The sequence below is a fragment of the Mesorhizobium sp. dw_380 genome, from assembly GCF_018588885.1.
Classification (GTDB): domain Bacteria; phylum Pseudomonadota; class Alphaproteobacteria; order Rhizobiales; family Rhizobiaceae; genus Mesorhizobium.
Window position 1 is genome coordinate 230,686 of the sequence record NZ_JAFFIW010000005.1, and the last position, 55,012, is coordinate 285,697.

The window sequence follows — 55,012 nt, forward strand, 5'->3', positions numbered from 1 at the left end:
AGTCAGCTCGCTGCCAGTGGTCAGGCGGCGAAAGAGCTTTGTGCGCAGTGCGTCTTCGAGCGCGGCGATGCGGCGCGAGACGGTGGCGTGATTGAGCTCCAGCCGTTTGGCGGCGCCGAGGATCTGCCCGGCGCGCGCCACGGCGAGGAAGATGCGAACGTCATCCCAGTTCACCTTACCCTCCCCCTTGTGGGGAGGGTCGATCCGCGCAGCGGAGCGGGGTGGGGGTGGCGCCGGACCCCCACCCCGGCGAACGATCTCCGCTTCGCTCCGACCGTTCGCCGACCCTCCCCACAAGGGGGAGGGTGAAGATCCTGTCCGGCAGGACAGAGGGGGGCGCGAAGGAACTCAACCTGTCCGTCCTTGAGTAGCATATTGCGAGAGCATCATTTGCGAGAATTGATGATCACTCGTCAATCGATATCTATTTTTCGCACAACGGTTGCGTTCTCTCTCGCGTTGCCTTCGCCACCACAAAGGCGGACAATGCAGCATCACAAAACCCAGGGAGAGACATCATGATCGAATACGGTCATTTCATCGGCGGCAAGCGTGTCGCCGGCACCAGCGGCCGCAAGCAGGACGTCATGCAGCCGATGGACGGTTCCGTGCGCGGCACGGTGGCGCTGGCTTCGCAGGCGGAACTGCGCGCGGCGGTCGAGAACGCCAAGGCGGCGCAGCCGAAATGGGCCGCCACCAACCCGCAGCGCCGCGTGCGCGTGCTGATGAAATTCCTCGAACTCGTCGCCCGCGACTATGACGAACTGGCTGACATCCTGGCGCGCGAGCACGGCAAGACCATCGCCGACGCCAAGGGCGACATCCAGCGCGGCCTCGAAGTTGTCGAAGTCTGCATCGGCGCCCCCCATATGATGAAGGGCGAATTCACCGATGGCGCCGGCCCCGGCATCGACGTCTATTCGATGCGCCAGCCGCTCGGCGTCGTCGCCGGCATCACGCCGTTCAACTTCCCGGCGATGATCCCGCTGTGGAAGATCGCCCCAGCCATCGCCTGCGGTAATGCCTTCATCCTGAAGCCGTCGGAGCGCGACCCGGGCGTGCCGATCCGCATCGCCGAACTGTTCCTCGAGGCCGGCCTGCCTGCCGGCATCCTCAACGTCGTCAATGGCGACAAGGAAGTCGTCGACGCCATCCTCGACGATCCCGACATCAAGGCCATCGGTTTTGTCGGCTCGACGCCGATCGCCCACTACATCTATTCGCGCGGCACGGCGGCCGGCAAGCGCGTGCAGTGCTTCGGCGGCGCCAAGAACCACATGATCATCATGCCCGACGCCGACATGGACCAGACCGTCGATGCGCTGATCGGCGCCGGCTATGGCTCGGCCGGCGAGCGCTGCATGGCGATCTCGGTTGCGGTTCCGGTCGGCAACGACACCGCCAACCGGCTGATGGAAAAGCTGATCCCGCGCGTCGAGAGCCTGAAGGTAGGCCCGTCGACGGATTCGGCCGCCGATTTCGGCCCGCTGGTGACGGCGCAAGCTCTGGAGCGCGTCAAGGGCTATGTCGATACCGGCGTCAAGGAAGGCGCCAAGCTGGTCGTTGACGGCCGCGGCTTCAAGATGCAGGGCTACGAGAACGGCTATTACATGGGTGGCTGCCTGTTCGACAACGTCACCTCGGACATGCGCATCTACAAGGAAGAGATCTTCGGGCCGGTGCTCTCGGTGGTGCGCGCGCCGACCTATGAGAATGCCATCAAGCTCGCCAACGACCATGAGATGGGCAATGGCGTCGCCATCTTCACCCGCGACGGCGACGCGGCGCGCGACTTTGCCTCGCGCGTCCAGGTCGGCATGGTCGGCATCAACGTGCCGATCCCGGTGCCGATCGCCTATTACACGTTCGGCGGCTGGAAGGCATCGTCCTTCGGCGACCTCAACCAGCATGGCCCGGACGCCTTCCGCTTCTACACCAAGACCAAGACGGTGACCTCGCGCTGGCCGTCCGGCGTAAAGGACGGTGCCGAATTCGTCATCCCGACGATGAACTAGCCGGACGATTTCCTGCTTGCGCGTCCTCGCCTTCGGCTGCGGGCGCGCGGGCCGGCATAAAGGACGGTGCCGAATTCGTCATCCCGACGATGAACTAGCCGGACGTTTCCTGCTTGCGCGTCCTCGCTTTAGTTAGGGTGTGGGCGCGCGGCAACAATCTGACATAGAAGGCCCGGCTCAACTCCGGGCCTTTTGCATTCCGGCTGTAGCATTACCTGCGGAATCTCCGATGGATGGAACCAACAGGGCACCATCTGTCTTAGTTTGTATTCCTGCATAGCTTGCAGGCCAATCAAACAGCGCCGGTAGCAGCCGGGGTTCTCGTCTGGCGCAAGGAGGTGTCAGATGACACGACGTCTTGTGGCGACGATGTTTTTGGCGTCGCTTGCGATATCAGCCGGTGCCGCGCAGGCAAATGCGGCTGGACAATGCGCACCTCGAGCCGATCTGATCAAGGCGCTCGGCGAGAAGTTCCATGAGAGTGTAGCCGGGCGCGGCCTGATCAATCCTAACGTGATCCTCGAGGTTTTTGTTTCCGAGCAAGGCAGTTGGACCGTTCTGGCCTCCGATACGAAAGGCCAGAGCTGCATCCTGTCCGTCGGCGAAGGCTGGGACAGCACAACCATGAAGGCGGCCTTGCCAGGCGCCTGAGCGGGGTTCGGCGCGTCGCCGTCACCACGGCAGGACTTACGCGGCAACGCTGAAGGCCGCTTGCATTATTGGCTGGCGGCCCCCTTGCCGCGGATGGCAGCGCGCTTGATGCCTTGATGGCCGGGCCTGAAATAGTGCTTGTTTTTGGATTGGGACCTCACCATATCGAATCAAGGGAAGGGATAGAACTTCCCATACGACAGACCGGAAACCAGAAGGAGTGACGTGATGAAGACGTCGGATCCGGCCTGGAACGCTCCGGTGTGTTGAGGCTGCCAATGTGCCTCCCTCGCCGGAACGTGAAGGCGAAGGAGGTGCCAGATGGCACACGAATTTTCGTTTCGATGGGTCGCGATCGGCGGCGCGCTGGCGTTGACGACGCTGTCCGCACAGGCGCAACTCGTCTGCGGCGGTCGCAGTGACGTTGTCGCGGGACTGGCGAAGGCCTTTCAGGAAAGGCAGATCGGCTACGGAGTGGTCGGACAAGTCGCCATTGTCGAGATTTATGTTTCGGCAAGCGGGTCCTGGACCCTGCTGATAACCGACGTGAGCGGCCGAAGCTGCATCCTCGCGGCTGGTGAAGGGTGGGAGAATAACCTCACCGCGGCCGCGGTGACGCGCGGAATTTGAGCCGCCCAGTCAACGCGTGGCCGCGACCTCGGCATGGCCACGCAGCAGGGCCATCAGTCGCTTGGCGTCCTTGGCAGCCGCCTCTTCGTCGCCGTCGAGGATCGAGCGGATCAACGCGACATGGTGCTCTGCGGATTCCGCCAGCCCGGTCTCGGCCTTGTAGCGGAACCAGAAGCGGCGGCTGTGGGTCTGCAGGGGGGCGGCCAGCCGTGCTGCGAACGGATTGTCGGCAGCCATGGCCAGTGCCTCGTCGAGCGCCTTGTCGGCCTGGATGAAGGCGAGCACATTGCCCGAGATGACCGCCTTCTGCATGGCGAGCGCTGCTTCGTGAAACAGGTCGGCGGCGTCGCGGGTAACGAAGCGCGCGGCCGAGCGGGCGAGCACCACCTCGACGCCGCGCCGGACGTCCAGCACCCGCAGCCAGTCGCCCGGATGCAGCGGCGCGATCGCGATGCCGGCGCGTGGCCTGACGTCGAGCAGCCCTTCCCAGGCCAGCCGCTGGATCGCCTCGCGTACCGGCGTGCGGCCTAGCGCCAGCTTTTCGATGAGGGCACCTTCGGTGACAAAACTCGCCGGCGCCAGTTCCAACGTGACGATCATATGCTCGAGCACGCGGTAAGCCCTGGTCGCCGCTGGCTCGGTCATGCTTGCTTCCATGGATATCAAAGGCTCTCTCCTGATATATCTCGAATATATCATAACAGATTCCGCGTTGACAGCGGGTTTCTTAACAGATATACGGCTGATATATCAGATGGAGCAATGATCATGTGGACCGGAGTTTTCCCCGCCGTCACGACCAAATTCACCGCCGACGACCGCCTCGATCATGCGGAGATGGAGCGCTGCTTCACCCTGCAGATCGAGGCCGGCTGCGACGGCATCATCGTCTGCGGCTCGCTCGGCGAAGGGCCGATGCTGTCACATGACGAAAAGATCGAGGTGCTGAAGACGGCGCAGAAAGTCGCCGGCAAGAAGCCGGTGCTGCTGACGGTCAACGAGGCAGGCACCCGCGAGGCGGCGAGCATCGCAAAGCGCGCCGCCAAGGAAGGCGCCAACGGCCTGATGGTGGTGCCAAGCCCGATCTACCACACCAATGCGGAAGAGACGGTTGCTGCCCTGCGCGCCGTCGCCGAGGCCGGCGACCTGCCGGTCATGATCTATTCCAACCGGCTCGCCTATCGCGTCGACGTCACCGTCGACCAGATGGAGGAATTGGCATCGGACAAGCGCTTCGTCGCCATCAAGGAATCCTCTGATGATATCCGGCGCTCGACCGAGATCATCAACCGCCTGGGCAGCCGCTACGACCTGTTCACCGGTGTCGACAATCTGGCCTTCGAGGCGCTGTCTGTCGGTGCGATCGGCTGGGTGGCCGGCTTGGTCACCGCCTTCCCGCGCGAGACGGTCGCCATCTACCAACTGATGAAGCAGGGCCGCCGCGAGGAGGCGCTCGCCATCTACCGCTGGTTCCGGCCGCTGCTCGACCTCGACGTCTCGACCTATCTGGTGCAGAACATCAAGCTTGCCGAAGTGTTCGCTATTCAGACCAATGACCGCGTGCGCATGCCGCGCCAGCCGCTGTCGGGCGAGCGCCGCAAGGCCGTCGAGAAGATCATCAAGGACGCGCTGGCGGTGCGGCCCGAGCTGCCGAAGTTCTAAACGGGCAATGTTGCAGTCCCTTCAAGGGACTGATCGCAGAGTATGGGGCAAGGCGGGCTGGCACATGCATCGTGGCGCGAAGCTATGAGTAGCGATGCTGCAATCGACATCGCCATCATCGGTGGCGGCATCATCGGCGTCTGCGCGGCGGCCTTCCTCGCGGAGGCAGGGCTGGATGTCACGGTCTTCGACCGCACCGGCATCTGCGAGGAGACGAGTTCCGGCAATGCCGCCGCCCTCGCTTTCTCCGACGTGCTGCCGCTGGCGCACAAGGGCATGATCCGACAGTTGCCGAAATGGCTGGCCGATCCGCTCGGACCGCTCAGCATCCCGCCGGCCTATCTGCCGAAGCTCCTGCCCTGGCTGATCCGCTTCTGGCGCGCCGGCGCGTCTGCGAAATACGAGGCCAGCCTCGCCGCCCAGGCCGGCATGATGAAGCTTGCCGAAGCGGAGTGGATGGATCTGCTCGATCGTTCCGGCACGCGGCCGATGCTGCGCGAGGATGGCTCGCTGGAGCTCTACGAAAGCGAAGCCGAGTTCCGCGCCTCACTGCCGGGCTGGGCCGCGCGCCAGCGTTTCGGCATCGGCTTTCGCCACGTTGAGGGCGAGGGCCTGGCGAGCTTGCAGCCGGGACTGTCACCGCGTTTCGTCAAGGGCACCTTCGTGCCGGGGTGGAAGACGGTCGCCGATCCAAAACTGCTCGGCAAGGCGGTGTGGGCCTATGCGCAATCCAAGGGCGCCCGCTTTGAAATGGCCCGCATCGAGCGGGTCGCGGCGGATCAGGATGGCGCGACGCTGACGCTGGCCGACGGGACGACCAGGCAAGCGGGGCAGCTCGTCGTTACGGCGGGCGCCTGGTCGCATCTGCTGGCGCGGCAGCTCGGCGATCGCATTCCGCTGGAGACCGAGCGCGGCTACAACACGACCTTGCCGACGAGCGCCTTCGACGTGAAGCGAATGCTGATCTTCTCCGGGCACGGCTTCGTCATCACGCCGCTGGAAACGGGCCTGCGCGTCGGCGGCGCCGTCGAACTCGGCGGCATCGAGCGGCCACCGAACTTTGCCCGCTCGAAGGCGTTGCTGCGGAAAGCGCAGAAATTCCTGCCGGGGCTCGACCCCTCAGGCGGGCGCGAATGGATGGGCTTCCGGCCCTCGCTGCCGGATTCGGTGCCGGTCATCGGCAAGGCCGGAGGTAGCCGGCCGGTGGTTTATGCCTTCGGCCACGGCCATCTCGGCCTGACCCAGGCGGCGGCGACAGGACGGTTGATCCGGGAACTCATCCTGGGGCAGACTCCATCGATCGAGCTCGGCCCCTTCAGCCCACAGCGGTTTTGAGTTCACAGCGGTTTTGATTTTCGAGGAGCGACATGGCCAAGAAATCCTTCTTCTGCATCGACGGCCACACTTGCGGCAATCCGGTAAGGCTGGTCGCCGGCGGCGGCCCGCTGCTGCAGGGCTCGACGATGATGGAACGGCGCGCGCACTTCCTCGCCGAATATGACTGGATCCGCACCGGCCTGATGTTCGAGCCGCGCGGCCATGACGTGATGTCGGGTTCTATCCTCTACCCGCCGACGCGCGAGGATTGCGACATCGCCATCCTGTTCATCGAAACCTCCGGCTGCCTGCCGATGTGCGGTCACGGCACCATCGGAACGGTGACGATGGCGATCGAGCACGGGCTGATCAAGCCGAAGACGCCAGGTGTGCTTCGGCTCGACACGCCGGCGGGCCTGGTCATCGCCGAATACAAACAGGTCGGCGACTATGTCGAGGAGGTGCGCATCACCAATGTGCCGTCGTTCCTTTATGCCGAAGGTCTGACGGTCGAATGCCCCGGGCTCGGCGAGATCACCGTCGATGTGGCCTATGGCGGCAATTTCTACGCCATCGTCGAGCCGCAGGCGAACTACCGCGACATGGCCGATTATTCCGCCGGCGACCTCATCGCCTGGAGCCCGGTGGTGCGGCAGCGGCTCAACGAGAAGTATTCCTTCGTGCATCCGGAAAACCCCGGCATCAACAGGCTGTCGCACATGTTGTGGACCGGCAAGCCGACGGTCGAAGGGGCCGACGCCCGCAATGCCGTATTCTACGGCGACAAGGCGATTGACCGCTCACCATGCGGCACCGGCACCTCGGCGCGGATGGCGCAGCTTCACGGCAAGGGCAAGCTCAAGGCCGGTGACGGCTTCGTCCATGAATCGATCATCGGTTCGCTGTTCAAGGGCAAGGTCGAAAAGGACGTTACGGTCGCCGGAAAGCCGGCGATCATTCCCTCGATCGGCGGATGGGCGCGGATGACCGGACTGAACACGATCTTCATCGACGATCGCGATCCGTTCGCGCATGGTTTTGTAGTCAAATAACCGATTCATCACGCAGCGGAAGGTATGGAAACGCGAAACGGAATTCTGTCAGGAACGCAAGGAACCTTCTTATCACCTAATCTTGACGGCGATTTCTTCGAAACGGAGTGCATGATGCGGTCGAATCGTCAAAGACATTGCGTTATGCCAATGGTAGGGTCCGCGATAGTCCAGGGGTCGGGAGCGCAAAAACGGGCAATCGGATGGCGTGCCGCCAAATCACGCACGACGATTGAAAAAATCACGTTGCAATCCGGGCTCGAAACTTTACGACTAGGGGAAATACGAAAAGGAATGCGTCTGCATGGGCGACATTCCAGGGGAGCCGTGTACACATGCAGTATTTTGTCCAGCAGCTTATCAACGGGCTGACGCTGGGATCGATCTATGGGCTGATCGCGATCGGCTACACGATGGTCTACGGCATCATTGGCATGATCAACTTCGCCCATGGCGATATTTTCATGGTGGGCGCTTTCACGGCGCTGATCGTCTTCCTCGTTCTCGGCGCGCTGTTCTATTCGGTGCCCGTGGTCATCGCACTCCTGGTCATGATGATCGTGGCGATGCTGCTCACCAGCCTCTACAACTGGACGATCGAGAAGGTGGCCTACCGGCCGCTGCGCGGTTCGTTCCGGCTGGCGCCGCTGATCACCGCCATCGGCATGTCGATCGCGCTGTCGAACTTCGTCCAGGTGACGCAAGGTCCGCGCAACAAGCCGATCCCGCCGATGGTCAGCCAGGTCTACAACATCAACGGCGTCAGCGTGTCGCTGAAGCAGATCATCATCGTCATCGTCACAGCCTTGCTGCTGGCGTTGTTCTGGTACCTGGTCAACAAGACCTCGCTTGGCCGCGCCCAGCGCGCCTGCGAGCAGGACCGCAAGATGGCGGCACTGCTTGGCATCGATGTCGACCGCACCATCTCGATCACCTTCATCATGGGTGCGGCCCTTGCCGCCGTCGCCGGCACGCTGTTCCTGATGTATTACGGCGTCATCGCCTTCTCGGACGGTTTCGTGCCCGGCGTGAAGGCGTTCACGGCGGCGGTGCTCGGCGGCATCGGCTCGCTGCCTGGCGCGGTGCTCGGCGGACTTCTGATCGGCTTCATCGAAAGCATGTGGTCGGCCTATTTCTCGATCGACTACAAGGACGTCGCCGCCTTCTCGATCCTGGCTATCGTGCTGATCTTCCTGCCTTCCGGCATATTGGGCCGGCCAGAAGTCGAAAAGGTCTGAGACCATGGCCGTGACCGTATCTCGTGAGAGTGACACCGTCGCCAGCCCCGTCCAGCGCGCGCTGCGCGAGGCATTTTTTGCCGGCGCCATAGCGCTCGGCCTGTTCGTGCTGTTCATCGGGCTGAGGACCGACCAGAACATGTCCAACGAACTGGTCGTGGTGCAGCGCTGGGGCCTGCTCGCCGGCGTCGTGATCGCCACCGCCGTGGGGCGCTTCCTCTACGTCGCCTACGGCCAGCCCTTCATGGCCAACCAGAAGATCGCCGACGTCGCCACCGGCCTGCTGCCGGCCAGCGTGGCGTCGCGCTTCTTCACGCCGCCCGCCTTCGTCGCGGCCATTGTAGCCGCGGTTCTGCTGTTCGTGTTCAACGGCTCGCTTGCCGGATGGGTAGGGGCGGAGCCGGCCGGCTATCTGCAATTCCTGCGCGCCCTGGCTGTCATCTATGCGCTGGCCAGCGTGATTTATTACTTCCGCGGCTTCATCCACGACAACTTCACCAAGCTCGGCATCGCGGCCCTGGCGCTCTATCCGGTCATCGTCGTCGGCGTGCTGTCGCTCATGTCGTGGTCCCTCATGGGCGGGCTGCAGGGCTCGCTGAAATGGGTCGACAATTTCGGCATCCAGATCCTGATCTATGTGATGCTGGCCTGGGGGCTGAACATCGTCGTCGGCCTCGCCGGCCTGCTCGACCTCGGCTATGTCGCCTTTTATGCGCTTGGCGCCTATGCGTATGCGCTTCTCGCCACGCATTTCGGCCTGTCGTTCTGGATCCTGTTGCCGGCCGCGGGCGCCATGGCCGCCCTCTGGGGGGTGCTGCTCGGCTTCCCCGTGCTGCGCCTGCGCGGCGACTATCTGGCCATCGTCACGCTTGCCTTCGGCGAGATCATCCGCCTGGTGCTGATCAACTGGCGCGATGTGACCAACGGCTCGGCCGGCATCTCCGGCATTCCCAAAGTCACCTTCTTCGGCCTGATGACCTTCAATGTGTCGGATCCCAACTACATCGCCAAGGTTCTGCACCTTGCGACGTCGAGCGCCTATTACAAGATCTTCCTCTACTATCTCATCCTGTGCCTGTGCCTGCTCACCGCCTTCGTCACCATCCGGCTGCGCCGTCTGCCGGTCGGCCGTGCCTGGGAAGCGCTGCGCGAGGACGAGATCGCCTGCCGCTCGCTCGGCATCAACACGACGACGACCAAGCTGACGGCCTTCGCCACCGGTGCCATGTTCGGCGGTTTCGCCGGCTCGTTCTTCGCCGCGCGGCAAGGTTTCGTCAGCCCGGAATCCTTCGTCTTCCTGGAATCGGCCATTATCCTGGCTATCGTCGTGCTTGGCGGCATGGGCTCGCTGGTCGGCATCGCGGTTGCCGCGATGGTGATGATCGGCGGCACCGAGGCCCTGCGCGAACTCGATTTCCTGAAGCAGGTCTTCGGGCCCGATTTCACCCCCGAACTTTACCGCATGCTTCTGTTCGGCATGGCCATGGTCATCGTCATGCTGTGGAAGCCGCGCGGCTTCGTCGGCAGTCGTGAACCGACCGCTTTCCTCAAGGAGCGAAGAGCCGTCTCGGGCTCCTTCACCAAGGAGGGCCACGGCTGATGGACGCAAATACGCAAACGAACGGCGCCATTCTGCAGGTAGATCACCTGTCGATGAAGTTTGGCGGCCTGGTCGCCATCGGCGACCTGTCGTTCACCGCCAGGCGCGGCGAAATCACGGCGCTGATTGGCCCCAACGGCGCCGGCAAGACCACCGTGTTCAACTGCATCACCGGCTTCTACAAGCCGTCGGAAGGCATGATCACGCTCAACCGCGCCGATGGCTCGACCTATTTGCTGGAGCGGCTGCCCAACCACGAGATCCCGGCACGCGCCAAGGTGGCGCGCACCTTTCAGAACATCCGGCTGTTCTCGGGCATGACGCTGCTCGAGAACCTGCTGGTTGCCCAGCACAACAAGCTGATGAAAGCATCGGGCTATACGGTGCTTGGCCTGTTCGGCTTCAGCGGCTACCGCAAGGCCTCGGCCGAATCGGTGGAGCTTGCCAAGCACTGGCTGGAAAAGGCCGATCTCGTCGATCGTGCCGACGATCCGGCCGGCGACTTGCCCTATGGCGCGCAGCGGCGGCTCGAGATCGCGCGTGCCATGTGCACCGGCCCCGAGCTCCTGTGCCTCGACGAACCGGCGGCCGGCCTCAACCCGAAGGAATCGGCGGCACTCAACGAACTGCTGATGGACATCAAGCACACGTCGGGCGCTTCGATCCTGCTGATCGAGCACGACATGTCGGTGGTCATGCAGATTTCCGACCATGTCGTGGTGCTGGAATATGGCCGCAAGATCTCCGACGGCAATCCGCAGTCGGTGCGCACCGATCCGCGCGTCATTGCCGCCTATCTCGGCGTCGACGATGAGGAAGTCGAGACCGTGCTGACCGAAGTCGGCGACGAGGACGTCATCGAACAACTCGACACCGGTCCCGATGCGGCGCATGGGCCGGGCACGTCAGCCTCGTATCTCGCCGGACCGGTGAGCGACACCGTCGGCCACAGCGAAGGTGAGCGCGTCACGGTATCCAAAGCTGCTTCGAAGGCGGCACAGGTCGATGCGCGCGCAGCGAGCGTGGCGAGCAAGCCAATCGCTCCGGAACCCGCGGCGAAGACAAAGACCCGCAAGACGGCTTCGAAGGCCGCAACCGGGCCGGCCAAGTCGACCGGGCCAGCCAAGTCGACCGCATCGGCCAAGCCGGCAGCGAAAGCTCCTGCTGGAAAGCCTCCTGCTGGAAAGGCTCCTGCTGGAAAAACCGCCGGTGCAGGAAAAACCGCCGCAGCCAAGCCTGTGTCGAGCAAGCGTGGAGGGCGTAAATAATGGCCAGGACAACGCTGCTCGATATCAAGGGCGTGCAGACCTACTACGGCAACATCCGGGCCCTGAACGGTGTCGATGTCACCGTCAAGGAGGGCGAGATCGTGGCGCTGATCGGCGCCAACGGCGCCGGCAAGTCGACGCTGATGATGACCATTTTCGGCGCGCCGCGCGCCCGCACGGGCACCATCACCTTCGCCGGCACCGATATCACCCAATTGCCGACGCACGAGATCGCGCGGATGCGCATCGCGCAATCGCCGGAGGGGCGTCGGATCTTCCCGCGCATGACGGTGATGGAAAACCTGCAGATGGGCGCCAGCCTCGACGGCCTCAAGCATTACGATGAGGACGTCGAGAGGGTGTTCACGCTGTTTCCAAGGCTGAAGGAGCGCATCGCCCAGCGCGGCGGTACGCTGTCGGGCGGCGAGCAGCAGATGCTGTCGATCGGGCGCGCGCTGATGGCGCGGCCGAAGCTGCTTCTGCTCGACGAACCGTCGCTGGGCCTCGCCCCGCTGATCGTCAAGCAGATCTTCGATGCCATCCGGGAGTTGAACCGCACCCAGGGGTTGACGGTGTTCCTGGTCGAGCAGAACGCGTTTGGCGCGCTGAAACTCGCGACGCGCGGCTATGTCATGGTCAACGGCAATGTGACGATGAGCGGCACCGGCAAGGAACTGCTCGCCAATCCGGAAGTGCGTGCCGCCTATCTCGAAGGCGGACATCACTGAGTTTGGAGCGAAGGTGTGCATCCGGTATTCCGCTTCAAATTATTTGTTTGTCGCATGATCTTTGTCCGAAAAGTCCGCAACTTTTCGGGATCATGCTAAGGAGACTTCATCATGCAGGGCATTCTCTATGAGGAACCCTCGATCTGGCAGTTCTTCTTCGTCACCTGCCTGCTCGGCGGCTGGGCGGCATGGATGACCGGCAAGGCCAGCGCCCAGACATGGCGCAGCTTCGTCCATCTGTTCGCCTATATGCTCGGGCTCGGGATCGGCATCCGCTTCATCCATCACGCGCTGTTCGACGGCACGATGTTCTCGCTGCATTTCTATATCGTCGACACCATCGTGCTGATGATACTCGGCTTCGTCGGCTATCAATACACACGAACCAACCAGATGGTCACACAATATAATTGGCTCTACGAAAGAGCTTCAATCTTGAGCTGGAAGCCGAAAGGTTGACGTTCATCATAAACGCCGCTTCGGGGATGAATCGGCGTGACAAGTGCCTGAAAATCGGCAAACTATGCTTTCTGCGATAAGGGTGGGCATCGCATGAAAGCTTCATCCACGCCCACTCCGTTAATGGGAGCGTTTACATGAAAAAGTCACTTTTGTCCGCCGTCGCCCTGACCGCGCTCGTCGCGTTCGGCGGCAACGCGTGGGCTGATGTAATGTTCGGCGTTGCCGGTCCGATCACCGGTCCGAACGCGGCCTTCGGCGCGCAGCTGCAGAAGGGCGCCGAGGCAGCGGTTGCCGCGATCAATGCCAAGGGCGGCATCAATGGCGAGCAGATCAAGCTCGAAGTCGGCGACGACGTCTCCGATCCGAAGCAGGGCATCTCGGTCGCCAACAAGTTCGTCGGCGACGGCGTCAAGTTCGTGATCGGCCACTTCAACTCGGGCGTGTCGATCCCGGCCTCGGAAGTCTACGCGGAAAACAACATCGTCGAAATCACGCCGGCTGCGACCAATCCGAAGTTCACCGAGCGCGGCCTGTGGAACGTGTTCCGCACCTGCGGACGCGACGATCAGCAAGGCAGCATCGCCGGCGGCTATATCGCCGCGAATTTCAAGGATGCCAAGGTCGCCATCGTGCACGACAAGACCCCTTATGGCCAGGGCCTCGCCGATGAAACCAAGAAGGCGATGAACGCCGCCGGCGTCAAGGAAGTGATGTATGAAGGCGTCAATGTCGGCGACAAAGACTTCTCGGCCCTTATCGCCAAGATGAAGGAAGCCGGCGTCACCCTGATCTACTGGGGCGGCCTGCATACCGAAGCCGGCCTGATCATCCGCCAGTCCGCGGACCAGGGCCTCAAGGCACCGATGATGTCGGGTGACGGCATCGTGACGGACGAGCTTGCCGCGATCGCGGGCGACGCCGTTGCCGGCACGCTCAACACGTTCGGCCCCGACCCGCGCCTGATCCCGGCCAACAAGGAACTCGTCGAGAAGTTCCGCGCGCAGGGCTTCGAGCCGGAAGCTTACACGCTCTACGCCTATGCCGCCGTGCAGGTGGTCGCCGAGGCAGCCGCTGCCGCCAAGACGAACGATCCGCAGGCCGTCGCCAAGGCGATGCATGAAAACGGCCCGTTCCCGACGGTTCTGGGCGATCTCGCCTATGACGCCAAGGGCGATCCGAAGCTGCCGGGCTACATCATGTACGAGTGGAAGAAGAAGGACGACGGAAAGTATTCCTGGTTCCCGAAGTCGTAATCCATTCAGAGATATGAGACCAATGATGCCCGGCGCCACGCGCCGGGCATTTTTTTTGCCCGGCGTTCCGGCGGCGGTGACTTTCCTGTCTTCGTAACCGGGAGAGATCGCATCCAGGATCGAAATTGTCGCCATTGTTCCGTCCGTTTGCGCGAATGCGTGCGAGTGTTGGCCAGGCAATCGATTTAAATCGGTTTAAATTGGCGTCGATTTTGTTTGCACTGCAGCATTTTCACGCTAATCATTGCGCCGGTTTCCCGTCCTCTCCATCTCTGGAGCCCAGTCCTTGGCCATCACGAAGATCCTCGTCGCCAACCGGTCCGAAATCGCCATCCGCGTCTTTCGCGCGGCCAACGAGCTGGGGCTCAAAACCGTGGCGATCTGGGCCGAGGAAGACAAATATTCGCTGCACCGCTTCAAGGCCGACGAAAGCTACCAGGTCGGGCGCGGCCCGCATCTCGACAAGGATATGGGACCGATCGAGAGCTACCTGTCGATCGAGGAAGTGATCCGCGTCGCCAGGCTTTCGGGCGCCGATGCCATTCATCCTGGCTACGGGCTGCTGTCCGAAAGCCCCGAATTCGCCGAGGCCTGCGCTGAAGCCGGCATCACCTTCATCGGCCCGAAGCCGGACACGATGCGCCGGCTCGGCAACAAGGTGGCGGCGCGCAACCTCGCCATCGAGGTCGGCGTGCCGGTGATCCCCGCCACCGACCCGCTGCCGGACGATATGGAGGCGGTCAAGAAACTGGCCAAGGAGATCGGCTATCCGGTGATGCTGAAGGCCTCGTGGGGCGGTGGTGGACGCGGCATGCGCGCCATCCGCGCCGAGGCCGATCTCGCCCGTGAGGTCACGGAAGGCAAGCGCGAGGCAAAAGCCGCCTTCGGCAAGGACGAGGTCTATCTCGAAAAGCTGATCGAGCGCGCGCGCCACGTCGAGGTGCAGGTGCTCGGCGACACGCATGGCAATGTGGTGCATCTGTTCGAGCGCGACTGCTCGATCCAGCGCCGCAACCAGAAGGTCGTCGAACGGGCGCCGGCGCCATATCTCGAAATGTCGCAGCGCGAGGAGCTTTGCGGCCACGCGCTGAAGATCGCGCGCGAAACCAGCTATATCGGCGCCGGCACGGTCGAGTTCCTGCAGGATGCCGACACCGGAAAATTCTATTTCATCGAGGTCAACCCGCGCATCCAGGTCGAGCATACCGTCACCGAGCAGGTGACCGGCATCGACATCGTCAAGGCGCAGATCCACATCCTCGACGGCTTCGCGATCGGCACGGCGGCATCGGGCGTGCCGGCACAGAAGGACATCAGGCTGAACGGCCATGCTTTGCAGTGCCGCATCACTACCGAGGATCCCGAGCACAATTTCATCCCGGACTACGGCCGCATCACCGCCTATCGCGGCGCCACCGGCTTCGGCATCCGCCTCGACGGCGGCACCGCCTATTCCGGCGCGGTCATCACCCGCTTCTACGATCCGCTGCTGGAGAAGGTGACGGCGTGGGCGCCGACGCCGGCCGAGACGATCGCCCGCATGAACCGGGCACTGCGCGAGTTCCGCATCCGCGGCGTGGCGACCAACCTCACCTTCCTCGAAGCGATCATCAACCACCCGAGCTTCGCCGACAATTCCTATACGACGAAGTTCATCGACACGACGCCGGAGCTGTTCCAGCAGGTCAAGCGCCAGGACCGCGCGACCAAGCTGCTCAATTATCTGGCCGATGTCAGCGTCAACGGCCATCCGGAGACGCGCGGCCGGCCGATGCCGAAGGCCGATGCGGCCGCACCCCTCGTGCCCTACCTCAACGGCAACGTGCCCGCCGGCAGCAAGCAGAAGCTCGATGTGCTCGGCCCGGAAAAGTTCGCTGCCTGGATGCGCGAGCAGAAGGAAATTCTGGTCACCGACACGACGATGCGCGACGGCCACCAGTCGCTGCTGGCGACGCGCGTGCGCACGCATGACATTGCCGGCATCGCCGGCACCTATGCGCGCGCCCTGCCGCAGCTTCTGTCGCTCGAATGCTGGGGCGGCGCGACCTTCGACGTCGCCATGCGCTTCCTCACCGAGGATCCGTGGGAGAGATTGTCGCTGGTGCGCGAGGCAGCGCCAAACCTGTTGCTGCAGATGCTGCTGCGCGGCGCCAACGGTGTCGGCTACACCAACTATCCCGACAATGTGGTGCAGCATTTCGTCCGCCAGGCGGCCAGCGGCGGCATCGACCTGTTCCGCGTCTTCGATTGCCTTAACTGGGTCGAGAACATGCGTGTCGCCATGGATGCGGTCGGCGCCGAGGGCAAGCTGATCGAAGCGGCGATGTGCTACACCGGCGACATCCTCGATCCGTCGCGAGCCAAATACGATCTGAAATACTATGTCGGCCTGGCCGGCGAATTGCAGGCCGCCGGCGCTCATATCATCGCCGTCAAGGACATGGCCGGGCTGCTGAAGCCTTCCGCAGCACGCGTCCTGTTCAAGGCGCTGCGTGAGGCGACCGACCTGCCGATCCATTTCCACACCCATGACACGTCGGGCCTGTCTGCAGCGACCGTGCTGGCAGCGGTGGAAAGTGGTGTCGACGCCATCGACGCGGCGATGGATGCCTTCTCCGGCAACACATCGCAGCCTTGCCTGGGCTCGATCGTCGAGGCGCTGAGGGGCACCGAGCGCGATCCCGGCCTCGATCCGCAATGGATCCGGAAAATCTCGTTCTACTGGGAGGCGGTGCGCAACCAGTACGCCGCCTTCGAAAGCGACCTCAAGGGACCGGCCTCGGAAGTCTACCTGCACGAAATGCCCGGCGGACAGTTCACCAATCTCAAGGAACAGGCGCGTTCGCTCGGGCTGGAGACGCGCTGGCACGAGGTGGCGCAGACCTATCACGACGTCAATCTGATGTTCGGCGACATCGTCAAGGTGACGCCGTCGTCCAAGGTTGTCGGCGACATGGCGCTGATGATGGTGAGCCAGGACCTGACCGTCGCCGATGTCGAGAACCCGGCCAGGGACATCGCCTTCCCGGACTCGGTCGTCTCGATGCTGCGTGGCGATCTCGGCCAGTCGCCGGGCGGTTGGCCGCAAGCGCTGCAGAAGAAGGCGCTGAAGGGCGACAAGCCGATCACGGCGCGGCCCGGCTCGCTGCTCAAGCCGGCCGATCTCAAGGCCAGCCGCAAGGAAATCGAGGAGAAGCTCGAGCGCAAGCTCTCGGAGCACGAGTTCGCCTCGTGGCTGATGTATCCGAAGGTCTTTTCCGACTTCGTCGCCGCGCAGGAGACGTACGGCCCGGTGAGCGTGCTGCCGACGCCGACCTATTTCTACGGCATGAAGTCCGAAGACGAGATCTTCGTCGACATCGAGAAGGGCAAGACGCTGGTCGTGCGTTGCCTCGCCATCGGCGATGTCGACGAGAAGGGCATGGTCACCGTGTTCTTCGAGCTCAACGGCCAGCCGCGTCGGGTCAAGGTGCCCGACCGGGCGCATGGCGCGTCCGCCGCCAAGGCGCGCCGCAAGGCCGAGCCCGGCAATGAAGCGCATGTCGGCGCACCGATGCCGGGCGTGGTGTCAGCACTTGCGGTCGCCACCGGCCAGGCGGTGAAGGCCGGAGACGTGCTGCTCTCCATAGAAGCGATGAAGATGGAGACGGCGCTGCACGCCGAGCGCGACGGCACGGTCGCCGAGGTGCTGGTCAAGGCCGGCGACCAGATCGATGCCAAGGATCTGCTGATCGCTTTTACCTGAGCTCGCAAACGCGCAGCCAGGCTGTCGGCTTCTGTCGGCAGCCATGGCAGGCTGTTCGATAAGCGCTTGACCCGGTGCCTCCGGTCGGGCATCGAACCGCTGAAATTCGCTGCCGGCTGTTTTCCGAGTCGCGGCGCAGAACTGATTTTTGGAGAGAAACATGGCCGACGATATCACCGAGACCAGCCAGACTGTTGCCGCCGGCCAGCTGCGTGCCTTCATCGAGCGCATCGAGCGGCTCGAGGAAGAAAAGAAGACGATCTCCGACGATATCAAGGAAGTGTTCGCCGAGGCCAAAGGCACCGGCTTCGACACCAAGGCGATCCGCACCATCATCCGTCTGCGCAAGAAGGATCAGGCCGAGCGCCAGGAAGAGGACGCCATCCTCGATCTGTACATGGCCGCACTCGGCATGGTCTAAAACCAACCGACCCGGTGCCCGATGCGGTCACCGGAAATACGGTTCGAACCATGAGAGAATTCGACTTCGGCGGACGGCGCGCCTCGGAATTCCGCCATCGCGGCTTCTGGTCGCTGTTCGCTGAGCGGCATCCGGAAGAAAGAGCCCGGCTGGCGCGGCGCGGACCCTGGTTCTGGCAGCGCGGGCTGCCCGACTTCGCCTTGGTCCTTTCCATGTATGTCGCGCCGGCGCAGAACCATGTCGGCGTTTTCTTCGGCCGCAACGAGAAGTTCGGCGCCACGCAAAGCTGGTCGCGGTTGAAGCCGTTCCAGCCGGCGATCGAAGACAGGCTGAAGCTCAGGCCAGAACAAAGTTGCGAGGGCCTCGGCATCAATTCGATGTGGCGGGTGAACTGCTACGCCGAAGACAACTGGCCCGCGATGGCCGACTGGCTGGTGACGGAATGTTCGCGTGTCGAGCGCGCCGTTGTCGAAGTCCTGGGACAGGGATAGATGTCGGTGTTTCCAGGCGTCAGATCCTTCTTCCGCTCGCGTTGGTTTGGTCTGATGCCGCTCGACCGGCTGTTCTGGCGCGACATGATGCTGGTCGGCACATTGATCAACCTGGCATCTTCGGCGCTGGCCTTGGTCCTGCTCGGCCTGAAGCTGCCGCTGTGGCTGGTTCTGGCGGTGCATTTCGCACCGGTGCCGTACAATATCTTCCTGGCGTCAGCGGTCTGCAGCACGGCGGAGAGCGGCGCCAAGGCTTCATTGATGATGCTGGGTTCAGCGCTTTGGCTGATCGCCACGGTGGTGGTCTGAACAGGGGAACACAGCAGCACGAAAAAGGGCGGCCGAAGCCGCCCTTTGCAGAAAGCCATGAGATGCCGTTCAGGCGGCCGGCTCGAATTTCAGCGCGACACCGTTGATGCAGTAGCGCAGGCCGGTCGGCGGCGGGCCATCCTCGAAGACATGGCCGAGATGGCTGCCGCAGCGCGCGCAGTGGCATTCGGTGCGGACCATGCCGTAGCTGCGGTCGACGGTGGTCTCGACCGAGCCAGGCACCGGGTCGTTGAAGCTCGGCCAGCCCGTGCCACTCTCGAACTTCAGCTTGGATTCGAACAGCGGCTGGTCGCAGCCGACGCAGGAAAATGTGCCGGCACGCTTCTCGTAAAGCAAGGCGCAGCTTCCCGGCCGCTCGGTGCCGTGGCCGCGCATGACCGCATATTGCTCCGGCGTCAGCCGGGCGCGCCATTCGGCGTCGGTGCGGGTGACGGGGTAGGTATGAGTGTCCATTTGATCTCCTCAGCCTTGGCGGCTCGTTATTGGTTGCAAGCTCATATTCGCACGAAGATAGGCATTTGTTACGGACCTGCCCAGTTCTGACGCATTCAATGCTTCCTTGAAAGCTGCCTCGTCGCGCTTTCCAGTCCGGCCAGCGTCAGCGGGAACATGCGGCCGCCGAAGATGTCGCGAATCATCGCTATCGAATGGGTAAAGCCCCAGTTCTTTTCGCTCTCGGGGTTCAGCCACACCGCATTCGGCCATTGCCGCAGCAGGCGGCCGAGCCATACCGCGCCCGCCTCCGGATTCCAGTGCTCGACCGAGCCGCCGGGGTGGGCGATCTCGTACGGGCTCATCGAGGCATCGCCGACGACGATCACCTTGTAATCCGGTCCGTATTTGTGGAGGAGGTCGAAGGTCGGAATCACCTCCGCATGGCGGCGTCGGTTGTCCTTCCAAACGCCCTCATAGAGGCAGTTGTGGAAGTAAAAATATTCGAGCTGGCGGAATTCGGCGCGGGCCGCCGAAAACAGCTCCTCGACGCTCTTGATGTGGTCGTCCATCGAGCCGCCGACGTCGAAGAACATCAGCAGCTTCACGGCGTTGCGGCGCTCGGGCCGTGTCTGGACATCGAGATAGCCGTGCTCGGCGGTGGCATGGATGGTGCCGGGCAGGTCGAATTCTTCCTCGGCGCCCTCGCGCACCCAACGGCGCAGCCGCTTCAGCGCGATCTTGATGTTGCGGGTGCCGAGTTCGACGGCATCGTCGAAATTCCTGAATTCGCGCTTGTCCCAGACCTTCACCGCGCGGCGATTGCGGCCTTCATGCTGGCCGATGCGCACGCCTTCGGGATTGTAGCCATAGGCGCCGAAGGGCGAGGTGCCGCCGGTGCCGATCCATTTCGAGCCGCCCTGGTGACGCCCCTTCTGCTCCTCGAGCCGCTGCTTCAAGGTCTCCATCAGCTTTTCGAAACCGCCGAGCGCCTCGACCAGTTTTTTCTCCTCGTCGGTCAGGTGCTTTTCGGCGAGGCGACGCAGCCATTCCTCGGGAATATTGGCGATATCAACCGCATCCGGTCCGCCAAGCGCTTCAATGCCCTTGAAGACATGCGCGAACACCTGGTCGAAGCGGTCGATGTGGCGCTCGTCCTTCACCAAAGCGGCACGGGCGAGATAGTAAAAACCCTCGACATCGTAGTCGACCAGCCCGGCTTCCAGTCCCTCCAGCAGCGACAGATATTCCCTGAGCGAAACGGGAACGCGTGCTGCCTTCAGTTCGAGGAAGAAGGGAATGAACATTTTGCTATCTATAGCAAATCATACTCGATGAAGCCGGTGCGGCGTGCGACGTGGTCGTAGAGCTTGCGCGCGGTGGCGTTGGTCTCGTGCGTCATCCAGTAGACGTTCTTGACGCCGACCTTCGCGGCTTCCTGCTTCACCGCCTCGATCAATGCCGCGCCGATGCCCTTGCCGCGCACCTGCGGGTCAGCGAACAGGTCCTGCAGGTAGCAGTTGTTCTGTTCCGCCCAGCAGGAGCGATGGTAGAGATAGTGGGTGAGGCCGACAGCCTTGCCGTCAGACGTGGCGATAAAACCCTTCGGCTCGAACTCACCTGCCGTGAACAGCCGTTTCCAGGTGACGGCATAGACCTCTTCCGGCAGCTTGGTCTCATAGAAGGTGAGATAGTCGGTCCATAGCCGCTTCCAGTCGGCGTGGTCGGATTGCGCAAGCGGGCGGACAGTGATCTCGGTCATTTCGTTCCCTCTGAAGTCTGGGACCCGATCCATACCAACAGAATCGGGATCGGGAACATCCTTGCCTATCCCGCCGGCGAATTATACTCGCGAAAAGCCGTCGCGAGCATGTGCAGCGCCTCTCGTGCCCGCGGCGCCAGAGCGTGCGAATGTAAAACGATCTGGGATGACGGGATTGGTGGCAGGCCGAGTTTGCGGCCCACCTCGACCAGGCCGGGAGGCGCAACCCGGTAGGCGAGGGCGGAAAGGGCAAAGCCCGCCGACACGGCGATGTTGACGGCCGCGCCGCCGCCGCCGACGAAAGCCTCATTCCAGGTGATGCCTGCCCTGTCCAGCGCCTCGACCGCTCTCATACGGTCCGGGCAATTGCACATGGTGCTCAAGAGAGCCAGGCGCAGGGGCGTCCCCGGTCGCCATTCGAAGGCAGGGGCCGCGAACCAGCCATAGTCGGTGCGCGACAAAGTTTCACCGCGTCGACTGTCATCCTCCTGGTGCACAATTACCGCATCGAGCTCGCCGCGATCGAAAGCTTCTTCCAGCATGGAGCTGGTATCGATCCGTATATTGAGCGCGAGCGACGGATCGTGGGCATGAAGCTGGGCTATCAGCGTGGAAAGCTCAGGCCCCGCGACATGATCGACAAAGCCGAGCGCAAGCCGACATGGCGCCGCGGAAAACTCCGTGACGGCACGTTCATGGGCGGCAAGGAATTCACGGGCCGCGGGAAGGAAAACCGCTCCCCTTGCCGACAGGGCGACGCGGCGCGGTGTTCGTTCGATCAGGCGGGCGCCGAGCTTTTCCTCGAGCCGGCGCAGCTTGACGCTGATCGTCGCCTGCGTGCTCCCCAGCGCAGCGGCAGCCCGGGTGAAGCTCTGCAGGTCAGCCACCATGACGAAGGTGCGCACGGCATCGACATCAAGACTGGTCATCTCTAGGCATTCCATTTTGTTATCTCTGAAATAGAAATGCATAGTCTTTTTTCATGGTCAAGCCTCGGCTATGTCATCTCGACCGCAATTTGAAGAGCAGCGCCCACTTCCAGAATGCTCCGACAGAAAGTGATCGACATGACGTTTCAAATCGACCGAAACACCGTTGCGCTTGCGGGGGCTTGCCTTGCCTCGCTGCTGTTCGGCCTCGAAATCTCCAGTGTCCCAGTGATCCTTCCGAAACTGGAAAGCGTGCTCGCCGCCGACTTCAAGGATCTGCAATGGATCATGAACGCCTACACCATTGCCTGCACCACGGTGCTGATGGCGACAGGAACACTGGCCGACCGTTTCGGCCGCAAGCGCGTGATGGTGATCACCACCATCGGCTTCGGCCTGGCCTCACTGCTGTGCGGTCTGGCAGCGAGCGCTCCGCTCCTCATCCTTGCACGCTTTCTGCAAGGCCTGGCGGGAGGGGCGATGTTCACCTGCAGCGTGGCTGTCTTGTCCCATCAGTTTCAGGACGGCAGCGAGCGCGGCAAGTCTTTTGTCGCCTGGAGCGTCGTCTCGGGTATCGGGCTTGGCTTTGGTCCCGCCATCGGCGGATTGATCGTCGCATTCTCGAGCTGGCAGTGGGTGTTCCTCATCCATGTGCCGCTTGCCATCCTTGCCCTGGTCTTCATCGGTGCCGGCGTCACCGAATCGCGCGACCGCAACGCCCAGAAACTTGACCGTGCCGGTATCCTGACGCTCTCCTTCGCGGTGTTCGGCTTTTCCTATCTGATCACGCAAGGGGCCGATCTCGGCTCTGGCGCCCGCATTGGCGTGGCGGGCGCGGCCGTACTGGCCTTCATCGCGTTCCTCGTTGCCGAGAAGATCAGTCCCTATCCAATGTTCGATTTCTCCGTGTTCCGCATCCGCCAATTTTCGGGAGCGATCATGGGCGGCATCGGCATGAATTTCAGCTACTGGCCGTTCATCATCTATCTGCCGATCTATTTTTCGGGGGTTCTCGGCTACGACAGCACCAAGACCGGCCTGCTGCTGCTCGTCTACACGCTTCCCTTGATGCTGATGTCCTCGACCGCCGAACGCCTGCGCGCCCGCTATCAGGCGCGGGTGGCGATCCCGCTCGGATTGCTGACGTTGGGGGTCGGTTTTATCGCCATGAGGATAGGTTCGAGCCTTGAGGGAGCCAACTGGCTGACGATGCTGCCCGGCACGCTGATCGCCGGCATCGGCATCGGCCTTACCAATTCACCGACCACCAACACCACGACCGGTTCGGTGTCGCCGGATCGGGCCGGCATGGCTTCGGGCATCGACATCAGCGCGCGGCTGATCACGCTCGCCATCAACATCGCGGTGCTGGGCCTGCTGTTGACGCAGGGGATCGTTGCCTATCTCAAAACCGCACTGGGCACGGCCTTCGACCCGAACGAACTGCGCGCCCTGGCCGAAAAGATCGCCACCGGAAATCTCGATGGCCTCTCGCAATACTCGCCCAGGCTCGCGACCCTCGACCCGTCCGGCGCCATCGCGCATGCCGCGTTGGTCAATGGCTTTGGCTGGGTCATGCTCTATAGCGGGATCGGCGTTCTTGCTCTCGCCGTCATCAGCTTCATCATCTTCGGCCCCAAAAACGCCGCGCCGCAAGAGGCAAGGGACCGTCATCGTGCTCAGGGTGCAAGCGAAGCTCGATCGTAGCCAATGGCCCCGGCTTGGCGTCGGAGCCCGAGCTCCTGGAGTGACTGCTTCTCACCCTTGTCTGCGCGTCATGAAGGCCAGCCGTTCGAACAGATGCACGTCCTGCTCGTTCTTCAGCAACGCGCCGTGCAGTTTGGGCAGCGCGTTCTTGGGGTCGGCACGCAAATCCTCCGGCGCGATGTCATCGGCGACCAATAGGCGGATCCAGTCGAGCGCCTCGGAGGTCGATGGCTTCTTCTTCAGGCCAGGCACCTCGCGGATTTCGTAGAACTGGGTGAGGGCCGCGCGCACCAAATTCTGCTTGATGCCGGGGTAGTGGACGTCGACAATTCTGTGCAGCGTGTCGACGTCGGGAAAACGGATGTAGTGGAAGAAGCAGCGGCGCAGGAAGGCGTCCGGCAATTCCTTCTCATTGTTGGAGGTGATGATGACGATGGGTCTGATAGCAGCGCGGATGGTCTCGCCGGTTTCGTAGACGAAGAACTCCATCCGATCGAGTTCCTGCAGGAGGTCGTTGGGGAATTCGATGTCGGCCTTGTCGATCTCGTCGATCAAGAGCACGACCTTCCTGCCGGCCGCGAAGGCCTCCCAGAGCTTGCCGCGCTTGATGTAATTCTTGATATCGTTGAACCTGATATCGCCGAGCTGGCTGTCGCGCAACCGCGACACCGCGTCATATTCGTAAAGACCCTGCTGGGCTCGCGTCGTCGATTTGACATGCCATTCGATGAGATCGAGGTTAAGTGCTGATGCCAACTGGCGGGCAAGTTCGGTCTTGCCGGTGCCGGGCTCGCCCTTGACCAGCAGAGGCCGCTCCAGCGCGATCGCCGCGTTGACGGCCACCATCAGATCCTTGTCGGCGACATAGGCCGCCGTGCCTTCGAAACGCATTCTTGCTCCTCGGTTGGTCCATCGTGACCGTAAGGAGGCTGCCCGGCCCGCGCAAGGGTGGGTTGGCAACGGGCGGCGTAAGAGACGCAGGGAAAGGACGCCAATTCTCTGGCGCTTAGCCGGGCGGCAGCCTATATTGGGCATGACGGTCTGTGCTTCCCGGCAGGAGAACATTTTCCCCGGGGCCTTAACGATCCTTAGGGAGCTGTCCCTGGGAAGACCCGTGGGTTTTCTCACACGGCGCCCACCTACTTTGTAGGTTCCCGGGATCGCTCTCTCCACCGGTTGTGTGGATCGTCACCTATTCCCGTATCGACGTATTCGTGAATCGTGCGGCTGCAAACGTCGCTTCCAAAACTCCATCCAGATCTGACCTTTTCTAGCGTCTGTGCATGACATCCCTCAAGGACCTGAAAAAACAGCTGCGCAAGGATGCACTTGGGCGCCGTGACGCGCTCGATGAATTCTGGCGGGTGGAGGCAGCGCTCGAAATGGCCGAGACGGCGCGCGATCATCTGGCTATCGAGCCCGGTCAGATCGTGTCGGGTTTCTGGCCGATGCGTTCGGAAGTCGACGTCAGGCCGCTGATGTTCGCCTTGCGCGAACAGGGCGCGAGGCTTTGCTTGCCTGCCATTCTCGACAAGACCACTATCGTCTTTCGCGAACTGGTGCACGGCGCACCGATGGTCGAGATGGGTTTCGGCACGGTCGGGCCCCATCCGGAGGCCGAGGTTCTTGACCCCTCGGTGATGCTGGTGCCGCTCGCCGCCTTCGACGCGCGCGGCCATCGCATTGGCTATGGCGCCGGGCATTATGACCGGGCGATCGCGCGGCTGCATGCCGCGGGACGCCGGCCACGATTGATCGGCATTGCCTTCGACTGCCAGGAGGTGGGGCTGGTTCCTAATGAGGATCATGATGTCATCGTCCCGGAAATACTCACCGAGAGCGGGTTGCGCCAGTTCGCACCAGAATTGTAGATAGTTCTTTGGAACGCATGATCTTTGCCGAAAAGTCATGCCACTTTTCGGGATTAGGCGTAGATGAGACTTCTCTTCCTCGGCGACATGGTCGGCAAGACGGGACGCACGGCGGTGTGGGAACAACTGCCTGGCCTGATCTCGGACTTCAAACTCGACTTCGTCATCGTCAATGGCGAGAACGCCGCCGGCGGCTTCGGCATTACCGAGGAGATCTTCCGCGAGACCATCGCGGCCGGCGCTGATGTCGTCACCACCGGCAACCATGTCTGGGACCAGCGCGACGCTTTGGCCTTCGCGCCGCGCGAAGAACGCTTCCTGCGTCCCTCGAATTTTCCCAAGGGCACGCCCGGGCGCGGCTCCGGCGTCTACATCGCCAGGAGCGGCGCGCGCGTGCTGGTCGCCAACATCATGGGCCGGGTGTTCATGCATCCCGAACTTGACGATCCGTTCCAGGCCGGCGAGCGCGAGCTTGCCGCCTGTCCGCTCGGCGAGCAGGCGGATGCGGTGGTGATCGATTTCCACGCCGAGGCAACGTCGGAAAAGATGTGCTTCGCGCATTTCGTCGACGGCCGCGCCAGCCTCGTCGTCGGCACCCACACGCACCAGCCGACCGGCGATCACCAGATCCTCAACGGCGGCACCGGTTACATCTCCGACGCCGGCATGTGCGGCGACTACGATTCCTCGCTCGGCATGGACAAGGAGGAGCCGCTCAACCGGTTCCTGTCGAAAGTGCCCAAGGGGCGTTTCGAGGCGGCGACCGGTCCGGCGACCTTGTGCGGCGTCGGTGTCGATATTTCCGACCGCACGGGATTGACCGAGAAGATCGCGCCGTTTCGCCGCGGGCCGCGATTGGAAGAAACGGCCCCATCCTTCTGGTCATGACATTGATATGCTGGAGTATAGTACCTAACTGGCGACGAAACTGCTCTAGATCGTAGAGGGGACGACCTCCATGCAGCTCGTTGAATTCCTGGCGCCGCATTTTCAATTCGTTTCCGACCCAACCGCCTGGGTCGCTTTGCTGACGCTGGTGGTGCTGGAGATCGTGCTCGGCATCGACAATCTGATCTTCATCTCGATCCTGACCAATAAGCTGCCCGAGGGGCAAAGGGCCCGCGCCCGCCGGCTCGGCATTTCGGCCGCGCTGGTCATGCGGCTGGTGCTGCTGGCCACCATTTCGATCATCGTCCAACTGACGACGCCGGTCTTCACCGCATTCGGCCACGGCTTCTCCTGGCGTGACCTGATCCTGATCGCCGGTGGCCTGTTCCTGGTCTGGAAGGCGACCAAGGAAATCCATCACACGGTCGATCCCGATGATCATCAGGACACGATGCTGGGCGAGACGATCAAGATCTCGCTCGCCGGCGCGATCTTCCAGATCCTCTTGCTCGATCTTGTCTTCTCGATCGATTCCATCATCACCGCCGTCGGCATGACCGATGAGATCATCATCATGTATATCGCCGTGATCGTGGCCGTCACCGTGATGATGCTGGCGGCGGGGCCGCTGGCGAATTTCATCGCCAGGAACCCGAGCATCGTGATGCTGGCGCTGGGCTTCCTTTTGATGATCGGCATGACGCTGATCGCCGACGGCATGGGCTATCACGTGCCCAAGGGCTACATCTACGCGGCGATGGGTTTTTCGGCGCTGGTCGAGGCCCTCAACATGCTGGCGCGGCAGCGCAAGAAGGCGAAATCCGGCGACGGGCACTGATGCTAAGCACCATCGTCATCCTCGGGCTTGACCTTCATCGCGAGCCTTCCTCCTCAAGATCGCTCAAACATTGGTCTCGTTGGCGGGTTCGCCCTTCATCTCGCTGCGGTAATAGCCCTCGCGCAAATTGATGCCGTATTCGAGATAGGCCTTCATGCAAGCCAGCATCTGTGACCAGCCCTCGCAATTGAGGTAGGATTTCTTCAGGCCGACGGCGCCTTCCCGCCAGCCCGATTCCGCGATGGTGACGAAGGTGCCGCCATCGTCCAGCGGTTCGAAATTCATCTCGATGCGGGTCTTGTAGGCCGGCTTGCCGTCGGCGTCGGTGGCGTCCCAGCGCAGCACGATGCGGCTGTCCTTCACCACCTCGTCGACCTCGACCGGCACCTTGCCCCACCAGACGACACCAACGCCTGATACCAGCGGCGCGCTGGCGCCGCCTATGGTGGTGAAATAGCCGCTCAGCTTCTTCGGATTGACGACCGCGTCGAAGACTTCGGCGACCGGTTTGCCAATGCGTCCGGAAACCCTGAATCCAAGAGACATGTCCACAACTCCTTTCTTGCTTGGCTCGACGATATGTTATAGAAACATAACATGTCAAGCCGATCGCAAGACGACAATGTTTTCAAGGCGCTGGCACATCCGCGCCGGCGCGAAATGCTCGACCAACTGAAAGACGAGCCAAAAACCACGGGCATGCTGTGCGGCGCCTTTCCCGACATCGACCGCTGTACCGTCATGCTGCATCTCAAGGTGCTGGAGGAGGCCGACCTGATTGTCGCGCGCCGTGAAGGCCGCGAGCGCTGGAACCATCTCAACGCGCTGCCGATCAAGCAGATCCACGACCGCTGGATCAGCCAGTATGCCGGTCACGCGCTCAGCATCATCGACCGGCTGAAATCCGATCTCGGGGCGTGAGCCACGCTGTCTCTTACGTCACGAACGTGGCGCGGCTGGACGAGCGGCTGGACGAATTGAGCCGATTTATCTATAAGCCGGCCATTCCGACAGAGAACGCCGTGCTTCCGCACCTGGGACGCTCTGAAATTTTGAATTCGAGCATTTTGCAAAGGCGAGGTGATCTACCTGGCCGGACGATGCTCTAGCCGAGAAGACGACAGGGGTGCCATGGCTGGCCATTCACAGTTCAAGAACATCATGCACCGCAAGGGCCGTCAGGACGCGGTGCGGTCGAAAATGTTTTCCAAGCTGGCGCGCGAAATCACCGTTGCCGCCAAGAGCGGCACGCCGGATCCATCGATGAATCCGCGCCTGCGCCTGGCGATCCAGAACGCCAAGGCCGTGTCGATGCCCAAGGACAACATCCAGCGCGCCATCAACAAGGCTTCGATGGGCGATGCCGAAAACTACGAAGCCGTGCGCTATGAGGGCTATGGCCCAGGTGGCGTCGCCGTCATCGTCGAGGCCCTGACCGACAACCGCAACCGCTCGGCGTCGAATGTGCGCGCGGCCTTCACCAAGGCCGGCGGTGCGATGGGCGAAACCGGCTCGGTGTCCTTCATGTGGGACCGTGTTGGCGAGATCTACTATCCGGCATCGGCCGGCAGCGCCGACAAGGTCATGGAAGCGGCGATCGAAGCCGGCGCCGACGACGTGGAATCCGACGAGGAAGGCCACACGATCTATTGCGCCTTCGAGAATCTCGGCGAAGTGTCGAAGGCACTGGAAAGCTCGCTCGGCGAGGCGGAATCGGTGAAGCTGATCTGGCGGCCGCAGACCAATGTTCCGGTCGACGAGGAGCGGGCCCAATCGCTGATGAAGCTGGTCGCCACGCTCGAGGACGACGACGACGTGCAAAGCGTCTACGCCAATTTCGAAGTCGACGACGAGACACTGGCCAAGCTCAGCGCGGCATAGATCTCAGGTCGCTGCGATATAAGCGCATGCGGAAACCGCTGTCCGGCGGCGACCTGTCCGCGGTAAATTTTGTCAGGCATCAACCGGGGGGACGGATGACCGACTATGACGAGGCTCGGCTTGCCGACGCGATGGCCTGGCCTCGCCCGAGTGGCATATGGCGCCGGCTTTTCGCCTCGCTCATCGATTATCTTATCGTCCTGATTGCTCTTTATTCGCTGATAGCGATTCTGTTTCTGACAACCGACGGCGGCGTGAAAGGCAGCTTCTGGCTCACCTGGAGAACATGTCAGGCGGCTACGGTGCATGGAGATGCGTCGCTTGCCCCTTACAATTGGCAGGTGTGTAGAACATCAGTATTTGATTTGGCGGTCGCCGAATGGGCAGTGGGCACGAGCCCGAGTTCGCAATCGGCCGAAACCGCCTCCATTTCAATCGATCTTGATCCGCGAGGAAACTTCCGACCCGCGGCGCTGAATCTGGGTTTCCTCGAATTGGTCGTTCTCGCGTCTTATCTCCTTGTCATGGAGTGGACGTCAGGCCAACCGATCGGCAAGCGGGTCATGGCGATCGCCGTGCATGATCAGGATGACAAGGAAAGGGTCGGACTACCCGTCCGCAAGGCCTTTCGGCGGCAGGTGATGAAGTTTCTCGGTGCATTGCCTATGACGCTCTCAGGAGGGTGGTACGCTTTTCAGGCTTGGGGCAGCGCTCCTGGGGCGACGCAGGACTTCTCCAAGCTGGAAATTGCGGGTGCATACGCCGCGTTGTTTCTGACTTTGGTCTGGCCGATCTGGATCGCTATATCCATAGTTCTAGGTAACGAGCCGATACACGATCGTTTTGCCGGGACCACAGTCCGCGTAGAGGAACCCCAGACATGAGCGTGTCGGAGAAGCCCTGCGTCGTCATCACCTATTGCACGCAGTGCCAGTGGCTGTTGCGCGCCGGCTGGATGGCGCAGGAACTGCTCTCCACCTTCGGCACCGATCTCGGCGCAGTGACGCTGGTGCCCGGCACCGGCGGCATCTTCACCATCTCGTGCAACGACGTGCTGGTCTGGGACCGCAAGCGCGACGGTGGCTTTCCGGACGCGGCCAAGCTCAAACAGCTGGTCCGCGATGTCATCGACCCGGATCGCGACCTTGGTCATTCCGATCGGAAGACCAAAGCGTAGAGGTCGCCGGCGCTGCCGTCACTTTCCTCGCCACGCACCGAAGGCGGCGCCGATCGCGATGCCCATGGCAATGCCGATCGGAAGGTCTTCCAGGGCGGTGCCGAGCGCGGCGCCGACACCAACTCCGATTGCCATGCCGAAGGCCATATTCGAATATTGATCCTTCAAAACGCGTCTCCCAACGATCGTGCTGAACTGTTCAGGCGCAGAGATTGCTTCGGCTCTTGCCGTCAACGCGCGCGCGGCGAACCAGAAAGATGCCATTGCGGCTATTCCGGTGATGGCGCGGACATGGTTCCACATCACCCACTCATCAAGGTAGCGCGACCATACCGCAGCGCCTTCGCTGCTGGCTGGGTCGACCGCGGCCAATGCATCGTTGAGCGGCACGTTGAAGACCACGGTCACGATCGGGTTGCCGACGAGATAGATCAGGGCTCCGGCGAGAAGCCAGAACGAGCCCGGCTGGCTCCAGCCGATGATGGCGCCGGCGATGAGCACGAGGCAGACAAGCCCGGTGCCGAAAAGCGCCGTCATGAAAGCCGGCGTGATGACGGTGATGCTGATCGAGTTCATCGCGGCGATGCCGGCCGCGGCCGGCAGGCGGGCGAATGCCGGCATGACGAAATTGGAAAAGGCGAAGAACACGCCGCCGACGACGCCCGAGCCGATAGCGGCGACGAAGATCAGGGTGGGAAGAATTTTCGTGATCATGTCAGTTGCTCCAGATGCCGTTAGCGGCGGTTTCGATTGCGTAAGCTGAAAAGCCTTTCGGCGGGCGACCTCGTTGCGGGCGTCGAGCCCTGCTGAACCGGATGGGTTTTCCTTCTTTAAAACACGAATAATCCTCATATTTGCAAAACGTGATAAACCCTCGTATTTTGCGAGTCAAGCCATCCCCTGGCGATTTTGTTGAAGTTGGAGCAAGGCATGGACGACACCAAAGCCCCCTCGCTGGAGCAGATCGCTTCGCCACGGCGGGCGCCGAGCCAGCAGCGCAGCCGCGAGCGGGTCGAGCGCATGCTGGCCGCTGCCTCGGCGCTGATCGCCGAGCAAGGCAGCGATGCCATGCGCATGGGGGAAGTCGCTGAACGGGCCGGGGTGTCGATCGGGTCGCTCTACCAGTTCTTTCCGGACAAGCGGGCGATCATCTGGGCGCTGGCCGAGCGCTACACCGCCGAGAGCCAAGCCTGCATCTCGGCAGCGTTCGCCGGGGTCGTCGACGCTGAAGGCCTGGGCCAAGCATTTTCAGAACTGATCGATATCTACTACGGGCTGTTCCTGGCCGAGCCGGTGATCCGTGACGTCTGGTCGGGCACGCAGGCCGACAAGGCGCTGCGCCAGCTCGAACTCGCCGACAGCCGCGCCAACGCTGAGTTCCTCGTCGCGGTGCTGAAACGGCTGCGGCCCACGGCCGATCCGGAGGCACTCGAAACCACGGCATTCCTGGTCTGGCAGATGGGCGAGGCCGTGATGCGCCTGGCAATCTCGGTGGAACGGGAAGAGGGAGACCGGCTGGTCGCGGCCTACAAGCGCATGGCGCTCAGGGAATTGCTGGCCGAGTAGGATGCTCTCACCCTCCCCCTCGTGGGGAGGGTCGCTGCGAAGCAGCGGGGTGGGGGCGGCGCCGACCCCCACCCGGACCTTCGGTCCGACCTCCCCACAGGGGGGAGGTAGGGGTAAGCGCCAGCGTGAAGCGATCTGCATTGGTCAACAAAAAACCCGCCAAGAGGGCGGGTTTTCCGAACTGCGACAAGAGCGTCGGGCTTAGAGGCCGAAACCTTCGAAGCGCTTCTTGAACTTCGACAGGCGGCCGCCGCGGTCGAGCAGGGTCTGCTGGCCGCCGGTCCAGGCCGGGTGGGTGGTCGGGTCGATATCGAGGTTCATCGTATCGCCTTCCTTGCCCCAGGTCGAACGGGTCGTGTATTCCGTGCCGTCGGTCATGACGACCTTGATGGTGTGGTAGTCGGGGTGAATAGCGCTCTTCATGGTTCGGTTCCTGGCTTGCCGGCGCGGCTCACGGGCCAATGGCCTGCGTCGATGCGCCCCTTTTTAAAACTCGAAGCCACGGCTATTGAGGAGCCACGGCTTCTAAAACGGTCGGCGTGCCTATACATCAGCCGGAATTGAATCACAAGGCCGCGGCAAGCGCATATTGTTGCGCATAAGCCCGGGCGGCTAGAGGAAACACCGAGATGGCGCAATCAAGCAGCGCAGACGAGCGCCGACGCTCGCTCAAGCCGCTCAGACGCGTGTTCCCCTATATCACTCGCTATCGCACGCTGGTCGTCGGCGCTCTCATCTCGCTGACCATCGCGGCGGCAACGACATTGGCGCTGCCGCTGGCCGTGAGGCGCATGATCGACCATGGTTTCTCGTCGTCCAGCACCATCTTCATCGCCGAATATTTCGCCGCATTGGTGGCGATGGCCGCCGTGCTGGCGGCGGCATCGGCCAGTCGCTATTATTTCGTCATCACGCTGGGCGAGCGCGTCGTGGCCGATATCAGGCGCGATGTCTTTGCCCATGTGACGACGCTGTCGCCGTCCTTCTTCGACACCGCACAGTCGGGCGAGATCGTGTCGCGGCTCGCCGCCGACACAACGCAGGTCAAATCGGCGGTCGGGGCGACCGCCTCTGTCGCGCTGCGCAACGTCATCCTTGGCCTCGGCGCGGTGGGAATGATGGTCGTCACCAGCCCGAAACTGTCGGGACTGGTCATATCCGCCATTCCAGTCATCGTGCTGCCGCTCGTCGCCTTCGGCCGCTCGGTGCGGCGCAAGTCAAGGCAGGCACAGGATACGCTTGCCGAGGCGACAGCCTACGCCAGCGAGCAGATCGGCGCGGTGCGCACGCTGCAGGCCTTCACCAACGAGAAGCTGGTCACCGGCCACTTCTCCGGCGCGGTGGAGGCTGCTTTCGAAGCGGCACGTGGCTCGATCTTCGCGCGCTCCTTCCTCACCTTCTTTGCCATTTTCACCATCTTCTCTTCGGTCGTCGCGGTGCTGTGGTTCGGCTCGCGCGATGTGCTCGACGGCGCGATATCGCCAGGCACGCTTGGCCAGTTCCTGCTCTATTCGGTGTTCGCCGCCGGTGCGCTCGGCGCGCTGTCGGAAGTCTGGGGCGAACTTGCGCAAGCGGCCGGTGCGGCCGAGCGGCTGACCGAAATCCTGGCCGAGAAGCCGGCGATCCAGGCGCCGGCCGATCCGAAGCCGCTGCCGGCGGTCGCAAAGGGCGCGATCAGCTTCGAGGATGTCTCCTTCTCCTATCCGGCGAGGCCCGACCGTGCCGCCGTGCACGGCTTGAGTTTTCAGGTCATCCCCGGTGAGACGGTGGCGATCGTCGGTCCCTCGGGTGCCGGCAAGAGCACGGTCTTCTCGCTGATCCTGCGCTTCTATGATCCCGAGACCGGCAAGATCCTGATCGACGGCGTCGACGTGCGCGAAGCCGATCCGGTTTCGGTCCGTCAGCGCATCGCCATCGTGCCACAGGACGTCACCATCTTCGCGGCGAGCGCGCGCGACAATATCGGCTTTGGCCGGCCGGGCGCCGGCAATGCCGAGATCGAGGCGGCGGCCAAGGACGCGCTGGCCGACGAATTCATCCTTCGCCTGGAACATGGCTATGACAGCCAGGTCGGCGAACGCGGCGTGACGCTGTCCGGCGGCCAGCGCCAGCGTGTGGCGATCGCCCGCGCCATCCTGCGCGACGCGCCGATCCTGCTGCTCGACGAGGCGACCTCGGCACTCGACGCCGAAAGCGAGACGCTGGTGCAGGTCGCGCTGGAACGGCTGATGCAGGGCCGCACCACCATCGTCATCGCCCACCGGCTGGCGACGGTGCTGAAGGCCGACCGGATCCTGGTCATGGATGGCGGCCGTATCGTCGAGGAAGGCACGCATCAGAGCCTGGTGGCCAAGGGCGGCATCTATGCCAGGCTGGCCAAGCTGCAGTTCGAGACTGGCGCCAGCGCCTTCAGGGGCGCGGCGGAATAGGCATTTCGGCCTAGAGCGGTTCAGCGTTTCACGGAAACGCCAAACCGCTCTAACTTTTGTTTTTATGCAATTCCTGTGGGAAAACCGTTTCACACTTTTCCTGGAATTGTTCTAGCTCAGTTCGCCTCGGCTTCGGCGTAGGCGAAGTTGTAGTTCCAGCCGGAATTGTCGCTCATCTTCCTTCTGGACCTGAGATAGGAGCCGATGTTCTTGGCGGGAACCCGGTCGGCGATCGTCTTGAGAAACCAGTCGGCCTGAAATTCGGTCTGCGTGCTCGACCAGCGCGCCTTGAAAGCAACATAGGGCGTGATCACGTCGTCGGACTTCTCGGGTCCGACGAATTCCGCCTTCAGGTTCCTGACGATGCACTGGTGGCGCCTGAACATCGGGCTGCCGAGCCAGATCGGCCCGGTCCTGCCAACCATGTCCGGCTCCGGCAGATTGCTAATGCCGACATCCGCCTTCAGCGGAAAATTCTTGGCGAGATCATCGGCGTCGAGATCTTCGGCCGGCAGTTCGTAGGCTTCGACCGTGGTGACGACGTTGCGGTCGCGGTCGTCCTTTGCCGACAGGGGCGCCAGGCTTGTCATCCCCGGATACTGGCGGTTGTAGTATTGCAGATAGTCGTCGGCGAGCTTGGTGGCCGATTGCGAAACCAGTCTGTAGCGCATGCTGTCGGCATCCGCGTCCCGGTAGGTCGTGCTGACCGTCAGCTTGAGCGCCTCGCCCTTGAATTTCGGAAAGTCGAACGCTTCGCTGACGAAAGTGGTCGGCTGGAAGAGCTCCTTGCGTTCGATCCGCTCCATCCGCGCGCTGCCGGCGACAACAGGCAAGGCAAAACCATAGTCCGGCGGAACAAGCTCCTCGGCCCTGCCGCCCTGCAGATAATTCGTCGCGTCGATCCAGTATGTCTGGCTTTGGATCGACGCCCTGACGATGACGTGGTCGAAAGCGCGGATCGTCGGCAGCATGTCGCCGAGCGCCAGTCCGCCGTCGAGATCGGTCAGGGCCGGATCGGCCTGGACACCGAGCCGGCGCAGGCTGGAGGCAAGAAGCAGCGCCTTGTCCTTGCAGTCGCCGAAGCCTGAAGCAATCACCGTGCTCGGGCTGCGGGGAATGTAGGAGCCGCGGCCCATCGACAGGCTTACATAACGGATGGTGTCCTGGACCAGCCGCATCGCCTCGATCATCCGGTCTTCCGGCCTGGCGTATCTCGCGGCGATCTCGTCGAGCTTCGATGCGAACTCGGCCGGCAATTCCTGGTCGAGCCGATAGTAAGGCAACATCGCATCGACGACGTCCTGCCATTTGGTCGTCGAAGAGATCTGGATCGTCGGATAGGTCAGGAAATCCGCCGGCAGGTTCTCCTCGGATTTGACCGGGGCGGGATTGATGCTTTGCCAGATGTAGGATTTCGACGCGCCGTCGGTTTTGATATCCGGCTGGATGCCGGTCCGGAACTGACGGATGTTCAAAGGCTGGTTTGCCGGCCAGGTCACCTCTTCACGGATGAGCGCGATCGGTTCGTCCCAGGCCACGGCGACCGAGCGGAAAAACAGATCGGCGCCGACGATCGGGGTTCGGATGGTGGTTTTGCCATAGTCGATGATGTCACCGACACGAACATCGTCGACATTCACATAGGCCGTGAGCCAGCCGTCGAACAGGCCTTTCTCGGCATCCTTCTCGCGCCGGAACACGTCGAAGGTGGCCCCTGGCAGCCGGTCGATGACCACACCGTCGCGAATGATGTTCAGCCAGTTCATCGTAACCTGCGACGTCGCCGGGTCGAATTCGAAATTTATGGCGGCGCCGCGCTCGAGCCCAGTGCGGTCGACTATTTTGTAGGCATAGTGGTCGAAGGCTTCGATCCCATCGGGCCGCTGCCGGACCTGATACTCCGAGACAAGGTTGGAGATGCCGCTCTTGATCTGGCTGTCGAAGCGCGGATCGGGCTTTGGAAGCTCGATCCGGTCGACCCAGCCGCCAGGGCTGCCCTTGTGGATTTCGGCATCGGCCATAGCTGGCGCGCTGAAAAGCGCAAAGGCAATCAAGACGAAAAGCCGCGTGATCGCAGAAGATGTCACCGGAAAGCACCCGCCCTTGTGATCCGCACTTGCAACATGCCGTCGGATACCACCAGTGATAGAAAAGTAGAGGCGATCCCGCAAGGTCGCCGCCAAGTGATGCCTCATCGCCTTTACGTTCGCCCGCTGTTGTCGCCGGTCACCGAAATCAGGAGGCGCCGTAACGCTGCTTGAGGTGATCGACGAAATAGACGGCGTTGAGCTTTTCGCCGGTGGCGCGTTCGAGCAGGTCCGGGGTCGACCAGCGTGAGCCCTGCGACCATATCTTCTTGCGGCGCCAGTCGTTGATATCAGCGAAATTCCCTTTCGCCAGATCGTCGTCGGCCGAGGGATGCTCTCGCGTCAGCGCGGCCCATTGCTGCGCCGCCATCATCGCGCCCAGCGTGTAGGACGGGAAGTAGCCGAAGGCGGCCCCCGGCCAATGCACATCCTGCATCGGCCCGTCGGCAGGATTGTCCGACGTGGACAGGCCAAGATAGTCGCGCATCTTGGCGTCCCAGGCTTCGGGCAAATCGGCAACATCGAGGCTGCCCGAGACCAGCTCCTGCTCCAGCTCGTAGCGCAGGATGACATGCAGGGGATAGGTCACCTCGTCGGCGTCGACGCGGATCAGGCCGCGCTCGACGCGATGCACATGCGGCAGGATATCGTCGAGCGACCAGGCTTCGCCGAGATGCTTTTCCACCACCGGCAGCGCCCAGCGCCAGAAGGCGGGGTTGCGACCGATCTGCTTTTCGACGAACAGGCTCTGGCTTTCATGCACGGCCATGCCGCGCGCCTTGCCGAGCGGCCAGTGCGACCATGCCTTGGGCAGGTTCTGTTCATAGAGCGCATGCCCGGTCTCGTGCAGCACGCCCATCAGCGCCGACAGGAAATCGGACGTCTTGTAACGGGTGGTGATGCGCACGTCGCTCGGCACGCCGCCGCAGAAGGGATGGTGCGACACCGACAGCGAGCCGTGCGTCAGGTCGAAGCCGACCGCCGCCATCATGGCAAGGCCGAGTTCGCGCTGGCGGTCGATCGCATAGGTGCCCGAAAGCGGCTTCAGCGGACGCTTGCGCAGGCGCGCTTCCTGCACTGCCAGCGCCTCCGGCACGAATCCCTTGAGGAAGGCCTTCAGGTCGGCGAAGACAGGGGTGATGTCCGCGGTACGGTTGCCGGGGTCGAATTGCTCCATCAGCGCGTCATAGGGCGCGAGGCCGAGCACGTCGGAGCGCAGAGCCGCCTCCTCACGCACCAGCGCCACCACGCCCTCGAGCGCCGGCTGGAAGCTGGCCCAATCGTTCTTGGCGCGCAGGTCGCGCCATAGCTGCTCGCAACGCATGCGCGCCGTCGTCTGGCGTTCGACGAATTCGACCGGCAGGCAGGTCAAATTGGTGTATTGCCGCCGCAACTCGGCGAGAGCCGCGCGCTGCTCGTCGTCGAGCGCTTCGCCTTCGGCGGCGGCGATCCAGTCCGCTATTTCCGGCGCGGTCGCCCTGGTGTGGTACATGCCGGCCAGTGCCGCCATCGCCTCGGCACGTTTCTCGCCGCCGCCGACGGACATGTGGGTGGCTTCATCGGCGCCGAGGATGGCCAGCGCATGCTCAAGCGCTTCGAGCTTGTGGCCGAGGTCATCGAGTTTCTGAAAGGACATGGCGGCTTCCGTGGTTGAGGACGGCGCGAAAAGACACCAACGCAAAAGCGTTGGCAACCCTCAGATGCCGTCCGGGAGATGCGCCTTGCGCGGACGGCGCCGCGCATGAAATGCTGCCGGGACCAAATGAAGGGGGAGCAAATGATCGGCAACATCCTGGTCGGGCTGGTGGCCTTGATCCATGTCTATATCGTCTATCTCGAGATGGTGCTTTGGGACACGCCGCGCGGGCACAAGACATTCCGCCTGACGCCGGAATTCGCCAATGCCTCGAAGGTGCTCGCCGCCAATCAAGGCCTCTACAACGGATTTCTCGCCGCCGGCCTGATCTGGGGGCTCACCCTCGGCGCCGCCGGTTTTCAGGTCAAGGTTTTCTTCCTGCTTTGCGTGGCCATTGCCGGCGCCTACGGCGCGGCAACGGTCGGGCGCAAGATCCTGTTCATCCAGACCGTGCCGGCGGTGATCGCCCTGGTCGCCGTCTGGCTGGGCTGGTAGCAAAAAGGGCGCCCGCGGGATCCCGAAGGCGCCAGGTGGTCCCTTCCTCTTGGACCTTTCCAGAGGCTTCAGCCGTTCGGATAGTGTCCGCCGTCGGAGCCGTCGCCGATCATGAAGCCGCCGCCGGTGTCGGCCCTCAGCCGCTGGTCGACATTGTCGAGACGGCGCAGCAGGTCATGATATTGCGCGGCCGGTATCCTGCCGTGATCGGACGCGGCGATCTTCTCGGCCGCCTGGCTGATGCGGGCGGTGCGCATTTCCAGGCGCTCCGCCACCGCAGGGGTGATGTTGTTGGCTTGTCTCGCGTCGACTATGCCCTGGTGGACGCCCTGAACCTGTTCGACGAGGGCCTCGACACGTGGGCCGGTCATGTCGGTCGGCTCGGTCGCGTCGAGAGCGCCCTTGTGATGGCCCGCAGCGTAGGCGCCGGCAAGCGGGGCGGCAATCAGAATTGCGGCAAGGGTTGCAGTCTTGAGAGATGCTGAAGAGCGCATGACGGCGCCTCCTTTTTGCTGGGAAGCGAGCGGCCTTTGCCACTCCGCGTTCCGGACGTGGGCCGTCCGGTTCCGTCGCGTCGCGATGAGAGGCATCGCCGACGGTTCTCGGCCCTGCGCGGCAAGCTAGGAGCGCTCCGGTGCGAAGTGTAATTAAAAAAAGATAATCTTTTCAGGCCTTGCCGGCTTCGGACTGCGCCCTAGAGTTGAGCCGGCGAACAATTTCGCGTGAGTTCGCGTGATGATGGATCAACGTTCGGTGAGCTTCAGTTCAACGCGGTGAATTCTTGCCATCAATTCTTCCTGTCAAGGAGTGGAGTAAGCGCAATCGATCTCCCCGCGCGCCGAATGGGGCGCGCGGGACTGTCGCGACAAACCCGCTTCAATGGATGGACTTCAGCCGTTCGGATAATATCCGCCGTCGGCGCCATCGCCGATCAGGGGGCTGCTGCCCGTGGCGTTCCGCAGGCGCTCGCCCACGTCATCGAGCTGCGCAACCAACTGCCGATATTGCGCGGCCGGTATCGTACCATGCCCCGCTGCAGCTTCCCTTTGTGCGACCCGGCTGATGTGGACAGCTTGCATGTGAAGGCTGCGCGCCTCGTCCGGTTTGATCTTGTTCACCTGCCTCGCCGCCATAATGCCCTGATCCAGGCTCTGTGCCTGATCAATCAGGCCTGCCGTGCGCGGGGTATAAAAGCCGGCCGATGCTGCGTAGGCGCCGGCATACGGAACTGTGGCGAGAAGTGCGGCGAGCGCCGCGGTCCTGGGTATCTTGAAAGAACGCATGGCTGCGTCTCCCTGCTGCTGGGAAGGCGGCGCCGGAGCGACCTGCCTTCCGGCTTGGGCCGTCCAGTTCCGTCGCGTCGCGATGTGGGAGGCACCGCCGGCGGTCCTCGGCCCTGTATGCAACCTAGGAGCGATCCCCGACAAAGTGGAATCAAAAAATTGTAATCTTTTGAGGCCTCGTCATAGGCCTGTGGCGCCCTAAAAATGGCGGCCGCCTAGCGTTCGGTGAGCTTCAGTTCAATGCGGCGGTTCTTGTTGCGCGCCTCGTCGGTATCGGCGGGGTCGAGCGGTTGAAACTCGCCGAAGCCTGCAGCGACCAGCCGGTTGGCCGGTACGCCGTTCTCGATCAGGAACTTGACCACCGAGGTCGAACGCGCCGTCGACAGTTCCCAATTGTCGCGGTAGCGGCCGGTGCCGGAGAGCGGCTTGTTGTCGGTGTGGCCGTCGACGCGCAGCACCCAGTTGATCTCGGGTGGAATTTCCTTCTGCAGCTCGATGATGGCGTCGGCGAGCTTCTTCATCTCGACCTTGCCGGCATCGTTGATCACCTCGGAGCCGGTCGGGAACAGCACTTCCGACTGGAAGACGAAGCGGTCGCCGACGATGCGGATGTTCTCGCGGTCGGCGAGGATCTCGCGCAGGCGCCCGAAGAAATCGGAGCGGTAGCGGTTCAATTCCTGCACGCGCTGCGCCAGCGCCACGTTCAGGCGGCGGCCGAGATCGGCGATCTTGGTGTTGGAATCGCGGTCGCGGGTTTCGGACACGTTGAGCGCATCCTCGAGCGCGCCGATCTGCTTGCGCAGCGCGGCAATCTGCTGGTTAAGGATCTCGACCTGGCTCAGCGCCTGCTGGCTGATCTGGCGCTGGCTGTCGAGTTCGCCCGAAAGAGCGGTGGCCCGCTGGTTGGCGGCGTCGCCGGCGCCGGCGCCTTGCGCCAATAATTGTTCGAGACGGCTCTTCTCCGCCTCTGAGGCCGACAGCGACGCCTGCAAATTGGCGAGCGAATCTTCCTTGTCCTGAGTCGACGAGCGCTCCAGTGCCAGAAGCTGGGTCAGTTCGTTGATCTGTGAGTTGAGGCGGTTGAGCACCGTATCCTTGCCGGAGATTTCGCGGCCTAGCAGGAACTGCGCCAGCACGAAGACAGTAAGCAGGAACATGATCGCCAGAAGCAGCGTCGACAGTGCGTCGACGAAGCCCGGCCAGTAGTCGATGCGGCGATCGGCGCGTCGCCTTGCCAGCGCCACGTCAGTGCACTCCAGTCTTTTTCAGGGCGTCGGCGATCTTCTCGAGCGTGTTGCGCATCGCCTTCTGCTCGTCGGACTGGGCCTCGACCCAGTCGCGCATGATCTGCTGCTCCGAGCGCATGTTCTTGACCAGGCCGGAAATACCGTCGGCGAGATTGGCCATGGCAGTGGCGACGCGCGGGCTCGAGCCGCCGCCATTCTCCTGCATGCTGCGCAGCCTTTCCGAGAGCAGGCGGATCTCGTCGGAGGGTTCGGCCTTGGCGTGATCGGAGACGACGATGTCGGACGAGAGATCAGTGACCGAGGACAGCCAGTTTTCAAGCTCGGTGTAGAAGCGTGTCTGGGCGCGGCCGGCCTGCAGGTCGAGGAAGCCGAGGACCAGCGAGCCGGACAGGCCGAACAGCGAGGACGAGAAGGCGGTGCCCATGCCGGCCAGAGGCGCCGCAAGCCCTTGCTTCAGCGATTCGAGCACGGCGGCGGCGTCACCCGTGCCCGGGTCGAGCGACTCGATGGTCTCGCGGATCGAGCCGATCGTGTTCAGCAAGCCCCAGAAGGTGCCGAGCAGGCCGAGGAACACCAGCAGGCCAACGAGGTAGCGTGAGGTGTCGCGGCTCTCGTCGAGGCGCGTTGCGATGGAATCGAGCATGGTGCGCATCGAGGAGGTCGAGAAGGCTATCGTCGAGGAGCGGCCGATCATGGCTTTCATCGGCGCCAGCAGCACCGGTTCGGTGGTCTCGGAGCCGGCACGGAAGGAGTTGACCCAGCGCACTTCGCGAAACAGTCGCCCGACCTGGACGAAGGCGAGCAGGATGCCGACCACCAGAACGCCGATGATCAGGCCGTTGAGGCCGGGATTGGTGACGAAAGCGGTCGAAATCTGGCGGGTCAGGATGGCGGCGATGAAGGCGACGATGGCCAGGAAGATGACCATGGTCAGCAGAAACACCTGCGGACTCGATAGTTTATGCGGATCGTAGATCAGTACGTCGGAGCGCCTGCCCATGCCGAAGGATTTGAGAAAAGCCATCCGTGCCCCGTTTCCGATGCCGCTGATCACGTCGTCGGCGACTCTAAACGGAATTGTGACCAAATTGAATGGCGCTTGGCAATATTGCCGTAGAGGTAAAGCGCCTCGCCTCGAAAGGAATTCATGCGAGGCGCTTTAGGTCCTCTGTTCTTGTGCATGTCGTTCTCCCAAAACCAAGGTCAGTTTTGGGCGGCATGCATTGTGCGCAGCGCGTCCGATCTGACATGGAACCGAAATCGGTTTCCACGATCAGAAACGGCTGATGACCAGGCAGTCGACCATGGCCGCCAGATGCAGGCCGGCGCCGGTAACGACGAAGCCATGCCACAGCGCGTTGTGGAAGCGCAGTCCCTTCCAGGCGAAGAAAATGACACCGCAGGAATAGACGACGCCACCCGCAACGATGAGCACGATCGACGCCGTCGGCAGCGTCTCGACGAGCGGCTTGACCAGGACGATGCCGCTCCAGCCGATGGCGAGATAGAAGACGATCGCCAGCCGGTCGAAGCGGCCGGGGAAAAACACCTTGATGGCGATGCCTGTCGCCGCCGCGGTCCAGACCAGCGCGATCATCCAGCGGGCCAGCGGCGAGCCGTCGAGCTGGGCCAGAAAAGGCGTGTAGGTGGCGGCGATCAGCAGATAGATCGCGGCGTGATCGAAGCGCCGCAGCACCCATTTCACCGGCGAGGACACCGGCCACAGATTGTAGGTCAGCGAGACCGACAGGACGGTGAGCAGCGAAACGACATAGAAGGCGGCGGCAATGTATTCGCCCGGCCCGACCCGAGACGGCGCCAGCGCCAGCAGCGCCGATCCCGCCGCGATCGCCAGCACGATGCCGACAGCATGGACGATGCCATCGGCGATCATCTCGGCGCGGGAGTAGTGCCAGCGCCCGATAAAGGGGATTTCGAGTTGCTGCTGTGTGTTCGTCATCGATGATCCTGCGTCACCCCGTATCTGGGCAGCCGCCGGACAGTATTTCAAGCTTTGGTTGCGGTTTTGCGACTGCGGCGGTTCAGCGCGGCTGAAGCGGCTTCTTTACCGTCTTCAGCAGCGCGCGCTGGATGATCTCGTTGCCGGCGACGACCGAGCCATTGTCCAGCATGTCCTGCCCGCCATCCATGTCGGAGACGAAACCGCCCGCTTCGCGGATCAGGAGCAGGCCGGCCGCCATATCCCAGGCCGACAGTCCGACCTCCCAGAAGCCGTCCATGCGGCCGGCGGCGACATAGGCGAGATCGAGAGAGGCCGAACCAAGGCGCCTGACGCCGGAAACCTCGGCCATGACATGGCGCAATTCGATCAGGAAGTTGCCGTGCTGGCCGCGTCCCAGATGCGGCACGCCGCAGCCGATGACGGCATCGACGAGCTTGATGCGGCCGGCGACGCGCAGGCGGCGGTCATTCAGGAAGGCGCCGCCGCCCCGTTCGGTCGTGTAGAGTTCGTCCATGGCCGGATTGTAGATGACGCCCGCGACGATCTGGCCCTGGCGCTCCAGCGCGATCGAGACGGCGAAAAGCGGAATGCCGTGCAGGAAATTGGTTGTGCCGTCGAGCGGGTCGACGATCCAGCGGTGCTGGCTGTCGTCGCCGGCGACCGTGCCGCGCTCTTCCATCAGGAAGCCGTAGCCCGGCCGCGCCTTCGACAATTCGGCAAACACGATGTCCTCGGCCTTGCGGTCGGCCTGACTGACGTAGTCGCCCGGACCCTTCATCGAGACCTGCAGGTTCTGGACCTCGCCGAAGTCGCGCGACAGCGAGCGGCCGGCCTTCATTGCGGCCTGGACCATGACGTTGAGAAGGGCTGAGCGTGCCATATCGTTGAAACTCCAAAAGCTTGAGGCGGATCAACTCAAATTGGATCGCGACCCCGCTTCGTCTGCTTGTCTTTGCACGCATGATCTTGTCCGAAAAGCCTGCAACTTTTCGGGATCATGCTCTAGTCCGCGCGGCGCACGTAAGTGATTTCGTTGGTGTCGACGATGATGCGTTCGCCGGCGCCGATGAAGGGCGGCACCAGCACGCGGATGCCGTTCTCCAGCACCGCCGGCTTGTAGGAGGATGCCGCCGTCTGGCCCTTCACCACCGGGTCCGCCTCGGTGATGGTCAGGGTCACATAATCGGGCAGCGAGATGCCGATCGGCCTCTCCTCATAGAGTTGGACCGTCACCATCATGCCGTCCTGCAGGAAGGCGGCGCGGTCGCCGACGAAATCCTTGTTCAATTCGAGCTGTTCGTAGCTTTGGGTGTCCATGAACACCAGCGCGTCGTCCTGCTCGTAGAGGAAGGAAAAATCCTTCAGGTCGAGCCGGATCTGCTCGACCGTCTCGGCCGAGCGGAAGCGCTCGTTGAGCTTGGTGCCGTTGATGAGGTTCTTCAGCTCGACCTGGTTGTAGGCGCCGCCCTTGCCGGGCTTGACGGTGTTGGTCCTGACCGCGACCCAGAGGCCGCCATCGTGCTCGATGACGTAGCCGGGACGGATTTCGTTGCCATTGATCTTGGCCATGATTGGGTGATCCGGGATGCTGCCGACGGCCGGCCGTCGGTATGGGATATTCGCTGGGAAAGCGATTTCGGGCTCCCAAGACCACAAATCGCCCGGAGAGGCAAGGGACGCCGGATCGGCTCCAGCCGGCTAGCCGGCATCAGGTCTCGATTTTGATGGCTTCGCCGACGGCCTTTGCAATGGCATCCACGGCATTCGCCAGCCGGTTGAGGTGCGGAGAGCGCAGCGCCACGACCTGCAGTGAAAGGTCTACATCTTCGATATCGACAAGCGCGAGGCCGTCGGGAAGTCCTCGCGCCGCGAGCCGCAATGGCATGAGGCCGAGGCCGAGCCCCCGACGTACCCATTCCACCTGCATTGCCGGGTCCTGAATTTCGGCCGCCACAACGAGCCGATGCCGTTCGCCGCCCAAACTTGAGAGGAGCCGCTGACGCGCGTCGCAGGGCTCGGGGCTAAGAACCCAGGATATAGGAGTCCCAGCGTCTGTGAGATGGGGTTCGGTGCCGCCAGCCTGCATGATGATGCAGAGACGTTCGGTGCCGAGCACGTCCGAGCACTGATGATCGGCAGGTCGCAGAACGATCACCGCATCGAGTTGACCGCGTTCGAATTGCTCGATGAGTTCCGCGCTCCAGCCGGTCTTGAGCCGCAATGACATTTTTGGAAAAGCAGCGGCCGCGCCGGCGATAGCGCCCGCGACGCTTGCATCGGACAAGCCATGCGCCAGGCCGACACGCAGCACGCCCTGCGGCTCGACGTCAGCAGCAGACGCCTTCAGAGCCTGGACCGAAGCCAGTATATGCTTTGCACGCGCCAGCACCTCCGATCCCGCTGCCGTCAGGCGCGGAGGCTTCTGCCGGCGATCGAGAAGCGTGGTCCCGAGCATCTCCTCCAGCCGCTGGATCTGCCGGGTGACGGCCGGCTGTGTCAAAGGCAGGCGGCGGGCCACATTCCGGATCGAGCCTTCCTCGGCGAAGAGAACAAGCGTGCGCAGTTCCTCCAGCATTGTCGAGAATACTCCAGATGCATAATCATTCTGATTATTATGAATTTGAAATCAGGACGCTGGCAAGCGATTTTCCTTTCGACGGATTTCCAAAAGGAAAGGGGAAGACAATGAAGGCCATCGAATTGCAGGCCCCCGGCGGCATCGACAATCTCAGACTAGCCGAGCGGCCGATGCCGGAACCAGGCCGCCAGGAGATGATCATCAAGGTCAAGGCGACCGCGCTCAACTACCGTGACGTGGAAATCGCCCGTGGCAGCTACCACACTGCGTTTGCGCTTCCCTTGGTACCGCTTTCGGACGGGGTCGGCGAAGTGGTTGCGGTTGGCGCCGAAGTGACCCGCTTCAAGGTCGGCGACCGCGTCTGCGGCACGTTCTGGCAGCGCTGGGTCGGCGGCAGCTTTGCCATGGCCGAACCTTCTTATCAGCGTGGCGGTCCCATCGATGGTTTGCTCAGCGAGTTCGCGCGGCTGGACGAACAGGCAGCTGTGCTTGCGCCGCCGCATCTGAGCGATGTCGAAGCGGCGACATTGCCTTGCGCCGCGGCCACGGCCTGGCATGCGCTGTTCACGGAAGGCCGGATGAAGCCAGGCGATACGGTGCTCAGTCTGGGCACTGGCGGCGTCTCGCTATTTGCTGTGCAGTTCGCCGCGGCAGCCGGCGCACGCGTGATCGTCACCTCAAGCAGCGACGACAAGCTCGCGCGGGCAAAGGCGCTTGGCGCACATGACGGCATCAACTACCGCAGTGATCCAGACTGGGCCAGCGCGGTGCTGGCGCTGACCGATGGCCGTGGCGCCGACCACATCATCGAAGTCGGCGGGCCACAAAGCTTCCACCAATCGTTGAAGGCCGCGGCGCGCGGCGCCCAGATCAATGTCATCGGCTATCTCGGCGGCAGCGATGGGGCGATCAATCCGCTCGACATCTTTCGCCGCCAGGTCAGGGCACGCGGCATACCGGTCGGTTCGCGCGAGTCCTTCGAGGCGATGAACCGAGGCCTGACCGTCAACCGGATAAGGCCGGTGATCGACAAGGTGTTTGCTTGGCAGGATGCGGCTTCAGCCTTCCGGCATCTCGAACACGGATCGCCCTTCGGCAAGGTCGTCCTGGACCACATGCAATGACCGCATGAGCCGGTTTCAGGGCAGGCGGTTCGCCTTCTGCAGCGCCTGCTTGGTCTGGTCGTCGCTCAGCCCCTGCAGGAAATCGTCCATGTCGGGGTCGATGAGACCGGCGCGGCGGGCGGCGATATACCAGGCGCCGGCGAGCACCAGGTCAGGGTCGGTGCCGATGCCTTGCATATAGAGCTTCGCCAGGCGGTTCTGGGCGGCGACATTGCCGCCCTCGGCAGCCTGCTTGGTCCAGCCGAAAGCCGATTTCAGGTCGCGGGCACCGCCGCGGCCCTCGATCATCCAGGCGGCGAGATCGATCTGGGCGGTGTCGTAGTTCTGCCGTGCGGCCTGCGCCAGCAGGCGTCTTGCCTGCGCATCGTCGCGCGGCTTGCCGCCGACGCCGTTAGCATAGACCTGGGACATGGCGTATTGGGCGTCGGGGAGGCCGGTCGCGGCGGCGCGCTCATAGTAGGAGACCGCCTTGGTCAGGCCCGCCTCGCCGGGCTCCTGCTGGACCAGCATCTGCGCGAAATTGAACTGCGCCAGCTGGTTGCCGGCTTCGGCGGCAGCCTGCATCAGGGCATAGGCCGCCTTCTCGTCCTTCTTGACGTAGCGGCCGTCGAGCAGCATCAGCGCATACTGGAACTGCGATTCCGGCACGCCCTGTTCGGCGGCGAGCGCATACCATTTCGCCGCTTCCGCCGCGTTCAACGGCACGCCGAGCCCGCGCGACTGGATCTCGGCCACCAATGTCTGCGCCGCCGGGTCGCCGTTTTTCGCGCGAACCAGCGCGAGATTGTAAGCGGTCTTGTAGAGCCCGCGCTGGAAGGCGCCATAGGCCGCGTCCGCCGGCTTGGCCCCGAAGCGGTCGGGATTGATGCTGTCGGCCGAGGGCAGCGGTGCGGGCTCCGTCGTTGTGGCGGGCTGCGGCAGCTGGGTTTCGATCGGCTTGTCGGTGTGCACGCCGATTTCAGGCTGGGGGTGCGGCAAGGGAATCGTTTCGGCGGCGGCGGCCTGAACCATGACCGCTGCAAGCAAGGCCTGAAGGGAAAGCCTCACCGAAGCCATGTCAGTCCTCGAATCGAGGCGCGGTTTCGTCGAGCAGCGCGTTGGCCTGGGTTATTGCAGCTTGCGGGTCGACACCGTCAGCGAACACCGCGCTCGACAGCGCGACGAATTCGGCGCCGGTGGCGGCCACGGCTTCGACGGAGGCAAGATCGGATCCGGCCATGACGATGCAAGGGATCTGAATCATGCCGGCCCACCATTGCCCCAGCGATAGGTTGCGCGGATGCGGGTCCGGCTTGTTGTCGTAGCCGAAGCGGCCGAAGAAGATGTAGTCGGGCCTGGCCTCGCCGAGTTCGAGCGCGTCATCCCGCGTCTTGGCGCCGCCGGCGCCGACCATCATTTTCGCCTGGAAGTGTTCGATCGTCTCGGCGAGTTCGGTCTTGGAAACCTCGACGTGGATGCCGTCGGCCTGGACGCGCCCCGCGATCCGGGTGTCGCCGGCGATGACGACCGCGACGCCCGCCGCTTGCGCCACCGGCACGACCTGTTCGGCAAAGGCCTGGAAGGACGCCTCGTCCATGCCGTTCTCGGGCAAGATCAGCGAGGCGACGTCGCCGCCATCGAATGCGGTGGCGATGCGGCCGGCCGGCACGCCGGGCGGCGCGATCAGCACGATGCGGCAGCGATTGGGAGGCGTTGCGTCGTTCATGGTTCTTGATCCCGGGTTTCGCCTATGCCGGGCGAAGATGGTTGGATTGCGGCATAGAGCAAACTGCCCGCTTTGAACAGGCGGGCAGTCGGGATCGCGATTTTCGACCGCAGGGCGGCCGGCGTGCCGCCTTACTTGACCGGCTCAGGGCTCGGCGCGGCCGGTTTCGATTTCCGTAAGGTCCAGCCGAGGTTCATGCCAGCGCCGGCAATCAGGATGGCGGCCGCGCCGACGACCTGGCTCAGATGCAGCCGATGGCCGAAGGCGGTGACGTCGACCAGGATGGCAACGACGGGATAGATGAAGGACAGCGAACCCTGCAGATGCGTCGGCAGCTTCTGGATGGCACCGTACATCAGAATGTACATCAGGCCGGTGTGGACGATGCCGAGCGTCGCCAGCATCGTCCAGCTCCATGGGTCGGCGGGAAGATGCGAGAGATTGGCGAAGGGCGCCAGCATGACGACGCCGACGCAGACCTGGATCAGCGCGATCAAATGCGGCGGCGTGCCCTTGAGCTTCTTGGTGACAATAGCCGCGACGGCCCAGAAAAAGGCCGCGGCCAGCGCCATGAGGATGCCGGCGAAATAGTTGGTGCCGACATCGCCGGCGTCAGGAGCGGCCTCGACGATCAGCACCATGCCGGCGAAGGCTATTGTCAGCCAGGTCAGCTTGGTCAGCGTCAGCCGCTCGGCGAAGAAGAGCGCGCCGAAACCGACCAGCATGAAGGGCTGGGTGTTGTAGACGGCGGTGGCGATCGAGATCGACGCGCGGGAGAAGGCGCTGAACAGGAGCAGCCAGTTGATGACGATGGCCGCGCCGCCAAGCGCGGCGAGGCCGATGACGCGCAACGGCAGTCCGTTGCGCAACAATCCAAGCGAAGCGCAGATGACGAGCAGCGTCACCGCGCCGAACGCGCAGCGCCAGAACACCACATCCATGATCGGCTGGCCGGACATGACGACGAACCATCCGATCGTCCCCAAGATCGCCATTGCGGCCGACATTTCGACCGTGCCACGTACCGTATCGTTCATGATAAGCCTCTGATCCCGTTGAGGCGGCATAATCGCATGCGAAGTGGGAGCTTTCTATCTCTTGGAAAAGGCGATATAGGGAGATAGCCTAATTAAATTAGGAATTCGCGCCCAATCCATGAGAAAAGAAAATGCTGGATGAACTCGACCGAAATCTCCTCGAAATCCTGGTCAGGGATGCGCGGACTTCGCTGAAGGAGCTGGCCGCCCAGGTCGGGCTGTCGTCGCCAAGTGTCTCTGAGCGGCTTCGACGGCTCGAGGAGCGCGGCGTCATCCGGGCATTCACCGTCGAGATCGATCCGCTGGCGCTCGGCTATACGCTGCAGGCGATCGTGCGCATCCGACCCCTGCCGGGCAAGCTGCACATCGTCCAGAAGCTGATCGAGGAGATTGCCGAGTTTGGCGAATGCGACAAGGTGACGGGCGATGATTGCTTCGTCGCCCGGTTGTTCGTGCGCTCGATCGGCGACCTCGACGGCATTCTCGACCGCATCGCCGACAAGGCCGAGACCAGCACCGCCATCATCAAGGCGCAGCCGATCCGGCGACGGCCGCCACCGCTTGGGCTGCCGTCGGCGTCATCGTGATCCGGTCCGGTTTCACGATCGGGCATGTCGAGGAATTCCGTCCGACTGACGCGCAGATCGCGGCCAAACCGGAACTGGCGGAAGAGCTCGAGCGGCCGATGTTCCTGCTGGTCCCGGCGCGTCGCTAGACATTTCCCGCGAAAACAAAATCGCGTCCATTTACTGTCGCTCCGCTCAAGATTCTGGGCTATTCAGGCGTTGACGCGCTTTCCCTCCAGACCAGTCTCTCCCATGTCAGGCCTGCTTCTCGATCCGTGGTTCTACGCGGCCGCCATCCCGGCGGTCATTCTTGTCGGCCTGTCCAAGGGCGGGTTCGGCGGGGCTGTCGGTTTCGTCGGCGTGCCGCTGATGGCGCTGACCATACCGCCGGTGCAAGCCGCCGCCATCCTGCTGCCGATCCTGTGCCTGATGGACATCGTCTCGGTGTGGACATGGTGGGGTGTCTACGACAGGAAGATGCTGGTCGACATGATGCCGGGCGCCGTCATCGGCATCGGCCTCGGCTGGCTGACGGCAGCACTGGTCACCGAGGAGGCCGTGCGGCTCATCGTCGGCGCGGTCGCCATCATCTTCGTGCTGCGCTGGCTCTATCTGCAGTTTCGCCATGGCTCCGACCACGCCGCCAAGCCCAACCGCGTGGCGGCCGCGGTCTGGGGCGCGGTCGCCGGCTTCACCAGCTTCGTCGCCCATGTCGGCGGCCCGCCCTTCCAGGTCTATGCCTTGCCGATCCGGCTCGATCCCAAGGTTCTGTCGGGCACGGCCGCGATCTTCTTTGCCGCCACCAACGCGTTGAAGCTCGTGCCCTATTTCGCGCTCGGCCAGTTCGACACCGCCAATCTGACGGCCTCCGCCGTGCTGATGCCGTTGGCGCCGCTGTCGACAATTGCCGGCGCCTGGCTGGTACGGCGCATGCGGCCGGAGATTTTCTATCCCTTCACCTATGCCACCGTCGCCGTGGTGGCGCTGAAGCTGCTCTGGGATGGTGTCGCCGGCCTGATGTAACGGGTGAAACGGCCGTCCGCATTCGCCATCACGGCAGCGTCAGGCGGCGCTCGGCACCAGGCGCCGGTTGCCGCCGAAAGCCAGTGTGGCGCCTACCGCGATGATCAGCGCCATGCCGGCAAGGATGCCGATATCATGCGCGGTCGGCTTGAGCACCATGTCGATGATGATCACCAGCATCACCGCATAATCGAAGCGCGCCGCGCTCATCATGCGCTGGCCGATGGCAAGAGCAGCCGGCGTGACGCCTTCCTTGGCGATCATCGCACCTATGCGTTCGCCGGTCGGCTTGAAGATAAGCATGCCGATCGAAAAGGTGGTGGCATAGCCGGCGAGGCCGATGACGACCCACAGATCGGAGAAGCCGACCCAGAAGCTGCACATGATGAGGCCGAAGACCAGGGTCAGCATCGACATGGGCGCGAAGAAACGGCCACCCAACTGCCCGCTGGCACGCATCGCATAGAGCTTGTCGTCAATGTTGCCGGCGCGCTCGGCAAGCACGCCAAGCAGGAACAGCACGAAGCCGCCGCCGACCCACAGAATGGCCGAGATGACGTGAAGGGATTTGACGATCGAAAACCAGTCCATGGTTGCTCCTGAGGTGTTCCGGTGGGTTTGTAGCAGGCGGATCCGCGCCAGCCGTCAGAGGAGCGGGCGTTTAGCGCGGTGCGTGTTTCCGAACGATGTCGCGGAAAAGCCGGCTCTGTTTCGGCGGCCTCTATTTCACGGGCATAACTTGCAATGACCGCGGATGCCCAACTTCGTTTGCTGCTAATATACGAAATGTCGGGAGGGGGTTGGCGCGACATCGTCCAGAAACATTGCCGATGCTAGTGCGCCGGCACCGGGAGCCCGGTGGCGACAACAATCGCCTGACGATCAATCCATTCCCAGTTTGGGAAAAGGCAATTCGGGGGACAGACATGCAAGGGACAGCACGGAATTTCTTTACGCTGGCGATCATCTATTCACTGTGCGGCATGGCGCTGGGCCTGCACATGGCGATCAGCCAGGACCATGGCCAGATGCCAACCCACGCTCATACGATGGTCGCCGGATGGCTGATGTCGGCGGTGTTCGCCTTCTTCTACCATCTGTTTCCGGCAGCCGGGCAAAAGACACTCGCCGTCATCCATTTCTGGCTGACGGCAATCAGCGGCATCGGCCTGCTGATCGGCCTGTTTTTCCTGCTTGCCGGCAATGCCGCGATCGAGCCGCTGGTGGGTATCTCTTCGATGGGTTTCTACGCAGCCATGCTGCTGTTTGCCGTCATTGCCCTGCCAGCGGTCTGGAAGACGGCGTGAACAGTTCCTGAAACGACCTTGTTCTGTGCTGTTACGGCACAGGGCGGCGGTGTTCGGTCAAAAAAAATGCGCGCCGTTAAGATCTCATTAAGCTTTACAGGTGTTTACTATGTTCATCCAGTGATCTGGATTCTTACCGAGTGGTTGGAGCCACTTTGTTTGACGCCTCCCTGTTAAACTCCTGAGAGCCGCCTTATCCGCGGCTCTTTTTTTGTCCGCATTCCGGCGGCACCGCGCGCATGAGATCGCTGTTAACCTTCTGTTAAACATGTGCTTGCCTTCACCCCTGCCGAAGCGCATTTTCAAGCTTCAGTCATATAGGGTCCCGGGTGTATCGGCAGTGAGCCGAATCGGCCGGTTGCAAGTGCAGGGGCGTATCAATGAACGAGGCTTCGAAGGGCAGTGCGCAAACCGTGAAGCTGGCGGAGCGCCGGGTTTTTTCGCATTCCTTCAAACCGCTCTACCAGGAAGGCATGGGGCTGGTCGAACAGGCGGCGGAATATCTCGACGGCAAGGGCCGCGCCGAGGCCAAGAAACTGTCGCGGCTGGCGGCCACGCTTTACGCGGCCGAATCGATGCGGCTGACGACCAGGCTGATGCAGGTTGCCTCTTGGCTGCTTTTGCAGCGCGCGGCGAATTCCGGCGAGATGACCCGCGATCAGGTCGCTTCGGAAAAGTCCAAGGTGCGCCTCGACACCGCTTCCGCCCATGACGAGGCAGCCGGCTGGGCCGAGCTGCCCAAGGATTTTCTTGATCTCGTCAACCGCTCGCTGCGCCTGCAGGCGCTGGTGCGCCGCATGGACGATGAAATCTACGGCGCCGGCACCGTGGTCGACATGCAGCCCATGGGCCGCGGGCCCAATCCGGTTTCCGACCAGATCAGCCTGCTGAACACGGCTTTCGCCCGCAACTAAGAGCCTCGCAACATTTCCTGACTCGGCGCGCTGTCGTTTCCGGTTTGTTCACATTTCGCTGGCATCGCTGTCCGTCGGAGGTAAAGTCGCCGGATGGGAGACGCGATTCGCATCATCGGCATTGATCCGGGGCTCAGGCGCACCGGCTGGGGCATCGTCGAGAGCCTCGGCAATTCGTTGCGCTTCGTGGCGTCCGGCACTGTGCGTTCCGAAGACAAGGCGGCGCTGGCAACCCGGCTTTGCCAATTGCATGATGGGCTCGCCGAAATCCTTCATGCGGCAATGCCGCATGAGGCGGCCGTCGAACAGACCTTCGTCAACAAGGATGCCGTGGCGACGCTGAAGCTCGGCCAGGCGCGCGGCATCGCCATGCTGGTGCCGGCACGCGCCGGCCTCGTGGTTGCCGAATATGCGCCCAATGCGGTGAAGAAGGCTGTCATCGGCGTCGGGCATGGCGACAAGAAGCAGATCCACATGATGGTGAAGGTGCTGCTGCCGAAAGCGACCTTCGACACCGAACATGCCGCCGATGCATTGGCTATTGCGATCTGCCATGCGCACCACCGGCAAAGTGCCGCCTATCGGATGGCGCTTGCCGGGTGGTGATGTTCTTGACTTGTTCACGGCCAGACGGTAAGTAATACCTTAGAGGTATTACTATGCGTGTGACCACCAAGGGACAAGTCACGATCCCGAAACAGATAAGGGACCATTTGGGTATCGGCCCGGGCTCCGAGGTGGAATTCGTGGCCACCGATGAGGGCGCTCGGCTTGTGGCCGTCAACGAGAACCTCTCCGAGGAGGAGAAATTGCGCAGGTTCAGTGATGTCCTTGACCGCATGAAGGGGACGTTGGATCTGGGTGGCATGACGACCGACGAGTATATGGAGTGGCTGAGGGGGCCGCGTGAAGATCTCGACGTTGATTGACACAGATGTCCTGATCGACGTTTGGGGACCGGCCGGACCGCTGACAAAATGGTCGGCGTCCGCAATCTCCTGTTGCCGCCGCGATGGCGACTTGGTGGTCAATACGATCATCTGGTCCGAACTGGCACCGCTGATCGCGACGGAAGCGGCGCTTCGAAAAGCAGTCGACATGCTCGAGATCGATCGCGAGTTTCTGTCCTGGGACGCGGCGTTCCTTGCAGGCGTGACGCATTCCCGTTATCGCCGTGCTGGTGGAATCCGCGAACGAACCTTACCGGATTTCTTTATCGGCGCTCATGCGACCGTTGCCGGACATCGTCTTCTGACGCGCGACGCCGCGCGTTATCGCAGTTACTTCCCGGACCTCGACATCATCTCTCCTGAAACGCACCCATGAGGGCCTATCTTCCATGAAAGATCCGGCATGATCGGCAAGCTCAAGGGCACGCTCGACGAAATCGACGAGGACCATTGCCTCGTCGATATCCACGGCGTCGGCTATGTCGCCTATTGCTCGGCGCGCACGCTGGCAGCGCTGCCCTCGCCCGGCGAAGCTGTCGTGTTGTTCATCGAAACCTATGTGCGCGAGGACATGATCCGGCTCTACGGCTTCCAGTCGGTGCTGGAGCGCGAGTGGTTCCGGCTGTTGATGAGCAATGTGCAAGGCGTCGGCGCCAAGGTGGCGCTCGCCATCCTGTCGACGCTGGCGCCGGCCGACCTCGCCAATGCCATCGCGCTGCGCGACATCGCCATGGTTTCGCGCGCACCGGGTGTC

At 62.7% G+C, this 55,012-nt stretch carries 59 protein-coding genes, 1 other RNA gene and 3 pseudogenes (2 of these 63 running past the window's edge); 38 read left to right on the forward strand and 25 right to left on the reverse strand.

Going from position 1 to position 55,012, the window contains the following annotated elements; translation table 11 throughout:
- A protein-coding gene (locus JT360_RS07245; RefSeq protein WP_214470785.1) for a LysR family transcriptional regulator crosses the window boundary here: on the reverse strand, positions 1–174 show its 5' end (the start). Its footprint begins 708 nt before the window's first position; the window shows 174 of its 882 coding nt (coding positions 1–174); it begins with the start codon at positions 172–174; the stop codon falls past the left edge of the window.
- A gap of 344 nt (positions 175–518) precedes the next feature.
- Here JT360_RS07245 and JT360_RS07250 point away from each other — a divergent pair, with 344 nt between their 5' ends.
- The 3 genes from JT360_RS07250 (at position 519) to JT360_RS07260 (ending at position 3,296) form a co-directional block, all read left to right on the forward strand.
- Positions 519–2,015 (forward strand): CoA-acylating methylmalonate-semialdehyde dehydrogenase, encoded by a 1,497-nt coding sequence (locus tag JT360_RS07250; protein ID WP_214470786.1) that lies wholly within the window; start codon positions 519–521, stop codon positions 2,013–2,015.
- Positions 2,016–2,360: 345 nt separating this feature from the next.
- A complete protein-coding gene (locus tag JT360_RS07255) occupies positions 2,361–2,666 on the forward strand; it encodes a hypothetical protein (RefSeq protein WP_214470787.1) in 306 nt (101 codons plus the stop codon).
- A gap of 321 nt (positions 2,667–2,987) precedes the next feature.
- The gene (locus JT360_RS07260; RefSeq protein WP_214470788.1) at positions 2,988–3,296 is read left to right on the forward strand and encodes a hypothetical protein; all 309 of its coding nucleotides are present in this window, start codon (positions 2,988–2,990) and stop codon (positions 3,294–3,296) included.
- Positions 3,297–3,305: 9 nt separating this feature from the next.
- Here JT360_RS07260 and JT360_RS07265 read toward each other — a convergent pair whose 3' ends face one another.
- Positions 3,306–3,995, reverse strand: a complete 690-nt coding sequence (locus JT360_RS07265; protein WP_214470789.1) for a GntR family transcriptional regulator — start codon at positions 3,993–3,995, stop codon at positions 3,306–3,308.
- A 69-nt stretch (positions 3,996–4,064) separates the two neighbouring features.
- Between JT360_RS07265 and JT360_RS07270 the strand changes: the two genes are divergently transcribed.
- The 13 genes and pseudogenes from JT360_RS07270 to JT360_RS07330 all read left to right on the forward strand — a co-directional run bounded on the left by JT360_RS07270 (position 4,065) and on the right by JT360_RS07330 (position 18,842).
- Complete coding sequence (locus tag JT360_RS07270) at positions 4,065–4,958, forward strand: dihydrodipicolinate synthase family protein (protein WP_214470790.1); 894 nt, start codon at positions 4,065–4,067, stop codon at positions 4,956–4,958.
- An 84-nt stretch (positions 4,959–5,042) separates the two neighbouring features.
- On the forward strand, positions 5,043–6,293 hold the full coding sequence (locus JT360_RS07275) for an NAD(P)/FAD-dependent oxidoreductase (protein WP_214470791.1): 1,251 nt from the start codon (positions 5,043–5,045) through the stop codon (positions 6,291–6,293).
- A 32-nt stretch (positions 6,294–6,325) separates the two neighbouring features.
- A complete protein-coding gene (locus tag JT360_RS07280) occupies positions 6,326–7,327 on the forward strand; it encodes a 4-hydroxyproline epimerase (protein WP_214470792.1) in 1,002 nt (333 codons plus the stop codon).
- 335 nt (positions 7,328–7,662) lie between these two features.
- Positions 7,663–8,565, forward strand: coding sequence for a branched-chain amino acid ABC transporter permease (locus JT360_RS07285; RefSeq protein ID WP_214470793.1), 903 nt, complete (start codon positions 7,663–7,665; stop codon positions 8,563–8,565).
- A 61-nt stretch (positions 8,566–8,626) separates the two neighbouring features.
- A complete protein-coding gene (gene livM, locus JT360_RS07290) occupies positions 8,627–10,165 on the forward strand; it encodes a high-affinity branched-chain amino acid ABC transporter permease LivM (protein WP_502845459.1) in 1,539 nt (512 codons plus the stop codon).
- Positions 10,165–11,427 (forward strand): annotated as a pseudogene (locus tag JT360_RS07295) (ABC transporter ATP-binding protein); the annotation flags it as partial. The gene livM and the pseudogene JT360_RS07295, both read left to right, overlap by 1 nt.
- A gap of 5 nt (positions 11,428–11,432) precedes the next feature.
- On the forward strand, positions 11,433–12,161 hold the full coding sequence (locus JT360_RS07300) for an ABC transporter ATP-binding protein (RefSeq protein WP_214470795.1): 729 nt from the start codon (positions 11,433–11,435) through the stop codon (positions 12,159–12,161).
- 111 nt (positions 12,162–12,272) lie between these two features.
- Complete coding sequence (locus JT360_RS07305) at positions 12,273–12,620, forward strand: DUF6867 family protein (protein WP_214470796.1); 348 nt, start codon at positions 12,273–12,275, stop codon at positions 12,618–12,620.
- Between the two features lie 137 nt (positions 12,621–12,757).
- Positions 12,758–13,876, forward strand: a complete 1,119-nt coding sequence (locus JT360_RS07310) for a branched-chain amino acid ABC transporter substrate-binding protein (protein WP_214470797.1) — start codon at positions 12,758–12,760, stop codon at positions 13,874–13,876.
- A gap of 286 nt (positions 13,877–14,162) precedes the next feature.
- Positions 14,163–17,621, forward strand: coding sequence for a pyruvate carboxylase (gene pyc, locus JT360_RS07315; protein ID WP_214470798.1), 3,459 nt, complete (start codon positions 14,163–14,165; stop codon positions 17,619–17,621).
- Between the two features lie 160 nt (positions 17,622–17,781).
- Positions 17,782–18,042 (forward strand): DUF2312 domain-containing protein, encoded by a 261-nt coding sequence (locus JT360_RS07320; protein ID WP_214470799.1) that lies wholly within the window; start codon positions 17,782–17,784, stop codon positions 18,040–18,042.
- Positions 18,043–18,092: 50 nt separating this feature from the next.
- Complete coding sequence (locus tag JT360_RS07325; protein ID WP_214470800.1) at positions 18,093–18,533, forward strand: hypothetical protein; 441 nt, start codon at positions 18,093–18,095, stop codon at positions 18,531–18,533.
- Positions 18,534–18,842, forward strand: a complete 309-nt coding sequence (locus JT360_RS07330; protein ID WP_214470801.1) for a hypothetical protein — start codon at positions 18,534–18,536, stop codon at positions 18,840–18,842.
- Positions 18,843–18,911: 69 nt separating this feature from the next.
- Here JT360_RS07330 and msrB read toward each other — a convergent pair whose 3' ends face one another.
- The 4 genes from msrB to JT360_RS07350 form a co-directional block, all read right to left on the reverse strand.
- Positions 18,912–19,316: a peptide-methionine (R)-S-oxide reductase MsrB gene (gene msrB, locus JT360_RS07335; RefSeq protein ID WP_140608365.1), complete on the reverse strand. Its 405-nt coding sequence runs from the start codon at positions 19,314–19,316 to the stop codon at positions 18,912–18,914.
- Positions 19,317–19,411: 95 nt separating this feature from the next.
- Entirely contained in the window at positions 19,412–20,602 is a 1,191-nt protein-coding gene (locus JT360_RS07340) for a vWA domain-containing protein (protein WP_214470802.1), read from the reverse strand.
- An 8-nt stretch (positions 20,603–20,610) separates the two neighbouring features.
- Entirely contained in the window at positions 20,611–21,057 is a 447-nt protein-coding gene (locus JT360_RS07345) for a GNAT family N-acetyltransferase (protein ID WP_214470803.1), read from the reverse strand.
- 65 nt (positions 21,058–21,122) lie between these two features.
- Positions 21,123–21,986, reverse strand: coding sequence for a LysR family transcriptional regulator (locus JT360_RS07350; RefSeq protein ID WP_214470804.1), 864 nt, complete (start codon positions 21,984–21,986; stop codon positions 21,123–21,125).
- A 138-nt stretch (positions 21,987–22,124) separates the two neighbouring features.
- On the opposite strand from JT360_RS07350, the gene JT360_RS07355 reads away from it, so the two are divergent.
- A complete protein-coding gene (locus tag JT360_RS07355; protein WP_214470805.1) occupies positions 22,125–23,693 on the forward strand; it encodes an MFS transporter in 1,569 nt (522 codons plus the stop codon).
- Positions 23,694–23,744: 51 nt separating this feature from the next.
- Here the strand turns inward: JT360_RS07355 and JT360_RS07360 are convergent, their stop codons facing one another.
- On the reverse strand, positions 23,745–24,584 hold the full coding sequence (locus JT360_RS07360) for an AAA family ATPase (RefSeq protein ID WP_214470806.1): 840 nt from the start codon (positions 24,582–24,584) through the stop codon (positions 23,745–23,747).
- 144 nt (positions 24,585–24,728) lie between these two features.
- Here JT360_RS07360 and ssrS point away from each other — a divergent pair.
- The 4 genes from ssrS (at position 24,729) to JT360_RS07380 (ending at position 27,290) form a co-directional block, all read left to right on the forward strand.
- A non-coding RNA gene (ssrS, locus tag JT360_RS07365) (6S RNA) lies at positions 24,729–24,884 on the forward strand.
- Between the two features lie 92 nt (positions 24,885–24,976).
- Entirely contained in the window at positions 24,977–25,564 is a 588-nt protein-coding gene (locus JT360_RS07370; protein WP_214470807.1) for a 5-formyltetrahydrofolate cyclo-ligase, read from the forward strand.
- A 63-nt stretch (positions 25,565–25,627) separates the two neighbouring features.
- Positions 25,628–26,452 carry a TIGR00282 family metallophosphoesterase gene (locus tag JT360_RS07375; protein ID WP_214470808.1) on the forward strand — a complete coding sequence of 275 codons (825 nt, stop codon included), beginning with the start codon at positions 25,628–25,630 and terminating at the stop codon, positions 26,450–26,452.
- Between the two features lie 70 nt (positions 26,453–26,522).
- On the forward strand, positions 26,523–27,290 hold the full coding sequence (locus JT360_RS07380) for a TerC family protein (protein WP_214470809.1): 768 nt from the start codon (positions 26,523–26,525) through the stop codon (positions 27,288–27,290).
- Positions 27,291–27,353: 63 nt separating this feature from the next.
- Here JT360_RS07380 and JT360_RS07385 read toward each other — a convergent pair whose 3' ends face one another.
- On the reverse strand, positions 27,354–27,836 hold the full coding sequence (locus JT360_RS07385; RefSeq protein ID WP_214470810.1) for an SRPBCC domain-containing protein: 483 nt from the start codon (positions 27,834–27,836) through the stop codon (positions 27,354–27,356).
- 51 nt (positions 27,837–27,887) lie between these two features.
- Between JT360_RS07385 and JT360_RS07390 the strand changes: the two genes are divergently transcribed.
- The 4 genes from JT360_RS07390 to JT360_RS07405 all read left to right on the forward strand — a co-directional run bounded on the left by JT360_RS07390 (position 27,888) and on the right by JT360_RS07405 (position 30,348).
- Positions 27,888–28,211 (forward strand): ArsR/SmtB family transcription factor, encoded by a 324-nt coding sequence (locus tag JT360_RS07390; protein ID WP_214470811.1) that lies wholly within the window; start codon positions 27,888–27,890, stop codon positions 28,209–28,211.
- A gap of 210 nt (positions 28,212–28,421) precedes the next feature.
- On the forward strand, positions 28,422–29,171 hold the full coding sequence (locus tag JT360_RS07395; protein WP_214470812.1) for a YebC/PmpR family DNA-binding transcriptional regulator: 750 nt from the start codon (positions 28,422–28,424) through the stop codon (positions 29,169–29,171).
- Positions 29,172–29,266: 95 nt separating this feature from the next.
- The gene (locus JT360_RS07400) at positions 29,267–30,055 is read left to right on the forward strand and encodes an RDD family protein (protein WP_214470813.1); all 789 of its coding nucleotides are present in this window, start codon (positions 29,267–29,269) and stop codon (positions 30,053–30,055) included.
- Positions 30,052–30,348, forward strand: coding sequence for an Rdx family protein (locus JT360_RS07405; RefSeq protein ID WP_214470814.1), 297 nt, complete (start codon positions 30,052–30,054; stop codon positions 30,346–30,348). Before JT360_RS07400 ends, JT360_RS07405 begins: the two co-directional genes overlap by 4 nt.
- A gap of 18 nt (positions 30,349–30,366) precedes the next feature.
- Here the strand turns inward: JT360_RS07405 and JT360_RS34220 are convergent, their stop codons facing one another.
- Positions 30,367–30,612, reverse strand: a complete 246-nt coding sequence (locus JT360_RS34220) for a glycine zipper domain-containing protein (RefSeq protein WP_502845460.1) — start codon at positions 30,610–30,612, stop codon at positions 30,367–30,369.
- Positions 30,586–31,062, reverse strand: a pseudogene (locus tag JT360_RS07410) (anthrone oxygenase family protein); the annotation flags it as partial. The pseudogene JT360_RS07410 and the gene JT360_RS34220, both read right to left, overlap by 27 nt.
- Before the next feature lie 216 nt (positions 31,063–31,278).
- Between JT360_RS07410 and JT360_RS07415 the strand changes: the two are divergent.
- A complete protein-coding gene (locus JT360_RS07415) occupies positions 31,279–31,914 on the forward strand; it encodes a TetR/AcrR family transcriptional regulator (protein ID WP_214470815.1) in 636 nt (211 codons plus the stop codon).
- Between the two features lie 201 nt (positions 31,915–32,115).
- On the opposite strand, the gene rpmE is transcribed toward JT360_RS07415, so the two are convergent.
- On the reverse strand, positions 32,116–32,337 hold the full coding sequence (gene rpmE, locus JT360_RS07420; protein ID WP_010912060.1) for a 50S ribosomal protein L31: 222 nt from the start codon (positions 32,335–32,337) through the stop codon (positions 32,116–32,118).
- Between the two features lie 206 nt (positions 32,338–32,543).
- On the opposite strand from rpmE, the gene JT360_RS07425 reads away from it, so the two are divergent.
- On the forward strand, positions 32,544–34,343 hold the full coding sequence (locus JT360_RS07425; protein ID WP_214470816.1) for an ABC transporter transmembrane domain-containing protein: 1,800 nt from the start codon (positions 32,544–32,546) through the stop codon (positions 34,341–34,343).
- 116 nt (positions 34,344–34,459) lie between these two features.
- On the opposite strand, the gene JT360_RS07430 is transcribed toward JT360_RS07425, so the two are convergent.
- Together JT360_RS07430 and JT360_RS07435 are read right to left on the reverse strand one after the other, a co-directional pair.
- Complete coding sequence (locus tag JT360_RS07430) at positions 34,460–36,430, reverse strand: DUF3857 domain-containing protein (protein ID WP_214470817.1); 1,971 nt, start codon at positions 36,428–36,430, stop codon at positions 34,460–34,462.
- A 148-nt stretch (positions 36,431–36,578) separates the two neighbouring features.
- Positions 36,579–38,066: a carboxypeptidase M32 gene (locus JT360_RS07435; RefSeq protein ID WP_214470818.1), complete on the reverse strand. Its 1,488-nt coding sequence runs from the start codon at positions 38,064–38,066 to the stop codon at positions 36,579–36,581.
- Between the two features lie 141 nt (positions 38,067–38,207).
- Here JT360_RS07435 and JT360_RS07440 point away from each other — a divergent pair, with 141 nt between their 5' ends.
- Positions 38,208–38,561 carry a DUF1304 domain-containing protein gene (locus tag JT360_RS07440; RefSeq protein ID WP_214470819.1) on the forward strand — a complete coding sequence of 118 codons (354 nt, stop codon included), beginning with the start codon at positions 38,208–38,210 and terminating at the stop codon, positions 38,559–38,561.
- Positions 38,562–38,629: 68 nt separating this feature from the next.
- Here JT360_RS07440 and JT360_RS07445 read toward each other — a convergent pair whose 3' ends face one another.
- The 8 genes from JT360_RS07445 to JT360_RS07480 form a co-directional block, all read right to left on the reverse strand.
- Positions 38,630–39,055, reverse strand: coding sequence for a hypothetical protein (locus JT360_RS07445; RefSeq protein ID WP_214470820.1), 426 nt, complete (start codon positions 39,053–39,055; stop codon positions 38,630–38,632).
- Positions 39,056–39,451: 396 nt separating this feature from the next.
- Positions 39,452–39,844 (reverse strand): hypothetical protein, encoded by a 393-nt coding sequence (locus JT360_RS07450; protein ID WP_214470821.1) that lies wholly within the window; start codon positions 39,842–39,844, stop codon positions 39,452–39,454.
- Between the two features lie 215 nt (positions 39,845–40,059).
- A complete protein-coding gene (locus tag JT360_RS07455) occupies positions 40,060–41,088 on the reverse strand; it encodes a peptidoglycan -binding protein (protein WP_214470822.1) in 1,029 nt (342 codons plus the stop codon).
- A 1-nt stretch (position 41,089) separates the two neighbouring features.
- Positions 41,090–42,115 (reverse strand): MotA/TolQ/ExbB proton channel family protein, encoded by a 1,026-nt coding sequence (locus JT360_RS07460; protein WP_214470823.1) that lies wholly within the window; start codon positions 42,113–42,115, stop codon positions 41,090–41,092.
- Positions 42,116–42,364: 249 nt separating this feature from the next.
- A complete protein-coding gene (gene trhA, locus JT360_RS07465) occupies positions 42,365–43,051 on the reverse strand; it encodes a PAQR family membrane homeostasis protein TrhA (RefSeq protein ID WP_214470824.1) in 687 nt (228 codons plus the stop codon).
- An 82-nt stretch (positions 43,052–43,133) separates the two neighbouring features.
- Entirely contained in the window at positions 43,134–43,934 is an 801-nt protein-coding gene (locus JT360_RS07470) for an inositol monophosphatase family protein (protein ID WP_214470825.1), read from the reverse strand.
- A 122-nt stretch (positions 43,935–44,056) separates the two neighbouring features.
- Positions 44,057–44,623 (reverse strand): elongation factor P, encoded by a 567-nt coding sequence (gene efp, locus JT360_RS07475; RefSeq protein WP_019861758.1) that lies wholly within the window; start codon positions 44,621–44,623, stop codon positions 44,057–44,059.
- 139 nt (positions 44,624–44,762) lie between these two features.
- A complete protein-coding gene (locus tag JT360_RS07480; RefSeq protein ID WP_214470826.1) occupies positions 44,763–45,629 on the reverse strand; it encodes a LysR family transcriptional regulator in 867 nt (288 codons plus the stop codon).
- A gap of 110 nt (positions 45,630–45,739) precedes the next feature.
- On the opposite strand from JT360_RS07480, the gene JT360_RS07485 reads away from it, so the two are divergent.
- Positions 45,740–46,756 carry a zinc-dependent alcohol dehydrogenase family protein gene (locus JT360_RS07485; RefSeq protein ID WP_214470827.1) on the forward strand — a complete coding sequence of 339 codons (1,017 nt, stop codon included), beginning with the start codon at positions 45,740–45,742 and terminating at the stop codon, positions 46,754–46,756.
- 15 nt (positions 46,757–46,771) lie between these two features.
- Here the strand turns inward: JT360_RS07485 and JT360_RS07490 are convergent, their stop codons facing one another.
- From JT360_RS07490 to JT360_RS07500, 3 genes are all read right to left on the reverse strand, one after another.
- On the reverse strand, positions 46,772–47,812 hold the full coding sequence (locus JT360_RS07490; RefSeq protein WP_214470828.1) for a tetratricopeptide repeat protein: 1,041 nt from the start codon (positions 47,810–47,812) through the stop codon (positions 46,772–46,774).
- Position 47,813: 1 nt separating this feature from the next.
- Positions 47,814–48,461, reverse strand: coding sequence for a thiamine phosphate synthase (locus tag JT360_RS07495; RefSeq protein ID WP_214470829.1), 648 nt, complete (start codon positions 48,459–48,461; stop codon positions 47,814–47,816).
- A gap of 131 nt (positions 48,462–48,592) precedes the next feature.
- Positions 48,593–49,498: a DMT family transporter gene (locus JT360_RS07500; RefSeq protein WP_214470830.1), complete on the reverse strand. Its 906-nt coding sequence runs from the start codon at positions 49,496–49,498 to the stop codon at positions 48,593–48,595.
- 131 nt (positions 49,499–49,629) lie between these two features.
- On the opposite strand from JT360_RS07500, the gene JT360_RS07505 reads away from it, so the two are divergent.
- From JT360_RS07505 to JT360_RS07515, 3 genes and pseudogenes are all read left to right on the forward strand, one after another.
- On the forward strand, positions 49,630–50,085 hold the full coding sequence (locus JT360_RS07505) for an Lrp/AsnC family transcriptional regulator (protein WP_214470831.1): 456 nt from the start codon (positions 49,630–49,632) through the stop codon (positions 50,083–50,085).
- Positions 50,055–50,213: pseudogene (locus JT360_RS07510) on the forward strand (SAM-dependent methyltransferase); the annotation flags it as partial. The gene JT360_RS07505 and the pseudogene JT360_RS07510, both read left to right, overlap by 31 nt.
- A 103-nt stretch (positions 50,214–50,316) precedes the next feature.
- Positions 50,317–51,087 carry a sulfite exporter TauE/SafE family protein gene (locus JT360_RS07515; RefSeq protein WP_214470832.1) on the forward strand — a complete coding sequence of 257 codons (771 nt, stop codon included), beginning with the start codon at positions 50,317–50,319 and terminating at the stop codon, positions 51,085–51,087.
- Between the two features lie 39 nt (positions 51,088–51,126).
- On the opposite strand, the gene JT360_RS07520 is transcribed toward JT360_RS07515, so the two are convergent.
- Complete coding sequence (locus JT360_RS07520; RefSeq protein ID WP_214470833.1) at positions 51,127–51,678, reverse strand: DUF2269 family protein; 552 nt, start codon at positions 51,676–51,678, stop codon at positions 51,127–51,129.
- A 335-nt stretch (positions 51,679–52,013) separates the two neighbouring features.
- Here JT360_RS07520 and JT360_RS07525 point away from each other — a divergent pair, with 335 nt between their 5' ends.
- The 6 genes from JT360_RS07525 to ruvA form a co-directional block, all read left to right on the forward strand.
- Positions 52,014–52,394, forward strand: coding sequence for a hypothetical protein (locus tag JT360_RS07525; protein ID WP_214470834.1), 381 nt, complete (start codon positions 52,014–52,016; stop codon positions 52,392–52,394).
- Between the two features lie 380 nt (positions 52,395–52,774).
- A complete protein-coding gene (rcdA, locus tag JT360_RS07530) occupies positions 52,775–53,308 on the forward strand; it encodes a protease adaptor protein RcdA (RefSeq protein ID WP_214470835.1) in 534 nt (177 codons plus the stop codon).
- Positions 53,309–53,401: 93 nt separating this feature from the next.
- Entirely contained in the window at positions 53,402–53,914 is a 513-nt protein-coding gene (gene ruvC, locus JT360_RS07535) for a crossover junction endodeoxyribonuclease RuvC (RefSeq protein ID WP_214470836.1), read from the forward strand.
- Between the two features lie 53 nt (positions 53,915–53,967).
- A complete protein-coding gene (locus JT360_RS07540) occupies positions 53,968–54,237 on the forward strand; it encodes an AbrB/MazE/SpoVT family DNA-binding domain-containing protein (RefSeq protein WP_214470837.1) in 270 nt (89 codons plus the stop codon).
- Positions 54,215–54,634, forward strand: coding sequence for a type II toxin-antitoxin system VapC family toxin (locus tag JT360_RS07545; protein ID WP_214470838.1), 420 nt, complete (start codon positions 54,215–54,217; stop codon positions 54,632–54,634). The genes JT360_RS07540 and JT360_RS07545 overlap by 23 nt, the downstream gene beginning before the upstream one ends.
- 27 nt (positions 54,635–54,661) lie before the next feature.
- Positions 54,662–55,012, forward strand: the 5' portion of a protein-coding gene (ruvA, locus tag JT360_RS07550; RefSeq protein WP_214470839.1) for a Holliday junction branch migration protein RuvA. It continues 270 nt past the right edge of the window; the window shows 351 of its 621 coding nt (coding positions 1–351); its start codon is at positions 54,662–54,664; its stop codon lies beyond the right edge, outside the window.

Coding starts and splice junctions, on each gene's coding strand:
- JT360_RS07250 (WP_214470786.1), top strand. CDS start 519: ATGATCGAATACGGTCATTTCATCGGCGGCAAGCGTGTCGCCGGCACC.
- JT360_RS07255 (WP_214470787.1), top strand. CDS start 2,361: ATGACACGACGTCTTGTGGCGACGATGTTTTTGGCGTCGCTTGCGATA.
- JT360_RS07260 (WP_214470788.1), top strand. CDS start 2,988: ATGGCACACGAATTTTCGTTTCGATGGGTCGCGATCGGCGGCGCGCTG.
- JT360_RS07265 (WP_214470789.1), bottom strand. CDS start 3,995: ATGATATATTCGAGATATATCAGGAGAGAGCCTTTGATATCCATGGAA.
- JT360_RS07270 (WP_214470790.1), top strand. CDS start 4,065: ATGTGGACCGGAGTTTTCCCCGCCGTCACGACCAAATTCACCGCCGAC.
- JT360_RS07275 (WP_214470791.1), top strand. CDS start 5,043: ATGAGTAGCGATGCTGCAATCGACATCGCCATCATCGGTGGCGGCATC.
- JT360_RS07280 (WP_214470792.1), top strand. CDS start 6,326: ATGGCCAAGAAATCCTTCTTCTGCATCGACGGCCACACTTGCGGCAAT.
- JT360_RS07285 (WP_214470793.1), top strand. CDS start 7,663: ATGCAGTATTTTGTCCAGCAGCTTATCAACGGGCTGACGCTGGGATCG.
- JT360_RS07300 (WP_214470795.1), top strand. CDS start 11,433: ATGGCCAGGACAACGCTGCTCGATATCAAGGGCGTGCAGACCTACTAC.
- JT360_RS07305 (WP_214470796.1), top strand. CDS start 12,273: ATGCAGGGCATTCTCTATGAGGAACCCTCGATCTGGCAGTTCTTCTTC.
- JT360_RS07310 (WP_214470797.1), top strand. CDS start 12,758: ATGAAAAAGTCACTTTTGTCCGCCGTCGCCCTGACCGCGCTCGTCGCG.
- JT360_RS07320 (WP_214470799.1), top strand. CDS start 17,782: ATGGCCGACGATATCACCGAGACCAGCCAGACTGTTGCCGCCGGCCAG.
- JT360_RS07325 (WP_214470800.1), top strand. CDS start 18,093: ATGAGAGAATTCGACTTCGGCGGACGGCGCGCCTCGGAATTCCGCCAT.
- JT360_RS07330 (WP_214470801.1), top strand. CDS start 18,534: ATGTCGGTGTTTCCAGGCGTCAGATCCTTCTTCCGCTCGCGTTGGTTT.
- msrB (WP_140608365.1), bottom strand. CDS start 19,316: ATGGACACTCATACCTACCCCGTCACCCGCACCGACGCCGAATGGCGC.
- JT360_RS07340 (WP_214470802.1), bottom strand. CDS start 20,602: ATGTTCATTCCCTTCTTCCTCGAACTGAAGGCAGCACGCGTTCCCGTT.
- JT360_RS07345 (WP_214470803.1), bottom strand. CDS start 21,057: ATGACCGAGATCACTGTCCGCCCGCTTGCGCAATCCGACCACGCCGAC.
- JT360_RS07350 (WP_214470804.1), bottom strand. CDS start 21,986: ATGACCAGTCTTGATGTCGATGCCGTGCGCACCTTCGTCATGGTGGCT.
- JT360_RS07355 (WP_214470805.1), top strand. CDS start 22,125: ATGACGTTTCAAATCGACCGAAACACCGTTGCGCTTGCGGGGGCTTGC.
- JT360_RS07360 (WP_214470806.1), bottom strand. CDS start 24,584: ATGCGTTTCGAAGGCACGGCGGCCTATGTCGCCGACAAGGATCTGATG.
- JT360_RS07370 (WP_214470807.1), top strand. CDS start 24,977: ATGACATCCCTCAAGGACCTGAAAAAACAGCTGCGCAAGGATGCACTT.
- JT360_RS07375 (WP_214470808.1), top strand. CDS start 25,628: ATGAGACTTCTCTTCCTCGGCGACATGGTCGGCAAGACGGGACGCACG.
- JT360_RS07380 (WP_214470809.1), top strand. CDS start 26,523: ATGCAGCTCGTTGAATTCCTGGCGCCGCATTTTCAATTCGTTTCCGAC.
- JT360_RS07385 (WP_214470810.1), bottom strand. CDS start 27,836: ATGTCTCTTGGATTCAGGGTTTCCGGACGCATTGGCAAACCGGTCGCC.
- JT360_RS07390 (WP_214470811.1), top strand. CDS start 27,888: ATGTCAAGCCGATCGCAAGACGACAATGTTTTCAAGGCGCTGGCACAT.
- JT360_RS07395 (WP_214470812.1), top strand. CDS start 28,422: ATGGCTGGCCATTCACAGTTCAAGAACATCATGCACCGCAAGGGCCGT.
- JT360_RS07400 (WP_214470813.1), top strand. CDS start 29,267: ATGACCGACTATGACGAGGCTCGGCTTGCCGACGCGATGGCCTGGCCT.
- JT360_RS07405 (WP_214470814.1), top strand. CDS start 30,052: ATGAGCGTGTCGGAGAAGCCCTGCGTCGTCATCACCTATTGCACGCAG.
- JT360_RS34220 (WP_502845460.1), bottom strand. CDS start 30,612: ATGGCATCTTTCTGGTTCGCCGCGCGCGCGTTGACGGCAAGAGCCGAA.
- JT360_RS07415 (WP_214470815.1), top strand. CDS start 31,279: ATGGACGACACCAAAGCCCCCTCGCTGGAGCAGATCGCTTCGCCACGG.
- rpmE (WP_010912060.1), bottom strand. CDS start 32,337: ATGAAGAGCGCTATTCACCCCGACTACCACACCATCAAGGTCGTCATG.
- JT360_RS07425 (WP_214470816.1), top strand. CDS start 32,544: ATGGCGCAATCAAGCAGCGCAGACGAGCGCCGACGCTCGCTCAAGCCG.
- JT360_RS07435 (WP_214470818.1), bottom strand. CDS start 38,066: ATGTCCTTTCAGAAACTCGATGACCTCGGCCACAAGCTCGAAGCGCTT.
- JT360_RS07440 (WP_214470819.1), top strand. CDS start 38,208: ATGATCGGCAACATCCTGGTCGGGCTGGTGGCCTTGATCCATGTCTAT.
- JT360_RS07445 (WP_214470820.1), bottom strand. CDS start 39,055: ATGCGCTCTTCAGCATCTCTCAAGACTGCAACCCTTGCCGCAATTCTG.
- JT360_RS07450 (WP_214470821.1), bottom strand. CDS start 39,844: ATGCGTTCTTTCAAGATACCCAGGACCGCGGCGCTCGCCGCACTTCTC.
- JT360_RS07460 (WP_214470823.1), bottom strand. CDS start 42,115: ATGGCTTTTCTCAAATCCTTCGGCATGGGCAGGCGCTCCGACGTACTG.
- trhA (WP_214470824.1), bottom strand. CDS start 43,051: ATGACGAACACACAGCAGCAACTCGAAATCCCCTTTATCGGGCGCTGG.
- JT360_RS07470 (WP_214470825.1), bottom strand. CDS start 43,934: ATGGCACGCTCAGCCCTTCTCAACGTCATGGTCCAGGCCGCAATGAAG.
- efp (WP_019861758.1), bottom strand. CDS start 44,623: ATGGCCAAGATCAATGGCAACGAAATCCGTCCCGGCTACGTCATCGAG.
- JT360_RS07480 (WP_214470826.1), bottom strand. CDS start 45,629: ATGCTGGAGGAACTGCGCACGCTTGTTCTCTTCGCCGAGGAAGGCTCG.
- JT360_RS07485 (WP_214470827.1), top strand. CDS start 45,740: ATGAAGGCCATCGAATTGCAGGCCCCCGGCGGCATCGACAATCTCAGA.
- JT360_RS07490 (WP_214470828.1), bottom strand. CDS start 47,812: ATGGCTTCGGTGAGGCTTTCCCTTCAGGCCTTGCTTGCAGCGGTCATG.
- JT360_RS07495 (WP_214470829.1), bottom strand. CDS start 48,461: ATGAACGACGCAACGCCTCCCAATCGCTGCCGCATCGTGCTGATCGCG.
- JT360_RS07500 (WP_214470830.1), bottom strand. CDS start 49,498: ATGAACGATACGGTACGTGGCACGGTCGAAATGTCGGCCGCAATGGCG.
- JT360_RS07505 (WP_214470831.1), top strand. CDS start 49,630: ATGCTGGATGAACTCGACCGAAATCTCCTCGAAATCCTGGTCAGGGAT.
- JT360_RS07515 (WP_214470832.1), top strand. CDS start 50,317: ATGTCAGGCCTGCTTCTCGATCCGTGGTTCTACGCGGCCGCCATCCCG.
- JT360_RS07520 (WP_214470833.1), bottom strand. CDS start 51,678: ATGGACTGGTTTTCGATCGTCAAATCCCTTCACGTCATCTCGGCCATT.
- JT360_RS07525 (WP_214470834.1), top strand. CDS start 52,014: ATGCAAGGGACAGCACGGAATTTCTTTACGCTGGCGATCATCTATTCA.
- rcdA (WP_214470835.1), top strand. CDS start 52,775: ATGAACGAGGCTTCGAAGGGCAGTGCGCAAACCGTGAAGCTGGCGGAG.
- ruvC (WP_214470836.1), top strand. CDS start 53,402: ATGGGAGACGCGATTCGCATCATCGGCATTGATCCGGGGCTCAGGCGC.
- JT360_RS07540 (WP_214470837.1), top strand. CDS start 53,968: ATGCGTGTGACCACCAAGGGACAAGTCACGATCCCGAAACAGATAAGG.